This window comes from Micromonospora sp. WMMD975 (assembly GCF_029581215.1).
Classification (GTDB): Bacteria; Actinomycetota; Actinomycetes; order Mycobacteriales; family Micromonosporaceae; genus Micromonospora.
The window spans coordinates 1,617,844-1,675,514 of record NZ_CP120739.1; the positions used below are offsets into that span (position 1 = coordinate 1,617,844).

General features: G+C 73.8%; 48 protein-coding genes (2 of these 48 only partly in view). 41 read left to right on the forward strand and 7 right to left on the reverse strand.

Features of this window, described 5'->3' with window-relative positions; all coding sequences use genetic code 11:
- The 4 genes from O7613_RS07110 to O7613_RS07125 form a co-directional block, all read left to right on the forward strand.
- Positions 1 to 612 carry the 3' portion of a carbohydrate ABC transporter permease gene (locus tag O7613_RS07110; protein WP_281583568.1) on the forward strand. 258 nt of this gene lie to the left of the window's left edge, so the window shows 612 of its 870 coding nt (coding positions 259–870); its start codon lies beyond the left edge, outside the window; the stop codon is at positions 610 to 612.
- The gene (locus tag O7613_RS07115) at positions 609 to 2,189 is read left to right on the forward strand and encodes a CocE/NonD family hydrolase (protein ID WP_282292857.1); all 1,581 of its coding nucleotides are present in this window, start codon (positions 609 to 611) and stop codon (positions 2,187 to 2,189) included. Before O7613_RS07110 ends, O7613_RS07115 begins: the two co-directional genes overlap by 4 nt.
- A gap of 46 nt (positions 2,190 to 2,235) precedes the next feature.
- Entirely contained in the window at positions 2,236 to 4,200 is a 1,965-nt protein-coding gene (locus tag O7613_RS07120) for a right-handed parallel beta-helix repeat-containing protein (protein WP_282292859.1), read from the forward strand.
- A gap of 154 nt (positions 4,201 to 4,354) precedes the next feature.
- Positions 4,355 to 6,760 carry a helix-turn-helix domain-containing protein gene (locus O7613_RS07125; protein WP_282292861.1) on the forward strand — a complete coding sequence of 802 codons (2,406 nt, stop codon included), beginning with the start codon at positions 4,355 to 4,357 and terminating at the stop codon, positions 6,758 to 6,760.
- Positions 6,761 to 6,816: 56 nt separating this feature from the next.
- On the opposite strand, the gene O7613_RS07130 is transcribed toward O7613_RS07125, so the two are convergent.
- The 3 genes from O7613_RS07130 to O7613_RS07140 form a co-directional block, all read right to left on the reverse strand.
- The gene (locus O7613_RS07130; RefSeq protein ID WP_282292862.1) at positions 6,817 to 8,331 is read right to left on the reverse strand and encodes a cellulose binding domain-containing protein; all 1,515 of its coding nucleotides are present in this window, start codon (positions 8,329 to 8,331) and stop codon (positions 6,817 to 6,819) included.
- Positions 8,332 to 8,432: 101 nt separating this feature from the next.
- Positions 8,433 to 9,884: an AMP-binding protein gene (locus tag O7613_RS07135; protein WP_282292864.1), complete on the reverse strand. Its 1,452-nt coding sequence runs from the start codon at positions 9,882 to 9,884 to the stop codon at positions 8,433 to 8,435.
- Positions 9,874 to 11,418 (reverse strand): NAD(P)-binding domain-containing protein, encoded by a 1,545-nt coding sequence (locus O7613_RS07140; RefSeq protein WP_282292866.1) that lies wholly within the window; start codon positions 11,416 to 11,418, stop codon positions 9,874 to 9,876. The genes O7613_RS07135 and O7613_RS07140 overlap by 11 nt, the downstream gene beginning before the upstream one ends.
- 63 nt (positions 11,419 to 11,481) lie before the next feature.
- On the opposite strand from O7613_RS07140, the gene O7613_RS07145 reads away from it, so the two are divergent.
- The 8 genes from O7613_RS07145 to O7613_RS07180 all read left to right on the forward strand — a co-directional run bounded on the left by O7613_RS07145 (position 11,482) and on the right by O7613_RS07180 (position 20,756).
- Positions 11,482 to 12,969, forward strand: coding sequence for an aromatic amino acid ammonia-lyase (locus O7613_RS07145; protein WP_281583561.1), 1,488 nt, complete (start codon positions 11,482 to 11,484; stop codon positions 12,967 to 12,969).
- 12 nt (positions 12,970 to 12,981) lie between these two features.
- Positions 12,982 to 14,547, forward strand: coding sequence for an NAD(P)-binding domain-containing protein (locus O7613_RS07150; RefSeq protein ID WP_282292869.1), 1,566 nt, complete (start codon positions 12,982 to 12,984; stop codon positions 14,545 to 14,547).
- A gap of 1 nt (position 14,548) precedes the next feature.
- Entirely contained in the window at positions 14,549 to 15,640 is a 1,092-nt protein-coding gene (locus O7613_RS07155) for an alpha-hydroxy acid oxidase (protein ID WP_281583559.1), read from the forward strand.
- Complete coding sequence (locus O7613_RS07160; protein ID WP_282292871.1) at positions 15,637 to 16,968, forward strand: cytochrome P450; 1,332 nt, start codon at positions 15,637 to 15,639, stop codon at positions 16,966 to 16,968. Before O7613_RS07155 ends, O7613_RS07160 begins: the two co-directional genes overlap by 4 nt.
- Positions 16,965 to 18,233, forward strand: coding sequence for a cation:proton antiporter (locus O7613_RS07165; RefSeq protein ID WP_282292872.1), 1,269 nt, complete (start codon positions 16,965 to 16,967; stop codon positions 18,231 to 18,233). Before O7613_RS07160 ends, O7613_RS07165 begins: the two co-directional genes overlap by 4 nt.
- Positions 18,234 to 18,285: 52 nt before the next feature.
- Positions 18,286 to 18,957 (forward strand): response regulator transcription factor, encoded by a 672-nt coding sequence (locus tag O7613_RS07170; protein WP_282292873.1) that lies wholly within the window; start codon positions 18,286 to 18,288, stop codon positions 18,955 to 18,957.
- Positions 18,957 to 20,213: a HAMP domain-containing sensor histidine kinase gene (locus tag O7613_RS07175; protein ID WP_282292874.1), complete on the forward strand. Its 1,257-nt coding sequence runs from the start codon at positions 18,957 to 18,959 to the stop codon at positions 20,211 to 20,213. Before O7613_RS07170 ends, O7613_RS07175 begins: the two co-directional genes overlap by 1 nt.
- A gap of 111 nt (positions 20,214 to 20,324) precedes the next feature.
- Positions 20,325 to 20,756: a hypothetical protein gene (locus O7613_RS07180; RefSeq protein WP_282292876.1), complete on the forward strand. Its 432-nt coding sequence runs from the start codon at positions 20,325 to 20,327 to the stop codon at positions 20,754 to 20,756.
- 6 nt (positions 20,757 to 20,762) lie between these two features.
- On the opposite strand, the gene O7613_RS07185 is transcribed toward O7613_RS07180, so the two are convergent.
- Entirely contained in the window at positions 20,763 to 21,998 is a 1,236-nt protein-coding gene (locus O7613_RS07185) for a DUF2254 domain-containing protein (RefSeq protein ID WP_282292877.1), read from the reverse strand.
- A gap of 86 nt (positions 21,999 to 22,084) precedes the next feature.
- Between O7613_RS07185 and O7613_RS07190 the strand changes: the two genes are divergently transcribed.
- The 15 genes from O7613_RS07190 to O7613_RS07260 all read left to right on the forward strand — a co-directional run bounded on the left by O7613_RS07190 (position 22,085) and on the right by O7613_RS07260 (position 38,363).
- Positions 22,085 to 22,963 (forward strand): L,D-transpeptidase family protein, encoded by an 879-nt coding sequence (locus tag O7613_RS07190; protein ID WP_282292880.1) that lies wholly within the window; start codon positions 22,085 to 22,087, stop codon positions 22,961 to 22,963.
- 394 nt (positions 22,964 to 23,357) lie between these two features.
- Entirely contained in the window at positions 23,358 to 23,681 is a 324-nt protein-coding gene (locus tag O7613_RS07195) for an NADH-quinone oxidoreductase subunit A (RefSeq protein WP_282294502.1), read from the forward strand.
- The gene (locus O7613_RS07200) at positions 23,672 to 24,751 is read left to right on the forward strand and encodes a hypothetical protein (protein ID WP_282292882.1); all 1,080 of its coding nucleotides are present in this window, start codon (positions 23,672 to 23,674) and stop codon (positions 24,749 to 24,751) included. The genes O7613_RS07195 and O7613_RS07200 overlap by 10 nt, the downstream gene beginning before the upstream one ends.
- On the forward strand, positions 24,748 to 25,671 hold the full coding sequence (locus O7613_RS07205) for an NADH-quinone oxidoreductase subunit H (RefSeq protein WP_281583549.1): 924 nt from the start codon (positions 24,748 to 24,750) through the stop codon (positions 25,669 to 25,671). The genes O7613_RS07200 and O7613_RS07205 overlap by 4 nt, the downstream gene beginning before the upstream one ends.
- A 1-nt stretch (position 25,672) precedes the next feature.
- On the forward strand, positions 25,673 to 26,194 hold the full coding sequence (locus O7613_RS07210; RefSeq protein ID WP_281583548.1) for an NADH-quinone oxidoreductase subunit J: 522 nt from the start codon (positions 25,673 to 25,675) through the stop codon (positions 26,192 to 26,194).
- Positions 26,191 to 26,496, forward strand: a complete 306-nt coding sequence (gene nuoK, locus O7613_RS07215; protein ID WP_282281668.1) for an NADH-quinone oxidoreductase subunit NuoK — start codon at positions 26,191 to 26,193, stop codon at positions 26,494 to 26,496. The genes O7613_RS07210 and nuoK overlap by 4 nt, the downstream gene beginning before the upstream one ends.
- Positions 26,493 to 28,412, forward strand: a complete 1,920-nt coding sequence (locus tag O7613_RS07220) for a proton-conducting transporter membrane subunit (RefSeq protein WP_282292885.1) — start codon at positions 26,493 to 26,495, stop codon at positions 28,410 to 28,412. Before nuoK ends, O7613_RS07220 begins: the two co-directional genes overlap by 4 nt.
- Positions 28,413 to 28,415: 3 nt before the next feature.
- Positions 28,416 to 29,897 (forward strand): NADH-quinone oxidoreductase subunit M, encoded by a 1,482-nt coding sequence (locus O7613_RS07225; RefSeq protein ID WP_282292887.1) that lies wholly within the window; start codon positions 28,416 to 28,418, stop codon positions 29,895 to 29,897.
- A complete protein-coding gene (locus O7613_RS07230) occupies positions 29,894 to 31,303 on the forward strand; it encodes a proton-conducting transporter membrane subunit (RefSeq protein WP_282292888.1) in 1,410 nt (469 codons plus the stop codon). The genes O7613_RS07225 and O7613_RS07230 overlap by 4 nt, the downstream gene beginning before the upstream one ends.
- 54 nt (positions 31,304 to 31,357) lie before the next feature.
- Positions 31,358 to 31,540, forward strand: coding sequence for a hypothetical protein (locus tag O7613_RS07235; protein ID WP_282292889.1), 183 nt, complete (start codon positions 31,358 to 31,360; stop codon positions 31,538 to 31,540).
- Between the two features lie 93 nt (positions 31,541 to 31,633).
- Entirely contained in the window at positions 31,634 to 33,400 is a 1,767-nt protein-coding gene (locus O7613_RS07240) for a thiamine pyrophosphate-dependent enzyme (RefSeq protein WP_282292890.1), read from the forward strand.
- A complete protein-coding gene (locus tag O7613_RS07245) occupies positions 33,397 to 36,474 on the forward strand; it encodes an FAD-binding and (Fe-S)-binding domain-containing protein (RefSeq protein WP_282292891.1) in 3,078 nt (1,025 codons plus the stop codon). The genes O7613_RS07240 and O7613_RS07245 overlap by 4 nt, the downstream gene beginning before the upstream one ends.
- The gene (locus O7613_RS07250) at positions 36,471 to 37,559 is read left to right on the forward strand and encodes an enolase C-terminal domain-like protein (RefSeq protein WP_282292892.1); all 1,089 of its coding nucleotides are present in this window, start codon (positions 36,471 to 36,473) and stop codon (positions 37,557 to 37,559) included. The genes O7613_RS07245 and O7613_RS07250 overlap by 4 nt, the downstream gene beginning before the upstream one ends.
- Before the next feature lies 1 nt (position 37,560).
- Positions 37,561 to 37,926: a hypothetical protein gene (locus O7613_RS07255; protein WP_281583539.1), complete on the forward strand. Its 366-nt coding sequence runs from the start codon at positions 37,561 to 37,563 to the stop codon at positions 37,924 to 37,926.
- Complete coding sequence (locus O7613_RS07260) at positions 37,923 to 38,363, forward strand: PPC domain-containing DNA-binding protein (protein ID WP_282292895.1); 441 nt, start codon at positions 37,923 to 37,925, stop codon at positions 38,361 to 38,363. Before O7613_RS07255 ends, O7613_RS07260 begins: the two co-directional genes overlap by 4 nt.
- A 5-nt stretch (positions 38,364 to 38,368) precedes the next feature.
- Here O7613_RS07260 and O7613_RS07265 read toward each other — a convergent pair whose 3' ends face one another.
- Entirely contained in the window at positions 38,369 to 40,141 is a 1,773-nt protein-coding gene (locus O7613_RS07265) for a glycoside hydrolase family 15 protein (protein WP_282292897.1), read from the reverse strand.
- Positions 40,142 to 40,291: 150 nt separating this feature from the next.
- On the opposite strand from O7613_RS07265, the gene O7613_RS07270 reads away from it, so the two are divergent.
- Complete coding sequence (locus O7613_RS07270; RefSeq protein WP_282292898.1) at positions 40,292 to 41,305, forward strand: SDR family oxidoreductase; 1,014 nt, start codon at positions 40,292 to 40,294, stop codon at positions 41,303 to 41,305.
- A 5-nt stretch (positions 41,306 to 41,310) separates the two neighbouring features.
- Here O7613_RS07270 and O7613_RS07275 read toward each other — a convergent pair whose 3' ends face one another.
- Positions 41,311 to 42,183 carry a MaoC family dehydratase gene (locus O7613_RS07275; RefSeq protein ID WP_282292899.1) on the reverse strand — a complete coding sequence of 291 codons (873 nt, stop codon included), beginning with the start codon at positions 42,181 to 42,183 and terminating at the stop codon, positions 41,311 to 41,313.
- Between the two features lie 235 nt (positions 42,184 to 42,418).
- Here O7613_RS07275 and O7613_RS07280 point away from each other — a divergent pair, with 235 nt between their 5' ends.
- From O7613_RS07280 to O7613_RS07315, 8 genes are all read left to right on the forward strand, one after another.
- Positions 42,419 to 43,375 carry an ABC transporter substrate-binding protein gene (locus tag O7613_RS07280; protein WP_282292900.1) on the forward strand — a complete coding sequence of 319 codons (957 nt, stop codon included), beginning with the start codon at positions 42,419 to 42,421 and terminating at the stop codon, positions 43,373 to 43,375.
- Complete coding sequence (locus O7613_RS07285) at positions 43,372 to 44,199, forward strand: ABC transporter ATP-binding protein (RefSeq protein WP_281583533.1); 828 nt, start codon at positions 43,372 to 43,374, stop codon at positions 44,197 to 44,199. Before O7613_RS07280 ends, O7613_RS07285 begins: the two co-directional genes overlap by 4 nt.
- A 2-nt stretch (positions 44,200 to 44,201) precedes the next feature.
- Positions 44,202 to 45,032 carry an ABC transporter permease gene (locus O7613_RS07290; protein WP_281583532.1) on the forward strand — a complete coding sequence of 277 codons (831 nt, stop codon included), beginning with the start codon at positions 44,202 to 44,204 and terminating at the stop codon, positions 45,030 to 45,032.
- A gap of 73 nt (positions 45,033 to 45,105) precedes the next feature.
- A complete protein-coding gene (locus O7613_RS07295) occupies positions 45,106 to 47,115 on the forward strand; it encodes a hydantoinase/oxoprolinase family protein (RefSeq protein ID WP_282292901.1) in 2,010 nt (669 codons plus the stop codon).
- Between the two features lie 4 nt (positions 47,116 to 47,119).
- Positions 47,120 to 48,682: a class I adenylate-forming enzyme family protein gene (locus O7613_RS07300; protein WP_282292904.1), complete on the forward strand. Its 1,563-nt coding sequence runs from the start codon at positions 47,120 to 47,122 to the stop codon at positions 48,680 to 48,682.
- Positions 48,682 to 50,040 (forward strand): adenylosuccinate lyase, encoded by a 1,359-nt coding sequence (gene purB / locus O7613_RS07305; RefSeq protein ID WP_282292906.1) that lies wholly within the window; start codon positions 48,682 to 48,684, stop codon positions 50,038 to 50,040. Before O7613_RS07300 ends, purB begins: the two co-directional genes overlap by 1 nt.
- A complete protein-coding gene (locus O7613_RS07310) occupies positions 50,037 to 50,792 on the forward strand; it encodes an enoyl-CoA hydratase/isomerase family protein (RefSeq protein ID WP_282292908.1) in 756 nt (251 codons plus the stop codon). The genes purB and O7613_RS07310 overlap by 4 nt, the downstream gene beginning before the upstream one ends.
- Positions 50,789 to 52,408, forward strand: coding sequence for a thiamine pyrophosphate-binding protein (locus O7613_RS07315; RefSeq protein WP_282292910.1), 1,620 nt, complete (start codon positions 50,789 to 50,791; stop codon positions 52,406 to 52,408). Before O7613_RS07310 ends, O7613_RS07315 begins: the two co-directional genes overlap by 4 nt.
- Before the next feature lie 89 nt (positions 52,409 to 52,497).
- On the opposite strand, the gene O7613_RS07320 is transcribed toward O7613_RS07315, so the two are convergent.
- Positions 52,498 to 53,322: an IclR family transcriptional regulator gene (locus O7613_RS07320; protein ID WP_281583526.1), complete on the reverse strand. Its 825-nt coding sequence runs from the start codon at positions 53,320 to 53,322 to the stop codon at positions 52,498 to 52,500.
- A 113-nt stretch (positions 53,323 to 53,435) separates the two neighbouring features.
- Between O7613_RS07320 and O7613_RS07325 the strand changes: the two genes are divergently transcribed.
- The 5 genes in view from O7613_RS07325 to O7613_RS07345 are tightly spaced (at most 22 nt apart) and all read left to right on the forward strand, a layout consistent with a single transcriptional unit that may run on beyond the window.
- Entirely contained in the window at positions 53,436 to 55,454 is a 2,019-nt protein-coding gene (locus tag O7613_RS07325) for a hydantoinase B/oxoprolinase family protein (RefSeq protein WP_281583525.1), read from the forward strand.
- On the forward strand, positions 55,451 to 56,434 hold the full coding sequence (locus tag O7613_RS07330; protein WP_281583524.1) for a tRNA U-34 5-methylaminomethyl-2-thiouridine biosynthesis protein: 984 nt from the start codon (positions 55,451 to 55,453) through the stop codon (positions 56,432 to 56,434). Before O7613_RS07325 ends, O7613_RS07330 begins: the two co-directional genes overlap by 4 nt.
- On the forward strand, positions 56,427 to 57,263 hold the full coding sequence (locus O7613_RS07335) for a 2-amino-5-chlorophenol 1,6-dioxygenase subunit alpha (protein ID WP_281583523.1): 837 nt from the start codon (positions 56,427 to 56,429) through the stop codon (positions 57,261 to 57,263). Before O7613_RS07330 ends, O7613_RS07335 begins: the two co-directional genes overlap by 8 nt.
- A gap of 10 nt (positions 57,264 to 57,273) precedes the next feature.
- Positions 57,274 to 57,564, forward strand: coding sequence for a BMC domain-containing protein (locus O7613_RS07340; protein WP_018783793.1), 291 nt, complete (start codon positions 57,274 to 57,276; stop codon positions 57,562 to 57,564).
- Between the two features lie 22 nt (positions 57,565 to 57,586).
- Positions 57,587 to 57,671, forward strand: the 5' portion of a protein-coding gene (locus O7613_RS07345; protein WP_281583522.1) for a BMC domain-containing protein. The gene runs 242 nt beyond the window's last position; only the first 85 of its 327 coding nucleotides appear in the window; its start codon is at positions 57,587 to 57,589; the stop codon falls past the right edge of the window.

Genomic DNA, 57,671 nt, shown 5'->3' on the forward strand with positions numbered 1-57,671 from the left:
AGCCTCATCGTCGCCACCACGATCGCCGTGGGCCAGGCGGTGCTCTGCGCGTTGGCCGGGTTCGCCTTCGCCAAGCTGTCCTTCCCCGGCCGCAACACGCTGTTCCTCATCGTCGTGCTGACCATGACGGTGCCGGCGCAGTTGGCCGTGGTACCGCAGTACCTGATCATCTCCCAGCTGAACTGGGTGGACAGCCTTCAGGCGGTGATCGTGCCGGGGCTGGTCAGCGCGTTCGGCATCTTCTGGATGCGCCAGCACATCGGCGCCACCATCAACGACGAGCTGATGCAGGCGGCGCGGGTGGACGGCGCGACCACCGGGCAGATCTTCTGGCGGATCGCGTTCCCGATCGTCCGCCCGGCGGCGTACGTGCTGGGCCTGTTCACGTTCGTCTACGCGTGGAACGACTTCCTGTGGCCGTTCATCGTCCTGAAGTCGCCGGAGAACTACACCGTCCAGATCGCCATCAAGGCCCTGCAACAGAACCGGGACATCGATCTGGGCCTGGCGATGTCCGGCTCCTTCCTGGCCACCATCCCGCTGCTGGTGTTGTTCGTCTTCGTCGGGCGCCGGCTGGTGCAGGGCATCATGGAAGGCGCATTCAAGGGGTGAGGCACGTGCGGCGCGGGCTGCGCGTGCCGATGGACGACGGCGTGGAGCTGCTCGCCGACCTCCACCTGCCGGTCGGCGCGGCGGAACCGCGCCTGCCCACGGTCGTCGTCCGCTCGCCGTACGGCCGGCACGGCTCCCTCACCCACGCGCCGGCGCTCGCGGGCGCGGGGTTCACGGTCCTGGTGCAGAGCTGTCGCGGCACGGGCGGCTCCGGTGGCCGCTTCCGGCCGCAGCTCGACGAGCAGCGGGACGGTATGGCCACCCACAGGTGGGTACGCCGCCAGCCCTGGTTCACCGGCACGGTCGCGACGTACGGGGAGAGCTACCTCGGCTACACCCAGTGGGCGGTGGCGGGACGGATGTGCCGCGACGATCCGGAGAATGCCCCGGACGCCCTGTGCCTGAACGTCACGATGGCCGACTTCGGCGCGGTCACCTGGCACCGGGGCGCCTTCTCGCTTGCCGGCTCGCTCGGCTGGTCGCGCCGGATGGCGCTGCGCGGCCTGCGCGGCGCCCTGGTCCGGGCGTGGCTCGCGTGGCGGCCGGACCGGAAGCTCGCCGAAGCGTTCGACGTGCTGCCCCTGTCCCGCGGCGACACCGCCGTCGCCGGCCACCCGATCGGCTGGTACCAGGACTGGCTGGCCCACGAGCGGCTCACCGACGACTACTGGACCCGGCAGTCGCACACCGCGTCGGTGCCCGACGTCACCGCACCCGTGTACATGGCCACCGGCTGGTACGACATCTTCCTGCCCTGGCAGTTGCGCAACTATACGCAGCTCGTCGCGGCCGGTCGCCCGCCGCGGCTCACCATCGGCCCGTGGGGCCACGGCAGCGAGCAGAGCCCGTTTCTCGCCGAGTCGATCGCGTTCCTCAAGGAACACTTCGCCGGCGCGCCCGCGACCCGGCCGGCGCCCGTGCGCGCCTTCCTCACCGGCGCGGAACGGTGGCACGACCTACCGGCGTGGCCACCGCCGGGCACCGCCGCGCAGCGGTGGCACCTGCATCCGCACGGGCGGCTCGACCCGGCCGTCCCCGACGGCGGCAGCACCGGCTACACCTACGATCCGGACCGGCCCACACCGGCGCTCGGTGGTCCCGGCCCGGTCGACAACCGCGCCCACGAACGCCGGGCGGACGTGGCCGTCTTCCGCGGTCCACCGCTCGACCGCGCGCTCGTCCTCGCCGGGGAGCCGATCGCCCGGGTCCGGTTCCGCTCGACGGCGGCCAGCGCGGACGTGTTCGTCCGGATCTGCGACGTGCACCCCGACGGCCGTTCCATGAGCGTGTGCGACGGCATCCGCCGCGTCGGCGGCGTCGGCACCGCGGCCACCGACCCGCGGCCCGACGCGGACGGTTTCGTCGAGCTGGAGGTGCCGCTGTGGCCGGCGTTCCACCGCTTCGCCGCCGGACACCGCGTCGGCGTGCAGGTCAGCTCCGGCGCGCATCCGCGCTACGCCCGCAATCCCGGCAGCGGCGCGCCGGCCGCCACCGCGGCCACCACGGTACGGGCGCATCAGGAGATTTCCCACGGCGGCGCCCACCCGTCCCGGCTCGACCTGCCGGTGTGGACGTGAACGGGTCGGCGGCTACGTGCACCACTCGACCAGGAGGGCTCCCCGGATGACATCCGTGTTCCATGTGGCGACAAGCGGTTCGGACCGTGCCGACGGCTGCGCCGAGCGTCCGTTCCGGACGATCAACCGGGCGGCCGGCGTCGCGCAGCCCGGCGACACGGTGGTGGTGCACGCGGGGGAGTACCGCGAGTGGGTGAAGCCACGCCACGGCGGCCTCAGCGACCTCCGCCGCATCACCTACGAGGCGGCGCCCGGCGAGCACGTGGTGATCAAGGGATCGGAGCGCGTCACGGGCTGGGCGCCGTGCGGCGGGACGGTGTGGCGGGCGGTCGTCGACAACGCGCTGTTCGGCTCGTTCAACCCGTTCGCCGAGGAGGTGGCCGGCGACTGGCTCGTGTCCGGCGAGGGCGCGCCACGTCGGCACCTCGGCGACGTCTATCTCAACGGCCTGAGCTTCTTCGAGGTGGCGAGCCGGGCGGAGGTCGACGATCCGCCCCGGCGCACCGAGATCCTCGACGCCTGGACCCGGGTGACCCATCCGATCGGCGATCCCGACCAGACCCGACTCGTCTGGTATGCCGAGGTCGGCGAGCAGACGACGATCTGGGCCAACTTCCAGGGCGCCGACCCGAACACGGAGCTGGTGGAGATCAATGTACGGCGGAGCGTCTTCTACCCGGATCAGCCGCACCTGGACCACATCACGGTCCGTGGCTTCGAGTTGGCGCACGCGGCCAGCCCGTGGGCGCCGCCGACCGCCGACCAGCCGGGCCTGATCGGGCCCAACTGGGCGAAGGGGTGGATCATCGAGGACAACGTGATCCATGACGCCAAGTGCGCGGCGATCTCCATCGGGAAGGAGGGCTCGACCGGGCGGAACCACTCGTCCCTCCGCGGTGACAAGCCGGGCTACCAGTACCAGGTGGAGTCGGTCTTCGCGGCCCGCCGGATCGGGTGGGACCGGGAGCACATCGGCTCGCACGTGATCCGGCGCAACACGATCTACGACTGCGGCCAGAACGCGATCGTGGGTCACCTCGGATGCGCGTTCTCCACCATCGAGGACAACCACATCCACCGCATCGGGGTGAAGCGCGAGTTCTACGGGTACGAGATCGCCGGCATCAAGCTGCACGCCGCCATCGACGTGGTGATCCGGCGCAACCGGATCCACGGCTGCTCGCTCGGCACCTGGCTGGACTGGCAGGCGCAGGGCACCCGGCTCTCCCGCAACGTCTACCACGACAACTGCCGGGACCTCTTCGTCGAGGTCAGCCACGGCCCCTACCTGGTGGAACACAACATCTTCGGCTCGCCCGCCGCGCTGGAGCTGTTCAGCCAGGGCGGCGCCTTCGTGCACAACCTGATCTGTGGCACGGTGCGGCTGGAGCCGGTGCTGGACCGCGCCACGCCGTACCACCTGCCGCACAGCACGCAGGTCGCCGGGTACGCGGTGATCTACGGCGGCGACGACAGGTACGTGGGGAACCTCTTCCTGGGTGGTGACCCGGGCGCGGCCTACGGGGCGGGCGCGGAGAGCGAGGGGCCGGTGCGGGCCGGCACCGCCGGATACGACGGCCATCCCGCGTCGTTCGCGGAGTACCTGGTCCGCCTCGCCGACCAGCCCCCCAGCGACCAGCAGAAATACGTCGACGTGAAACAACCGGTGTACGCCCGGGCGAACGCCTACGCCGCTGGCGCACGGCCGTTCGCGGGGGAGCGCGAGCCGTGGGTGCTGGGCGCCGCGACCGCCACAGTCGTCGCCGAGGACGACGCGGTCTGGCTCGTCACCGATCTCCCCGAGGCGTTCGACGAGGCCCGGGTCGGCGTGGTCACCGGCCGGGATCTGGACCGGGTCCGGTGCGCCGACGCGGAGTTCGAGGAGGCGGACGGCAGCCCCGCCGTCATGGACGTCGACCTGCCGGGCGCGACCCGGCAACCGGGACGGGACGGCGCCGTCGGCCCGATCGCGGGCCTTCGGTCCGGGGCGCGCCGAACGCGCGTCTTCTGACGACGGACGTCCGGGGCGACAAGCCGGGCGGCCGACCGGCGTCGATCCGGCATGGCAATGCTCACAGTCCGTCCACATAGCCTCGCTGTACGTCACGCGCATGCGATCATCGACCCGCGTCACGTCCCTGCGGACGTCGGGTGGTTGGGGGAGCATGCCCACGAGTCAGATGCAGCGCGACCGGTTCGGAGATGTGCTCAGGACCCTCCGCCTGGAGCGGGGACTGACCCAGGAGGAGCTGGCCGAGGCGGCCGGCTCCAGCGTCCGCGGGATCCGGGACATGGAACGCGGCCGGGTGCGCAGCCCGCAACGACGGACGGTCGCGTTGCTCGCGGACGCCCTGCGGCTGGCCGGGGCGGACCGCGACCGCTTCGTCGCCCTGGCCCGGGCCCAGCGCCGGCCGGCCGAGCGCCCGGCGGTGCCGCCCGACCGCCCGGTGGCGGTCGTACCCGGGGAACTGCCCGTCGCCGTGCCGGACCTGGCCGGCCGGGCGGAGATCCTGGAACGACTCTCGACGCTGGCCGCCGACGTCGTCGCCGGGCAGCCGGGCACCGCCTCGGTGGTGGTGCTGCACGGTCCGCCGGGCATCGGCAAGACCAGCCTCGCCGTCACGGCCGGCCATCGGCTGGGCCCGAGCTTCGCCGGTGGACAGCTCTTCGTCGACCTGCATGGTGTCTCGCCGGACGGATCCGTCGACCCGGGTGAGGCACTGGCCGGGTTGCTGCGGTCGCTCGGCGTGCCGGACAGTCGGGTGCCGGTGTCACCGGCCGAACGGGGTGGCCTGTTCCGCACCCTCACCCGGGACCGGTCGCTGCTTGTGGTTCTGGACGATGCCGCGGACGAGGCACAGGTGCGGCCGCTGCTGCCGGCCGGGCCGGGGTGCCTCGTGCTGGTCACCTGTCGGCGCCCGTTGGCCGGTCTCGCCGGTGCGGTCCGTCAGCCGCTCGACGTGCTCGCCCCGGCGGACGGGCGACTGCTGCTCGCGGCGATCGTCGGCGCCGACCGGATCGCCGCGGAGCCGGCCGCCGCCGACCAGCTGGTCACGCTCTGCGGCCGGCTGCCGTTGGCCCTCCGGATCGTCGGCAACCGCCTGGCCAGCCGACCGCAGTGGTCGGTCGGTCGGCTGGTGGACCTGCTCCACGACCAGCGTCGGCGGTTGACCCTGCTGACCGCCGGTGATCTGGGCGTCCGGTCCGCGTTCGAGGTCTCGCACCGGCAGTTGGACCCGACGGCCGCGCGAGTGTTCCGGCGGGCCTCGCTGATTCCCGGCGCCGACTTCGACCCCGCACTGGCCGCCGCCGTGGCCGGCACCGACGAGGACACCGCGGCGGCCGCCCTGGACGAGCTGGTCGAGGCCGGTGTCCTGCTGGACACGAGGAACCGGTACCGGTTCCACGACCTGGTCCGGCTCTACGCCGCCGAACGCCTCGACGTCGAGGAGTCCCAGTCCTGCCGCACGAGGGCGCACGATCAGATGGTCGACTGGCTGCTGCGGCGTACCCGACAGGCCGGTGCGATGTTCGAACCGGGCGCCTGTCGGGCCGACTCGGAGTTCGACGACGACCGGGCGGCGGCGCGCTGGCTCGACCAGGAGTCCGGAAGCTGGCTGGCGGCGCTGCGCGACGCGGCCCGGCGCGGCCGGCACGCCGACGTGGTCGCGGTCGCCAGGGCGCTGCACTGGTATTCCGACGCCAACAGTCACCGGCACGCCTGGGACGAGATCTTCTCGCTGGGAGTGGCCGCGGCCCGGGCCGCCGGCAGCCCGCACGACGAAGCCGTCCTGCTCAACTTCCTGGGCTGGGCCCGGTACTTCTGCCGGGACCGCAACACCGACGGGCTGGCGGCGCTGGCCCGGGCGCTGGAGCTGGCCCGGCGGATCGGTGACCGCCGGGAGGAGGCGTGGGCGCTGACCTACACCGCCGCGATCCAGGTCCGGACCGGCCGCGGTGGGTCCGCCGTCGACCACGGCCGGCGGGCCGTGGAGCTGTTCCGCGAGATCGGGTACGCCCTCGGCGAGCACAGCGCGGCAAGTGTGCAGGGCGCGGCGCTGGCCTCCCTCGGCCGGTTCACCGAGGCGGCCGGCCTGCACCGCGAGGTGCTGGCGTTCTACGGCCGGGACAACGGTCTCAGCCGTACCGGTGCGGCGGTGGCCCGTGCCGGCGCGATGATGAGCCTCGGTGCGGATCTGGCCGGGCTGGGCCGGTGGTGGGAGGCCGCCGCCGAGTACAACCGCGCCCGGTGGGTGTTCCACCGCAGCGGCGCGACGTTCAGCGAGGCCAACGCCGTCCACCGGTACGGGCTGGCGCTCCGCGCGTTGGGTGAGGCCGACGCGGCGGCCGAGGCGCTGGGGTCGGCGCTGGCGCTGTATGCCGCGCTGTCCTGCCCGTGGTGGGAGGCGCAGACCCTGCACGCGCTCGCCGCGTTGGCCGGCGCGACTCCGGACCGGTCCGCCGACGCCCGTCGGCTGCGTCGGCGGGCGCTTGAGCGGTGCGGCGAACTGGACGCGCCCGAGGTGCGGACGCTGCGCGCCACGCTGCGAGGCGAACTGGCCGAGTCCTGACCGGACGACGCCGGGCCCCGCCGGCGATGCGGCGGGGCCCGGTGCTGGTGGACAGGTCAGTTGCAGGTGGTGCCGTTGAGGGTGAACGGCGCCGGGTTGGCGGGGGTGCCGTCCGCGGTGAAGCCGACATTCACGGCGCCGCCGGTCGGGATGCTGACGTTGTGGCTCTCGTTGGTGACTGTCACCTGCGGGCCGGTCTGCTGGAAGACGCCGTTCCAGTGGCCCTGGACGACCTGCCCGCCGGGGAAGCTCCAGCCCAGCGACCAGCCGGTGACGGCCGGGCCGTCGTTGTAGACGGTGACGCTTGCGGCGTAGCCGGTGCTCCACGAGTTGGTGACGACGAAGGAGACCCGGCAGGTGCTGGCGACGTCCGTCGCCGGTACGAGGTCGCCGTAGTCGTCGCGGGCGGTGGCGAAGTCCTGGAATCCGAAGCCCGGGCCCGCCGACCGGGTGGTGGTGCCGGCGGCGAGTACGGTGCCGTCGGCGTTGACGGCGTAGACCGGGCCGCCGCTGTCGCCGCCCCGGGCGGCCTCGTCGCCGTCGAGCTGGGTGGCCTCGACGAGGTCCTCGATGTCGTCGTAGTGGTAGTCGACCCGCAGGTTGCAGACGGGACCGCCGAGCACGCCGGCGGAGGTGTAGCCGGACTGGCACAGCAGTTGGCCGGGGAAGACCTCGGTCCAGCCGGTCACCCGGGCGCGGACCTCGTCGTGTTGGCCGCCGACGTAGATGTGGCCACCGGGCGCCGACGTCGAAATGATCATCGTGTCGTGGTCGTCGTTGCTGTCGACCGCGTAGCCGACGAGCGTGCCGGTGCCGGTGGTGGTGTTCCAGCCGACGTGCCAGGGCGAGCCGATCGCTCCGCAGTGCTCGGCGGTGAGGATGTAGCCGGCGTCGGTGTCCGCGTCGCGTACGCCGAAGCCGGCGGTGCATCCGGGCGTGGTGAACCCGATGCCCGCCCCACCGTCGAACGGCGCGGCGTCGTCGGCCCGCGACCGTTCGACCATCCGGTCGCGTTCGACGACGCGGGTGCGGACGCCGGTGGCCGGCAGCTTCGGCAGGCCGGCGCCGGGGGTGCGGTCCACGGCGATCTCGATGCCGCCGCCGTCGGTGCGCAGCCGGACCGAACGGCGTGCGCCCGCCGGGCCGGCCTTCACCGCCGGGGTGAGTCTGGCGGCGGCCGTGCGTAGTTCGGCGCGGGAATAGGTGGCCGCGGCCACCTCGACGGGCGCGGTGCGGCGGGCGGCGGTGACGGCCGCGGCGACGTCGGTGGGCGGCGCGCCCTTCCACCACAGGGTGACATGGTCGTCGACCAGACCGATGCCGGCGTAGCCGCGCGCCGGGGCGCGGTCCACCGCGGTGCGGATGACGTTGGCCGCATCCACCAGCGGGGCCTGGGCGACCATCCGGTCCAGCGTCGGGGCCGGGATGAGGTCGAGGATGGACTCAGCGGATCCGGCCGCCTCCGGCTGGCCGGAGCCCGCGTGCACGGCCGAGGGACCGGTGAGCGCCGTGGCGCCGACCACCGTCCCGGCGATCACCACTCGGGCGATCACTTTCCGAATGTCTGTCATGACGTTGAGTCAAGCAACGGTCGATGTCGGGGGACAGGCAGGACGCCCGGCAGGTGTGGACCTGCCGGCGGATCGGCCGGTGCGGTCGCGGCCCGCAGACCCTAGGCCGCCGTGACGTCGTCGCCCGTCGTCACGCGCGTCAGGGCGCGCTTGTCCGGCTTGCCGGTCGGCCCCACCGGAACCCGGTCGATCGACCGGATGGTCTGCGGGGTCGACGGTTCCCCGAGCGCCTCCTCCACCAGGGCGCGCAGCCGTCCGGCATCCGGTGCGCGACCGGCAGCCGGCACCACGTACGCGTGCACCGCCTCCCCGGTGACGTCGTCGGGACGGCCGACGACGTACGCCTCGGCGACGGTGGGGTCCGTGGCGAGGACCCGCTCGATCGGGCCGGCGTACACCAGGTTGGCCTGCACGATGATGACGTCCCGGGTCCGGCCGAGCAGGTGCAGGTAGCCGTCGCTGTCGAGCCGGGCCAGGTCCCGGGTGCGGACCCAGCCGTCGACGAAGACGGCGGCGCTCTCGGCCGGATCGGCCCAGTACGCGGCGGCCTGCGCCGGTGTCCGGACGAAGAGTTCCCCCTCGGTGGCGGGACGGCCGTCGGCGTCCCGGATGGACAGCTCGGTGACCGCTGGTGGTCGGCCGACCGAGGCGAGCGTCGCCGGGGATGCCAGCATCTCGGCCGGCGTCACCATCGTGATCATGCCGGTTTCGGTCTGTCCGTAGCCGTGGAAGATCACCGGGCCGAGCACGTCGAGCGCCTCGGCGAGCCGGCCCGGCGCGAGCGGCGAGCCGGAGACCAGCAGGGCCCGCAGACTGCTCAGGTCGACCGGATCGGCGCGTTGGTCGTGCACGAGTTGGTGCAGCTTGCCCACGGTGATCACGCTCGCGGTCGCCCGGTGGCGGGCGATCATGCCGGGGAAACCCGGAGGCCGGGCCGCGACCAGGGTGCCGCCGGCGGCCAGGGTGAGGATGCCGTACTCCAGCATGACCTGGCTGCTCAGCGAACCGAAGACGAGATAACGCTGGAGTCGGGTGGCGAGGTCGGCGATCGCCGGCGGCCAGCGATCCGGGTACGGCGCCCAGGCCGCGCTCATCGCCGCGTACGTCTGGGCGCAGCCCTTCGGACGGCCGGTGCTGCCGCTGGTCCAGGTGATCCGGGCGACGTCGTCCGGGCGTCCGGCGGCGATGAGCGTCCGTCCGTCGTCGGGGGTGCCCGCGAGTTCGGCGGCCCGGGCGTCGTCGACGAGCAGCGTGTGCTCGTCGGGTTGCCCGGTGCGGTGGGCCGGTGTCAGGTCGGGGCGGATGCCGGAGACCCGCGCGCCGACCGCGAACGCCGCGATGACCGTCGCGAACGCCTCCGCGGTGACGCCCAGCCGCAGGGCCACCCCGACGCCGGGGCCGGCCCCGGCGTCGCGGAGCCCGGCGGCGACGCGACGGATCAGCCGGGACATCTGGGCGGTGGTGACGGTCCGGTCGCCCTCCTCGAAGACCGGCCGGTCGTCGCCGGCGGCGAGCAGGTCCAGCACGGGCTGCGGCCAGATCTCAGCCGGCATCGGAGAGCACGCCCTTGACGAAGAGCACGAGCGGCTGGTGGTGCACGTCCGGCAGGTTCCAGTCGTTCTCCAGGTTCTCCGCGAGGTGGTGCGCCGCGACGACCCGGCCGCCGCGGTGGACCCGGACGACCGGGTGCAGGTAGCTGGCGTCGTGTGCGTGCGCGGCGTCGTTCTCGGCGATCCTCGGCACCGTGATGTCGAAGGGGTCGACCTGGTCGTGGTCCGGCCCGTACTCCAGCGTCACCACGAACGCGAACGGCTCCGGACCCAGGCCGCCGTCGTGCAGGTACGCGACCGGCACCTCCTCGTGGTAGAGCGCGGTGGCGCCGGAGACGACGACGACATCGCCGAGGACGGCGAACTGCTGCCACAGGGCCGAGGTGCGGTTGATCCGGGCGATGATCGCCTCGGCGATCGCCTCCGGGGTGCTGTCCAGGGGCGTGGCCGGCCACGGCGTGTCGTGATGGCGGACGTTGAGGATCCGGTGCAGGGCCCGCACGCCGTACCGGAAACCGTGGATGAACCCACTCGTCGAGCGCTTGAAGTCGCGCTGCTGGGTGAGGGTCCCGACGAAGTGCAGGTCGGGCACGTTCACCGCCTCGTACGCCGAGGTCTGCTCGGGGAAGCGGTCGTTGATGACGAGCCGGGGCCGGGCGGACGGGTCGAAGATGCTCGCGTCGAACCGGAATCCGGTGCAGAGGATGACCCGGTCGTAGTCGATCCGCCGGATCGCCTCGACGCTGCGGGCGTACCGGAAGTCGATCCGGTAGCCGCCGCCGTCCCGCCGGACGATCCGTTCCACGGTGCCGTCGAGGACCGCGTTCTGCGACTTGAGCTGATAGGTGTCGAGGAAGTTGTTGTTCACCGCGCGCAGGTGCCCGACGTAGTGCGTCTGCCACGCCAGCTTGACCGAGTGCGGGCCGGCGACGTGGATGACCGCCGCCGTCCCGACGAGCGCGTCCGCGGTCTCGAACGCCGAGTTGCCCTTGCCGATGATGAGGACGCGCTGGTTGGTGAAGTCGTCCGGGTCCACGCTGACGGTGTCGTAGCGTTCGGCGAGTTCGGCGCCCTCGATCGGCGGGACGTACAACTGGGACAGGCCGGTGGCGACGACCACCCGGCGGGCGGTGACGGTGTCGTCGCCGGTGCGGACGGCGAACAGTTCGCCGTCGCGCGCGATCCGGGTGACCCGGGTGTCGTACCTGATCCGCAGGCCGCGGGCGACGTCGGCGAGGTAGCGCACCAGGTCCGCGGCGTCCGGGAAGTAGCGCTTGCTGTAGTTTTTGAACAGCAGGGCGGGATCGTCGGTGAGCAGCGAGTTCCAGTCCGCGCGCAGGTTGAACTCCGGGTCGTCGGAGCCGGTCCAGACCTTGTTGATCGAGATGAGTTGCCGGTGCCGGGGATAGGTGGCGAAGAACGTGCCCGGCGCTGAGCCGGCCTCCAGGACCAGATAGTCGCGGCCGTCGCGCTCGAGCAGGTGAGCGAGCTGCAGCCCGGCCGGTCCGGCTCCGATGATCAGATAGTCGAGCGTCATGCGGCGCAATCTAGCGACCCGATCTCAGAGCGTTCTGAGATTTCGTCTCTAGGGTGCGATCGCATGACGACAGAGGTGGACCTCGATGTCCCACTGCGGATCGCCGATCTCCGCGCCGCCCGTGATCCGATCAAGGTCGTGGTCGGACCTCAGGTCCGGGACCGGGTCACGGCCGCCCGTGCCTTCCTGTCCGAGGTGCTCGGCGACAACCGCGCGGTGTACGGCGCCACCACCGGCTTCGGCGCCCTGGTGGGGTACGCGGGCCGCGCCGACCTGCGGGACCAGGCCGACAACACGCTCGCCCACCTCGGCGCGGGTCAGGGCCCGGATCTCGCGCCGGAGGTGGTCCGCGCGACGCTGTTGCTGCGGGCCGCGTCGCTGGCCCGGGGCGCGTCGGGGGTCTCCCCGCATGTCATCGACGCGCTCGTGGCGATGCTCGCGACCACGTTCGTCCCCGCGGTGCCCCGGCTGGGTTCGGTGGGCGCCAGTGGCGATCTGATCCCGCTGGGCGCGGCCGCCCAGGCGTTGCGGGGCCGGGGCCACGCCTATCTGGGCGGGGCTCGGCTGCCCGCGGCGGAGGCGCTGGAGCGGGCCGGCCTCGAACCGCTGCCACTCGACGGTCGGGACGCCCTCGCCCTGGTCAACGGCACGTCGCTGACCACCGCGGCGACGGCGCTGGCACTGGCCGAGGTCCGCGCCGCGCACCTGGCGGTCCAGGTGCTCACCTGCCTGCTCGCCGATCTGTTCGGCAGCGACCCGCAGTTCCTCGACGCCCGGCTGCTGGCCGCGTACGGCCATCCGGGCGCGATCGACGTGGGCGCGCGGATGCGCCGGGTCAGCGACGGACTCGTCGCGTCCGGCAGACGTCCGTTGCAGGAGCCGTACAGCCTGCGGTGCGCGCCGCAACTGCTCGGCGCGGCCGAGGACGCCCTGCGGCACGTCGACGCCGTCGTCGCGGCCGACCTGGCGAGCGTCACCGACAACCCGCTGTTCTTTCCCGACGACGACCTCGTCGTGCACGGCGGCAACTTCTTCGGGCAGCCGGCCGCGTTCGCCGCCGATCTGCTGTCGATGGTGGTGGCGCAGGTCGGCAACCTCGCCGAACGGCAACTGGACCTGCTCGTCGACCCGAACCGCAACGGTGGCCTGCCGCCGATGCTCGCCGCCGGCCCGGGACAGCAGCACGGGTTGCAGGGCGTGCAACTGGCGGCGACCGCCCTGATCACCGAGATCCGCCGGGACACCATGCCCGCGAGCATGCAGAGCGTGCCGACGAACCTGCACAACCAGGACGTCATCCCGCTCGGCACCCAGGCCGCCCTGCGGGCGCTGGACCAGGCCCGGCTGTTGTGCCTCATCGTCGGGTCGCTCGCGGTGGGGCTGCGCCAGGCGGCCCACGTCGGCGCGCGTACGCCGACCGCGTCCGGTTGCGCCGAGGCGCTCGCCGCGGTGGCCGCGGTCGTACCGCCGGTGGACCCGGACCGGCCGCTCGACGGTGACGTGCGGCGCGCGGCCGAGGCGATCGCGAATTTCTCCGTTTCTCTTTCGTGAGGGGTGACCGCAATGACGCTTGACTATCTGATCGTCGGGGCCGGACCGGCCGGCCTGCAACTCGCCGCTCTGCTGGAGGCCGACGGCAAGCGCGACTATCTGGTCCTGGAACAGGCGGACATACCCGGGGCGTTCTTCGCCACCTTTCCCCGCCACCGGCAACTGATCTCCATCAACAAGCCGCACACCGGCACGGACGATCCGGAGCTGAACCTGCGGCTGGACTGGAACTCACTGCTCAACGACGATCCGGCGCTGCGGTTCACCGGCTACACGGAACGGTACTTCCCCGACGCCGACGTGATGGTCCGCTATCTGGCGGACTTCGCCGCGAAGACGGGGGCGCGGGTCCGGTACAACTCCCGGGTGACGTCGGTCCGCAAGGTGGACGAGATGTTCGAGGTCCGGGCCGGGGAGGAGGTCTTCCGGGCCCGGCGGGTGATCGTCGCCACCGGCGTCTCCCGGCCGTACCGGCCGGAGATCCCGGGGCTGGAGCTTGCCGAACAGTACGCGGAGATGTCCGTCGACCCGCGCGACTACCTCGACCAGAAGGTGCTGATCATCGGCAAGGGGAACTCCGCGTTCGAGACCGCGGACAGCCTGATGGAGACCACCACGCTGATCCACGTCGCCGGGCCGAGTTCGGTCCGGCTGGCCTGGCGTACGCACTACGTGGGGCACCTGCGCGCGGTGAACAACAACTTCCTGGACACCTATCAACTGAAGTCGGCGAACGCGATCCTGGACGGCACCGTCAAGCGCATCGAGCGCGACGACACCGGTTTCACCGTCACGTTCTCGTTCTCCCGGGCGGACGAGGTGGTCAAGGAACTGCGCTACGACCGGGTGCTCGCCTGCACCGGGTTCGCCTTCGACGCGTCGATCTTCGATGAGACCTGTCGTCCGGCGCTCGCGATCCGGGACCGCTTTCCGGCGCAGACCCCGGAGTGGGAGTCGGTGAACGTACCCGACCTCTTCTTCGCCGGCACGATCTCCCAGGAGCGGGACTTCCGGCGTTCGACGAGCGGGTTCATCCACGGGTTCCGCTACTGCGTCAAGGCGCTGCACCGGATCCTGGAGCGACGGTACGGGGACGCGCCCTGGCCGGCGGAGAAGGTGGACGCCACCCCGGAGCTGATCGCGGACGCCGTCGTCGCGCGGATCAACCGCACCTCCGCCCTGTGGCAGCAGTTCGGCTTCCTCGGTGACGTGGTCACGGTGGCCGGATCGGAGGCGCGCTACCACGACGAGGTGCCGGTCGAGTACTTCGCCCGCACCGGCCTGCGCACCGCGGACCACGACTACGCGGACGCCTTCGTCGTCACCCTTGAATACGGCCCCGAGCACGACCAGGTGGATCCGTTCGACGTCACGGTCAGCCGGGTGGCCCAGGACGCGGTCGGCCAGGCCCACGACGCCGCCTATCTGCATCCGGTCGTCCGCCACCACCGGGCGGGCCGGGTCCTCGCCACCCACCACCTGGCGGAGAACCTGGAGAACCGGTGGGACCGGCCGGACGTCCACGTCGCGCCGCTGGCCGCGTTCCTCGACCGCTGCCTGAGCCGTGTCGAGGGTTGAGATGCGCCAGGTGGACGGCGCGGCGTCGGACGGCCCGGCGTGGGACGGCGCGGCGCTGAGCCTGGCCGAGCTGGCCGCTGACGCGCGGCGTCGGCTGGACCCGGTGCACTGGGACTTCTTCGCCGGTGGGGCCGGCGCGGAACGGACGGTCCGCGCCAACGAGGCGGCCTTCGGCCGGCGCTACCTGGTGCCCCGTGTGCTGCGCGGGGTGCGCCGGCGGGACCTGCGGATCTCGTTGTTCGGCAGCCGGCTCTCGATGCCGGTGCTGATCGCGCCGACCGCGTTCCACCGGCTGGCCCACCCGGCGGGGGAGGTGGCCACCGCGCGCGCCGCCGCCGAGGCGGGCACGATCATGGTGGTCAGCATGGCGGCCACCCGGCCGGTCGAGGAGATCGCCGCCGCCGGCGGACCGCTGTGGTTCCAGCTCTACCCGCAGCCGGACCTCGACTTCACCGCGTCCGTGGTCCGGCGGGCGGAGGCCGCCGGCTGCACCGCCCTGGTGGTCACGGTCGACTCGCCCGTGTTCGGTCGGCGGGAACGCGACCTGCGGCACGGCTTCGTCGACCTGCCGCCCGGGATGGTCTGCGAGAACATGCGCGACGCCGACGGTCGGGTGCGCGCCATCGGGATGGACGCCGGGCTGGACTGGGCCCGGATCGCCTGGCTGCGCGAGGTCACCACGCTGCCGATCCTGCTGAAGGGGGTGCTGCATCCGGCGGACGCGGCGCTCGCCGTCTCGTACGGTGTCGACGGTGTGCTGGTCTCCAACCACGGGGGCCGGCAGCTCGACGGCGCGCTCGCCACCCTGGACGCGTTGCCCGCGGTGGTCGAGGCCGTCGGTGGGCGGCTGCCGGTGCTGCTCGACGGCGGCGTCCGCCGGGGGACCGACGTCCTGGTGGCGCTGGCGCTCGGCGCGAGCGCGGTGCTGGTCGGCCGCCCGGTGCTGTGGGGGCTCGCGGTGGGCGGCGCCGCCGGGGTACGCCACGTGCTCGACCTGCTCCACGCCGACCTGGACCGGGCGCTGGCGCTGGCCGGCGCCGCCGGGCCGGCGGACCTGCGCGGTGACCTGGTCGCCACGGTGGCATGCGGATGAACGTCCTGATCGTCCTGGCGGGGTTCGGAGCGCTGTGGTCCGTCCCGTATTGGCTGCCCCGGACGGTGGTCCGGCTGCGGGAGCGGGTGTTCGTCACGGTCAACGGCGCCGAGGGCGTGCCGGTGCCGGGTCCCACGGTCGGCATGGAACATTTCGAGCGGGTGTACGCGGATCCGGCGGCGGACGGACGAAGCCGGGGGGCCGGGCTGTCGGACCTGTTCTGGTACTGGCTGGCGCCCGGACCGCACATGCACCAGGAACACCTGGAGCCGGGCGAGCGCTACCGGACCGTGGCCGCCACGACCCGGCGGGTGCTCGCGGTACGCGGCCGGCGCTGCGACGACCTCGCGACCGCCGCCACCCGGCGGGTGCTCGACCGGTTGCCGACCGACCGGATCAGCCACGTCCGGCTGCGCGATCTGATGATGCCGGTCTGGGCCGAGGTCTACTACGAACTCGTCTTCGGCGAGGCGTGTCCCCCGGACGCGCGGGCGTTGATCGTCGCCAACGCCGACGACGTGGTCAGCGGGCTGAAGTGCACCGGGCTGCGGCACATGCGCCGGCGGAACCGGTTGACCGGATATCTGTCCGACCGGATCCGGGCGGGCACCTGCCCGGTGACGCTGCCGCCGCCGTTCACCGCCCAGGAGACGGCCTGGTACCTCCAGGGCGCGTTCTTCAACACCGCAGTCGTGCAGATGTCCGAGGCGATGGCGCATGTGCTGCTCGCCCTCGCCACGCATCCCGACGTCCAGGCGGGACTCGACGACGACGACGCGCTGGACCGGGTGATCGACGAGACGCTGCGGGTGCACCCGCTCTTCGGCGTCGCGCACCGGATCACGTCGGCGCCGATCACCCTGCCCACCGGGGTGTCGCTGCCGGCCGGGACGGTACTGCTCTTCAACTACCTGGCGTTCCACCGCGGCGGGGCGGCCGGCGACGACCGGTTCGCCCCGGACCGGTGGCTGACGCTCAAGCGCGGCGACGCGCACTTCATTCCCTACGGGGTCACCGCGAACCGGGCCTGTCCGGCCCGTGGGGTCGCGCCGGTGATGATGCGCGCCGCGACCCGCGAGGTGTTGCGCCGGTACGTCCTGGCCTCCTCGGCCTCCCACACCCGGTCGCTGCCCAGCCGGGGTCCGGCCTATCTGACACCGGTCGGGCGCACCGGCCCGGGGCGGCCACGGCTGGCCGCGATGCGGGTGCGGGACCGGTGGGCCGACGTGGGGCGCAGTGTCCGGCAACTGGTGTTCGGCACCTGGATGGTGATCGACGCCCGTCGCAAGCGTCTGTGCACCACCTACTTCGAGAGGGCGGTCCGATGACCCCAACGGAGCTGGCGCCACGGTTCTTCATCGCGGTGACGGTGATCCTGATCTTCTGCAAGGGCGTCGCCTGGCTGTTGGGCCGGGCGGGCCAGCCGGCCGTGGTCAGCGAGATGCTCGCCGGTGTCCTGCTCGGCCCGTCGCTGCTCGGGCTCCTCCTGCCGGACGTGCAGAACGCCCTGTTCCCGGCTCCCCTGCTTCCGATCCTCTACGTCGTGGGCCAGGTCGGCCTGGTGCTGTTCATGTTCCAGGCCGGGTACGCGTTCAGCGCCCACCGGGTCACCGGGCTCGCCGGCACCGCCGGAGTGGTCTCGCTGGCCGGGGTCACCGGGCCGCTCCTGCTGGGGGTGCTGCTGGTCCTGGTGACGGCCGACGCCGTGCCGATCCGGGCGGACGGGACGTCACTGGGCGTGTCGGCCGCGTTCGTCGGCGTCGCCCTGGCGATCACCGCGTTCCCGATGCTGGCCCGGATCATCACCGAACACGGGCACGCCGGCACCCGGCACGGCACCCTCTCCCTGGCCAGCGGCGCAATCGACGACGTGACCGCCTGGATCATGCTGGCCGCCGTCCTGGCGTTCGCCTCCGGCCGGGCCGGTCCCGCGATCGTCACCGCGGGCGGAGCGGTTCTCTTCGGCCTGCTGCTCTGGCTCGGCGGACGGGGGATCGCCGCCGCGTTGATGACCCGCCGTGGCCTCGACGACCGCGCCCGGCTGCTGGGCACGGTCGCCCTGCTCTTCCTGGTCGCCTGGTACACCGACGAGATCGGGCTGTACGCGGTCTTCGGCGCGTTCGCGGTCGGCGTGGTGATGCCCCGCACCGGGAACACCGACAAGGTGGTGGGCACCCTCACCCCGGTCGCCGCGACGCTCTTCCTGCCGTTGTTCTTCACCTACTCGGGCCTGCGCACGGAGTTCGGGCTGCTCGGTTCCGTGCCGGTGCTGCTCTTCGCGCTGGCCTGCGTGACGGTGGCGATCGTCGGCAAGTTCGGCGCCTGCTGGGCGGCGGCCCGGCTCCGCGGCGAGCCGTCGGGGGTCGCGCTGCGGGTCGGCGCGCTGATGAACGCCCGCGGCCTGATGCAGCTCATCGCGCTGAACGTCGGGTTGGAGGCGGGCATCGTGAGCCCGTCCCTGTTCACCGTGCTGGTGCTTGTCGCGCTCGTCACCACGCTGATGACGACGCCGACGCTGAGCTGGATCGAGCGCCGGGAGGCCCGGCGACCGGAAGCCGTACGCACGCCCGCGCTGGCGGTTTCAGATTATTGAAGAGACAACCACCGGTGCTTTCATCGTCAACTATCTATGAGATTGTGGACCGATGCGGGGTGGAGGATCGAACCGGCTGCTGCTGGTCGAGGACGACGCGGACCTGACGGAGCTACTCACCGAGGCGCTCGGTCACGAGGGCTATCTCGTCGACCGGGCCTCCGACGGTCAGCGCGGGCTGCATCTCGGACTGACCCGATCCTACGACGTGATGGTCATCGACCGGATGCTGCCGGCACTCGACGGGCTCGACCTGGTCACCCGGCTACGCGCCCGGGCCGTCCCGGCCCGGACCCTGATGCTCACCGCGCTCGGCACGGTCGACGACCGGATCGCCGGGCTGGACGCCGGCGCCGACGACTATCTAGTCAAACCCTTCGACCTCGACGAGCTGAGCGCCCGGGTTCGGGCGCTGTGCCGGCGTACGTCCGAGTCGACTCGCGTGCTCCGCATCGGGGCCGGGCTGCTCGACCTGGCGCCACGCGACGCGGTGCTTGCCGACGGCACCCGGGTGGCGCTGTCCACCCGCGAGTTCGAGCTGTTGCGGGTGCTGGCGGCCCGGCCGAACGCCGTACATCCACGGGCCGTGCTGCGCCGTAAGGTCTTCGCGGAGGCCGCCGCCGCGTCCATCGTGGACACCTACGTCTACTACCTCCGACGCAAACTCGGCCGTGCGGTGGTACGCACCGTGCACGGGCTCGGCTACCGTCTCGGCACGCTCTGATGGAGACCGCCGAGCGCGCGATCGTCCGACGGACCCGACTACGGATCGGCCTGCTCGTCGGCCTGACCATCGGTGCCCTGCTGCTGCTGGCCGGCGGCATCTCCTACGCGGTCCTGGTCCACGGCCAGCAGGCGCAGATCCAGCGTGAGCTGGCGTGGGGCACGGCGCACGGCACGATCGCCGGCCCCCCCGCCTGCAGTTGGATCTTCCAGTACGACGGCACCACCGTGCACACCGGCACGAACCCGCCGCCACCGGGCTTCCCGCTGCGGGATGCGCTGGACACCGTGGCGCGCACCCGGACCACCGAGATCACCACGGTCGCGGGTGACGGCACGACCTACCATGTGCGCACCGAGGCCCGCGGCGACACCGTGGTCCAGGCGGTGTTCGACGCCCGTTTCCAGCTGTCCGACCGCCGGCACCTCCTGCTCGCGTTCAGCCTCGCGGCGGCGGTCGGGCTGCTCGCCGCCATGCTGACCGGCGTGCTCGTCGGCCGTCGGGCCGTCGCACCACTCGCGGAGGCGCTGACCCGGCAGCGCCGCTTCGTCGCCGACGCCAGCCACGAACTGCGCACCCCGATCGCCCAGGTGCACACCCGGGCCCAGTTGATCGCCCGGCGGGCGCGCGACGACGGCGCCGCCGCGAACCTGGACGACCTGGAGCGACTGATCGGCACCACCCGCCGACTCGGCGAGATCGTCGACGACCTGCTGCTCTCGGCCCGGCTCGCCGCCGCTCCCGCCGACCGGACACCGGACCCGCCCGTCGACCTCACCTCGCTGATCGGTACGACTGTCGCCGCGGAGACCGAACGTGCCGCCGAACGGCAGGTCACCCTCACCCTGGACACGCCGGGCGACGCACTGCGGGTGCGGGGTGTCGAGTCGGCCCTGCGGCGGGTCGTCGGCGAACTGCTCGCGAACGCGCTCGCCCACACCCCGGCGGGCGGTCGGATCACCGTGACGCTCCGGGCCGTCGACAGCCGCGCCGAGTTCGTGATCGCCGACACCGGGGAAGGGTTCGACCAGGCGGACGCCCGGCGGATCTTCGACCGGTTCCACCGCGGCGCGGGCGCCGGAGACCGCCGCTTCGGCCTGGGACTGGCCCTGCTCCAGGAGGTCGTCACGAGCCACCACGGCACGATCGAGGCCGAGGGTCATCCGGGCCGGGGAGCCCGCTTCACGGTGCGCCTGCCCACGACGCGGTCGCCGGTCACCGCGGGCCGGGCCGCGCGGGTCAGGAACCCGTCGTGACGGGTCGGCGCCGCACCCCGATCGTCACGTGATCGTGACGATTTCGCGCTGGTGCCGTCACCTGCCGGGGAAACGTACCTACCGGCGCGACGAGGCGGAGGAGGGACACGGATGGACAGGCGACGGCACCGTACGCGGTGGGCGCTGGCGGCGGTGCCGGTGGGCATCCTGCTCCTGGCCGGTTGCACGAGCCGGCCGGCGGCGCCGCAGCCCAGCCCGGAGCCGACGTCCACCGTCCGGCTGGGCACGGTCGCCCGGGCCGACGTGGGCGAGCGGCTCACCGTGACCGCCACCGTCGAGCGGGTCATCAGCGACACCGCCTTCGTGGTGCACGACGTGGACCTGACCGAGGGCACGTTGCTCGTGCTGTCGACGGCCGCGCCGGCCCCGGAGCCACCGCAGTTGGTGACCGTGCGCGGCACCGTGGTCGACTTCTCCCATCGCGAACTCGACGGGCGGTACCGGCTCGGTGACTCCGGGCCGTACCGTGCCTTCGAGGGTGGGCGGGCGCTCGCCGCGGACGAGGTCACGGCCTGGGACTGACGCGGGCTACGTCGCCCGGATCCGTCGGACGATGTCGGGCAGGTGTTCCGGCCGCGCCACGGTGCGCAGGTCGGCGAGCACGGCGTCCAGGAGCCGGGTGATCCGCGGCTGATCCTGCCCGGCCCGCCGGATGTCGTCGATCGCGACGGCGAGGAAGCCGTCGAAGACCTGTGTCCGGGCCCGGACGCGTGGGGTGCCGTCGGGGTCGTCGACGAGCATGCGCTGACCGGGTCGGCCGGCGAGGCGGCGCAGTAGGTCGTGCATCTCCTGCACGCTGCGGACAGCGGTGGTGGTGTCGTTGATCCCGGGGGAGAGGGCGCGCTCGGCGATGTCGGTCAGCTGCCGGAACCCGAACCCGACGTCCTGTCCGAGGGTCCGTTCGACGCCCAGGCTCACCGCGACGCACGCCCGTGCGTCCGGCACCGGCGTGGGGGAGGATCTGCCCGGCAGCGGGTGAACCGCGATCAGCGGTTGCCCGGCCACGACGAAGTCGCCCGGCGCGGGCAGGACCGACAGGGCGCAGTCGTGCCCCCGGGCCAGAGCGGCGAGCCGGTCGAGGTCGACGTGGTCGACCATCCCGGGCGCGGTGGCGGTGATCACCTGCACCGGTGGGGCCAGCGGCGCGACGGGTCCGGGCGGCGGGCCGACCGGATACTGGTCCTCGATGACCCGGCGGGTCTGCGCGCCGACCGCCACGATGATGTGCGAGACCCGCATGACCGTCGTGACGTGGTGCAGGTAGTAGACGAACAGCCCGCTGCTGGCGAGCACGAGGACCATCGTCACCGCGAGCGACAGCTCCGGCAGCCGGGCGTCGGAGCCGGCCGGCAGCGCGGCCAGCACCACCATGGCGAACAGCGCGGTCGCCAGGAAGGTGCCCAACGCCGCCTGCGTGATCCGGTCCTGCAGGAAGGTCCGGAGCACCCGGGGCGAGTACTGGCTGCTGGCCAGTTGCACGGCCACCACCGTGATGGAGAAGACCAGCGCGGTGAACGAGATCATCGCGGTGATGATCGACGACAGCAGCGATCGGGCGCCGGCCACGCTGCTGGGCAGGAAACCGCCGGTCGGCAGGCCCAGCCGCAACTCGGCCACCGACAGCCCGAGCGCCAGCAGCACCGCACCCGCGGCGAACGCCGCCGGCACCAACCAGAATCCGGACCAGGCCGCGGTCAGCCGGGCACGAAGGGTACGCGGGGCGGGGTTCATCCCGCCGTAGTCCCCACTGGTGGCCCTTTGCATACCTGCCGAAGGGTCTGTTTACCTGGTGGGGGGAGACTCCGACCGGATTCGCGAAGGGGGTGGGCCGGGACCCCGGCACGCTGATCATGAAGAGTCGACACATCACGGCAACCGTCACCTCGGCCGCCCTGCTGGTGCTGGCCGCCGGCTGCGGCGAGGGCCCGGACCAGCCCGGCGCGAGCCGGGCGACACCGCCGTCGGCGACCTCGACGGCCCCGTCGACAGGTGCGGCGCCCGCGCCGACCATGGCCTCGCCCTCGGCGGCGTCGCCCACGTCGGCGTCACCCCCGTCGGCGTCGAGCCCGTCGGCGTCGCCCTCGGCGTCGTCGAGCCCGTCGCCGTCGAGCCCGCCCGACGCCGGGGCGCGGGACGCCCTGCGTCGTGGCGACACCGGCGACGCGGTCCGGGCGCTGCAGGAGCGGCTGGACCGACTCGGATACTGGGTGGGCGAGTCGGACGGCACCTTCGGCCTGCTCACCGAGCAGGCCGTCTACGCGGTACAGAAGGCCGCCGGTCTCCGGCCCGACGGGATCGTCGGCGCGAAGACCCGGGCCGCGCTCGACGACGGGAAACGCCCGGACGCCCGCAGCACCGACGGTCACCTCGCCGAGGTGGACCTGGACCGGCAACTGCTCATGATCGTCGACGACGGCGAGGTGAGCCGGATCTTCAACACCTCGACCGGCACGTTCGAGAACTACACCTACCAGGGTGAGACCTACCTGGCGGACACCCCGCGCGGCAAATGGACGATCGACTGGCAGGTCGACGGTTGGCGCGACGGCCCGCTCGGTCGGTTGTACCGGCCGAAGTACTTCCAGGAGCAGGGGATCGCGATCCACGGCTACACAAGCGTCCCGCCGTACCCGGCGTCGCACGGATGCGTCCGGGTGACACTGCCGGCGATGGACTGGCTGTGGGCCCAGGACGAACTGCCGAAGAAGACCCGCGTCTGGGTGTACTGAGCGCTCACCGAGCCGGACGCCGCGAAGCGGGTGTGGCAGGGGGCACGGCGGGCAGCGGGCGGGTATGAGCCCGCTGCTGCTCGCGTACGTCCTGGTCGGGTGCCTCGGGGTCCGGTCGGCGTTCTGGTCGGCCGTCCGCCGGACCGTGCTGTCCGAGCCGCTGCTGGCGCTCCGGAAGCCGCTCGGGACGAACTGGGCCACGGCGATGCCGGGCCGCCGCGGTACGCCGCCGGGCACCACGAGATCTCGAAGCGGTAGCTGGACCGCATGGTCGAGGTACACCGTCCGCGTCGCCCGGCGGGAAGGCCGGCGGTCGGCGCGGTGGGCTGGCAGGGTGGAGGCACCGATTCGGGAAGGAACAGGACGGATGGAACGGTACGCGCCGGTGCTGGCCATGCTCGGGCTGGCCGTCGCCGGAGTGGGCACGCTGTACCTGGCGCACCTGCGCACGGCGGTGGCCGTCGCGCCGTCGACCGTCGCCGCGTTCCGGTCCGGGTTGCCGCCCCGCGAGCACGCCGTCTCCCGCTTCCACGTCCGCTGGTATGCGGTCAGCCTGCTCTTCCTCGCCTTCGACGTGGAGATGCTGTTCATGTACCCGTGGGCGGTGGTGGTCGCTGACGTCGGCACGCCCGCCGTGGTGGAGATGTTCGTCTTCCTCGGCCTGCTGATGGCCGGCGTCGTCTACGGCTGGCGGGAGGGCGCGTTGCGGTGGGCCTGACCGGTGACGTCCTGGCCCGCTGGGCGGGCCGCCGGCCGCACCTGCTGGTCGCCGCCGTGCCCGGCGCCACCGTCGCCCGCCTGGCCGTGGAGGCGCACGCCGATCGGGCCGGGTGGCCGCTCGCGGCGTCCCCGGCGGACGCCGACCTGCTTGTGGTCGCCGGCGAACCGGGACCGGAGCTGGCGGCGGCGATCGAGCGGGTGTGGGTGCAGTTCCCGGGGCCCCGGGCGCGGGCGCGGATCACCGACCCGGCCGCCGTGGAGTCCGGGTTGCGCGCGGCCGTCGCCCGGTTGACCGGGGCGGGCGGCGAGCCGCACGGCGGCGGGCCGGGACCGTCCGGACACGGCGACCACGACGGGATGTCCATGCCGGGCGGCCTGACGATGGCCGAGCGGGCTGAGGACCGCGACGGGCTGAAACTGGACGTGCTGCACCTGGCGCTCGGTCCGGTGCTCGCGGACTGGCCCGCCGGCCTGGTCGTGGAGCTGGCCGTGCAGGGCGACGTGGTGCAGTCGGCGGACGCCCGGGTGCTGCCCCCGGCCGATCCGGCGGCGGTGCGGCCGTACCCGGACGTGGACCATCCTGAGCTGCGCCGACGCCGGCAGGCGGTGGCCCACCTCGACGCGCTCGGCCGGCTCTGGGCGGTGGCGGGCTGGCCGGCGGGCGCGGCCACCGCGCGGCGGCTGCGCGACGCGCTCGTCGACAACGTGTCATTCGCCACGGCGTACGCCGGTTTCCGGCCGCTGGACCGGCGGGCCCGGCGCTCGCGTGCGTTGCGCCGCGCCACCGACGGCCTGGGCGTGCTGCCCGAGGTGACGGCGGGGCGTGCGGGGCTGGCCGGTCCGGCGGCGGTGTGCGGCGACGCGACCGACCGGTGGCGGCGCCGGTTGGCCGAGACGGACCGGCTGCTGGCCGGCGGTGACCCGGCCGCGCCGGAGCCGGACGCGGCGGCGGTGCTGGCGGTGGCCGCCCGGCTGACGGTCGGGCTCGACCTGGCCGCGGCCCGGGTGGTGCTGGCCTCGTTCGACCCCGACCCGGACGCGGTGGTGGCCGCGGGGGTGCGGTCGTGACCGCCGGTCCGTGGTGGGGTGTGCTACCGGCCGCCGGGGTGCTGCTCGGTCTCGCGCTGGCCGCCGCGGTGCTGGCGGGGCTGCTGGACCCGGCCGGCGGCCCGACGGTCGCGTACCGGGCCGGACGGCCGCTGTGGGAGACGGCCCGGCTGCTGCGGCAGCGCCGTCGGCGTGTGGTGGCGGCGGACCTGCTGCTGTGGCGGCTCGGGCTGGCCGGGCCGCTGGTGGTGGCGCTGCTGATGGTCGTGGTGGTGCCGCTGGGCGACCGGGTGGTGGCCGACCTGCCGGTCGGGGTGGTCTGGTTCAACGCGATGGACGTGCTGCTCTGGGCGGCGGTGTGGCTCGCCGGGTGGGGCAGCAACAGCGGGTACGGCCTGGTCGGGGGCTACCGGTTCCTGGCCCAGGCGCTCGGCTACGAGTTGCCGCTGATGTTCGCGCTGACCGCCCCGGCGGTGGCGGCCGGCAGTCTGCGGATCGCCGACGTGGTGGCGGCCCAACGGGGACTGTGGTTCGTGGTGTGGATGCCGGTGGCGTTCCTGGTCATGCTCGGCGCGGTGCTCGCGTTCAGCATGTCCGGGCCGTTCGCCTACCCGGACGGGCGGGACGTGGCCGGCGGCGTGCTGGCCGAACCGTCCGGCGTGGACCGGCTGGTCCTGCTCGCCGGCCGGTACGCGCTGCTGGCGGCGGGCGCGGCGACGGCGGTGGCGCTGTTCCTCGGCGGCGGGTCGGGGCCGCTGCTGCCGGCGTGGCTGTGGAGCGTGGTGAAGACGGGCGCCGTGCTGGCCGCGCTGGTGGCGCTGCGCGGCCGGGTGCCGGTGCTGCGGGCGGACCGGCTGATGCGGGTGGCCTGGCTGGTGGTGCTGCCCGCCACGCTGGCGCAGGTGCTCGTGGTGGCCGTGCTCGTGGTGGGGAGGGGTTGAGGTGGCGGTCGTCGCCTTCGTCGTGCTGGCGCTTGTCGCCGTGGCGTCCGGTGTCGCGGTGTTCACCGTGGACTCGATGGCCCGGGCGACGTTCGCGCTGGCGCTGTCGTTCGTCGCGGTCGGTGGCGAGCTGCTCCTGCTCGACCTGGGTTATCTGGGCGTGGTGACCGTCCTGATGATGGTCATGGAGATGGCCATCATGGCGGTCTTCATGGTGATGTTCATGATGAACCCGGCCGGTCTGATGCCGATGTCGATGCTGCACAACCGGCGCGGCGCGCTGGCGGTCTCGGTGGGCGTCTTCGTCGTGCTGGCGGCCGGCTCGGTGCTCGTGCCGTGGCCCACCCGCCGGGGCGAGCCGCCCGCCGATCCGACCCGGGCCCTGGGCGAGGCGATCATGGGTTCGAAGATGCTGGTCATGATGGCGGTCTCGGCGGTGCTGTTCGCCACCATGGTCGCCGCGTTGGTGCTCGCCACCGCCCGGGGCCGGTACGACCGCGCGGACTCCCCGGAGCGCCCGTGACGCTGCCGATGTTCCTGCTGCTCGCCTCCGCGCTGTTCAGCGTCGGCCTGTACGGCGCGTTGAGCCAGCAGGCGGTCGTGATGGTGATGATGGGCCTCGAACTCATGATCAACGGGGTGATAGTGGCCGCCGCGGCCCTCTGGTGGTTCCTGGCCCCGCAGCAGCCGGACGGGCAGGTGCTGGTGCTTGTGGTGATCGCCGCGATGACGGTGGAGATGGCGATGGGCTTCGCCGTGGTGACCCTGCTGTTCCGGTCGAGCGACGCGGACATGACCGACATGGCGGGGGAGCTGCGCGGATGAGCGCCGCGTTGTGGGCCCTGGTCGTCCTCCCGGCCGCCGCCGGAGGGACGCTGCTGCTCGGCGGGCGACGGGCCGACCGGGTCGCGCCGGCGCTGGCGCTTGCCGTGGCCGCGCTTGTCACCGCCCTGGCCGCGACGGTGGCGCTGACCCGGCCGTCCGCCGAAGCGCCGTTCCTGGCCGGCGCGCGGTGGGGGCTGTCCGTCGACGGGCTCGCCGCGCTCGTCGTACCGGCGGTGGCCGCGGTGGCGCTGCTGGTGCTCGCGTACGCCGCCACCGAGATCCACTCCGACCGGTCCCGGTTCCACGGGCTGATGCTCGTCTTCCTCGCCGCCGTGCTGCTCACCGCCACCGCGACGACGCTGCCCGTGCTGCTGCTGGGCTGGGAGATCATGGGCGCGATGTCGTACGCGCTGATCGCGTACCACTGGCGGCGCGACGACGCCGTCGCCGCGGGCGGCACCGCGTTCCTCACCACCCGCGTCGGCGACCTCGGGCTCTACCTGGCGGCCGGGGCCGGACTGGCCGGCGGCACGCTCGACCTGACCGGGCTCGCCGGCCTGCCGCCCGGCTGGCGGGACCTAGCCGCCGCCGGGGTGCTGGCCGCCGGCTTCGGCAAGGCGGCCCAACTGCCGTTCTCGTTCTGGCTGTCCCGGGCCATGCTCGGCCCGAGCCCGGTCAGCGCGCTGCTGCACTCCGCCGCGATGGTGGCGATGGGCGGCTACCTGCTCGTCCGCGCGCACCCGCTGCTCGTCGCGACCGGCTGGGCGGTGGACGTGGCCGCCTGGGTCGGCGCGCTGACCGCCCTGGCGCTCGGCGCGGTGGCGCTGGCCCAGACCGACCTGAAGCAACTGCTTGCCGCGTCCACAAGCGCCCAGCTCGGCTATGTGGTGCTGGGCGCGGCCGTCGCCCCGGCCGGCGCGGTCGCGCACCTGATCGGCCACGCGGCCACCAAGGCGCTGCTGTTCCTCGCCGCCGGGGCGTGGCTGACCGCGCTCGGCACCCGCCAGTTGTCCGCGCTGCGTGGCGCGGGCCGGCGTTACCCGCTGGTCGGCGCCGGGTCCACGGTAGGCGCCCTGGCGCTGGCCGGGGTGCCGCCACTGGCGTTGTGGGCCACCAAGGACGAGGTGCTCGCCGGGGCCCGCGAGCGGTCCCCGGCGCTGTACCTGGTCGGCCTGGCCGGCGCGTTGCTCGCCGCCCTCTACGCCGGTCGGGCGCTCGCGGTGGTCCTGCGCCCGGTGCCGCCCGGCGTCGAGTCCGGGTACGACACCGAGCGCGCCGGCACCCGCGAGGTGACCGCCGGGCAGCGGGGCCCGCTGGTGCCGCTGGCGGTCGGGGCGGCGGTGCTCGGCGTGCTGGCGCTGCCACCGCTGTCCGGGGCGGTGGCCGACGCGGTCGGGTCGGGCCCGGCCCCGCCGACCCGGGTCACCGAACTGGCCCTGTCCGGCCTGCTGGCGCTCGCCGGTGTGACGCTTGCGGTCGCCGCGCCGGGCCGGCTGCCGGCCCCGGGCTGGGCGCGGGCCTGGCTGGGGCTCGACCGGGCCGCCCGGCTGCTCGTGGTCCGGCCGACGCTGGCGCTGGCCCGGGGGCTGGCCCGGTTCGACGACCGCGTGCTCGACCGGGCCGTGCACGCCGCGCCGGGCGCGGTTCGCGGCGTCGCCCGAGGGCTCGCCCGGTTCGACGACGCGGGGCTCGACCGTGGGGTCGCCGCCGTGCCGGCGCTGACCCGGCGGGCCGCGGACGCCCTGGCCCGGGTGGACGACCACGGGGTGGACGCCCTGGTGCGCCGGCTCGCCCGGGCCGCCCGCCGGCTCGGCGTGCTGGCCCGCCGGCCGCAGACCGGCATGGTCCACGAGTACTACGTCCAGGTGGTGCTCGTGCTGGGCGCCGCCGTGCTGATCCTGCTGCTGGCGAGGTGACCCGTGCTGTCCCTGATCGTCTTCACGCCGCTGGCCGTGGCCGTGGTCCTGCTGTGCTGGCGCGGCCTGCCGGCGCGGGCGGTGTCGTGGCTCTGGATCGCGGTCACCGTCGTCGAGGTCGCGGCGGTGCTGGGCGTGTGGTGGGCGTACCCGGGGGAGGGCTTCGGGTACGAGGTGGACCGGCCGTGGATCCCGGGCGCCGGTGCCGGCTACCACGTCGGGGTGGACGGGCTGTCGCTGCCGCTGCTGGCGCTCACCACAGTCGTCTTCGCCGCCTGCGCGGTGTACTCGCTGCGTCGCCAACCCCGGCCGCGGCAGTTCGCCGCGCTCTTCCTCGCCCTCCAGACCACCTGCCTCGGGCTGTTCGTCTCGCTCGACCTGATCCTGTTCTTCGTCTTCTTCGAACTGTCCATCGTGGGCATGTACGCGGTGATCGCCGGCTGGGGGCACGGCCCGCAGGCCCGCCGCTCGGCGTTGACGTTCTTCCTCTACACGTTCCTCGGCTCGCTGGCGCTGCTGCTGGGCTTCATCGGTCTCTACGTCGCCGCCGCGCCGCACACCTTCGACATGGTGGCGTTGACCCGGGATCCGCCGACGCAGGGCGTGGCCGGCGCGCTGGTGTTGCTGGCGGTGGTGCTGGGGCTGGCGATCAAGACGCCGACGTTCCCGTTCCACACCTGGCTGCCGCCGGCGCACACCGACGCCCCGGCCGCCGGTTCGGCGGTGCTGGCCGGGATCCTGCTGAAGATGGGCACGTACGGGTTCGTCCGGATCGCCATGCCGATGCTGCCGGACGCCTGGCGGCGCTACGCCTGGGCGGTCGTCGTGGTCGGCGTGGTGAGCGTCCTCTACGGGGCGTTGGTGGCGCTCGCCCAGAGCAACTTCAAGCGGATGGTCGCGTACACGTCGGTCAACCACATGGGGTACGTGGTGCTGGCGGTCGGCGCGGCCGGGCTGGTCGCCGGCTCGGACGCGCAGGCCCGCGCGGTGGCGGTGACCGGCGCGGTCACCCAGATGGTCAGCCACGGGCTCATCACGTCTGCGCTGTTCCTGCTCGCCGGCGTCCTCTACGACCGCGGCGGCACCTACCGGATGGACGCCTACGGCGGGTTGGCCGGGGACACCCCCCGGTTCGCCGCGCTGACCGCGGTGGCGGCGTTCGCCAGCCTCGGCCTGCCCGGCTTCTCCGGGTTCGTCGCCGAGTTCCAGATCTTCGCCGGCAGTCTGGGCTCCGCGCCGGTGGCGGTGGCGTTCGCGCTGCCCGGCATCCTCGTCACCGCCGCCCTGTTCCTGTGGGCGTTGCACCGGGTCTTCCTCGGCCCGACCCGGCACCGCCTGTCCGCGACCGCCGACGTGACCGCCGCCGAGACCGCCGCGGTGCTGCCACTGCTCGCGCTCTCCCTGCTCCTCGGCGTGTTTCCCCGGCTGCTGTTGGACGTGGTGGAACCCGCCGCCCGGGCGGTCACCGACCTGGTGGCCCGGTGAACGAGCGTCCGCTCGCCCTGCTGCCGGAGCTGCTCCTGCTGGCCGGCGCGGTCACCACGCTGCTCACCGGCGCGTTCCTGCCCCGGGACCGGCAGTGGGTGGCCCGGCTGGTCGCCGCCGGGGCGTTGCTCGCGGCCGTGGTCGCCACCCTGCCCGCCGTGGGCGAGCGCGCCACCGTGTACGCGCACAGTTACGCCCTCGACGCGGGCACCACCGCCGCCCGGCTGCTGATCCCGCTGGCCGGGCTGCTGGTGGTCGGGATCGCCGCCAGCCGGGTCGCCGGCAACCGGCGGGAGACCGAGTTCTACGTGCTGACGCTGCTCGCCGTGCTCGGCGCGGTGCTGCTCGCCGGCGCGTCGGACCTGCTGCTGCTGGCCGTGGCGTACCTGCTGTCCTCGGTGCCGCTGGCCGGGCTGGCCGGCTGGGGGCGGGACCGGCGGGGCGCCGAGGCGGCGCTCAAGGTCTATCTGATCGGGGCGCTGGCCGGGGTCGGCCTGCTGGCCGGCGCGGCGCTGCTGACCGCGCTCGGCGGCGGGGCGAGCGACTACGACCGGCTGGCCGCCGGCCTGGCCGGGGCGCCGTCCGCCGCCGTCGCGGTCGGGGTGGTCGGGGTGCTGGCCGGCCTGCTGTTCAAGATCGGCGCGGTGCCGGGGCACTTCTGGGTGCCCGACGCCGTGCAGGGCGCCTCGGTCCCGGCCGGCGCGCTGCTGACCACCGTGCCGAAGCTCGGCGGCCTGCTCGCGGCGTACCGGCTGTTCGCGGTCGCGGTGCCCGCCGAGGTGGTCGACTGGCCGCTGCTGGTCGCGGTGCTCGCCGCGGTCACCATGACGCTCGGCAACTTCGCCGCGTTCGGCCAGGCCGACCCGCGCCGGCTGCTCGCGTACTCCACCGTGGCGCAGGTGGGCTACCTGCTGATGGCCGTCGCGGTCGCCGGCCGCGCGGAGCGCGCGCTGCCCGCCCTGCTGGTCTACCTCGCCGGGTACGCGGTGACGAACCTGGGCGCGTTCGCGGTGCTGGCCGCCGAGCCGCACGACACCCTCGACGGCTACCGCGGGCTGGCCCGCCGCCGGCCGTGGCTCGCCGGGGCGCTGGCGATCTGCCTGCTGGGGCTCGTCGGCACGCCACCGACGGCGGTCTTCGCCGGCAAGCTGACCGTGTTCACCGCCGCCTGGGACGGCGGGCTGGCCTGGCTGGTGGTGGTCGCCGCGGTCAACACCGTGGCCAGCCTCTTCTACTACCTGAGGTGGCTGGCGCCCGCGTACACCCGGGGTGGCCGCTGGCCGACCGGCGGCGACCGGAACGGGACGGTGGCGATTGCCGGTGCGGTGGCGGCCGGGGCGGCATTGTTCGGCGCGGCGGTGGCCGTGCCCTGGTATCCGCTGGTGACACAGGCGTTGGCGCGCTGAGGTTTGGTCGACGGTCGACCGGGTAGCCCCGCGGCCTGCGGAGAGGTGGTGGGTGTGGATCGCGGCAGGTTCGGTGACGTGGTGGTGGGAGCGGCCGGTGACGTGGCCGGCAGCGTGGTGGACCCGAAGGCGGGGCTGGGCAGGCTGCGCGCCGCGGTCTCCGCGCGCACGTTCGTGACGCTGGCCGCTGGTGTGGTCCTCGGCTACCTCGCCGCACGGTCGATGCGGCGGTCCTGAGCCACCACGGCCGGTAACGGCTGTCCGTGCTGCCCCGGCCCGGCGGGGCGAACGGTGCCGCCGGGCGGCGGGGAGCGGGACGAGGAGGACGACGTGCAGGAGATCGTGGGCGAGAGCCTGGCCCGACGCCTGGTGGAGTGGGGGGTCGACACCATGTTCGGCCTGCCCGGCGACGGCATCAACGGCCTGATGGAGGGCTTCCGCCGGCAGCGGGAGAAGCTGCGGTTCGTGCTGGTGCACCACGAGGAGGCGGCGGCGTTCATGGCCACCGGCTACGCCAAGGCCACCGGCCGGCTCGGCGTCTGCTGCGCCACCTCCGGCCCGGGGGCGATCCACCTGCTCAACGGGCTCTACGACGCCAAGCTCGACCACGTGCCGGTGCTGGCCATCACCGGCATGCAGGAGACCTCGGTGCTGGGCGCGCACTACCAGCAGGAGGTGCACACCACCCAGCTCTACCAGGATGTCGCCGCCTACAACCTGATGGTCACCAACCCGCAGCAGATGCCGGCGGTGGTCGACCTGGCGATCCGCGACGCGCTGAGCAAGCGGACCGTGGCGCACCTGACGTTCCCCAACGACGTGCAGGTGGCCCCGGCCTCCGACGACCCGTACCGGCACGTCAGCCCGGGCAAGCCGCCGATGAGCGCGGCGGTGATGTCGTACCCCCAACTGCCGCCGGACCCGCGGGAGCTGGCGAAGGCGGCCGAGGTGCTCCGGGCCGGGCGGAAGGTGGCCATGCTCGTCGGCGTGGGCGCGCGCGGCGCCCGCGACGAGGTGCTTGCGGTGGCCGAGGCCCTGGCCAGCCCGATCGTCAAGACGTTGCCCGGCAAGCTGGTGGTGCCGGACGACCACCCGCTGACCACCGGCGGGCTCGGCCTGCTCGGCACCGCGCCGAGCGAGGAGCTGATGGAGGAGTGCGACACCCTGCTGATGGTGGGCACGTCGTTCCCGTACGGGAAGTATCTGCCCGGTCCGGGGCAGGCGAAGGTGGTGCAGATCGACGCCGACCCGAGCCTGATCGGGATGCGGCTGCCGGTCGAGGCCCCGGTCTGCGCGGACGCCCGGCTGGCGCTGCGGGACCTGCTGCCGATGCTCGACCACGGCCCGGACCGGTCGTTCCTGGAGAAGTACCAGGGCAAGATGAACACCTGGCGGTCGGAGATGAGCAGCCTGGTGGACCCGGAGCGGTCGCCGATCGCGCCGCAGTACCTGATGGGCTGCGTCGACGCCGCCGCCGCCGACGACGCCATCCTGACCTGTGACTCCGGCACCATCGCCACGTGGTCGGCGCGGCACTGGACGATCCGCGGGGACCGGGAGTTCTACCTGTCGGGCAACCTGGCCACGATGGCGCCGGGCCTGCCGTACGCCATCGCCATGCAGCACGCGTACCCGGACCGGCAGGTGATCGCGTTCGTCGGCGACGGCGGCTTCGCCATGCTGATGGCGGAGTTCCTCACCGCGGTCCGGCACGACCTACCGGTCAAGGTGGTGATCAACAACAACAACTCGTACGGCCAGATCCTGTGGGAGCAGATCATCCTCGGTTACCCCGAGTACGCGGTGCGGCACCGCCAGCCGGAGGCCGACTTCTCCACCTGGGCGCGCGGCTGCGGCGCGTTCGGTGTCAAGGTGACCGACGCGAAGGCGCTGCCGGGCGCGATCCGGGAGGCGCTCGCCCACCCCGGCCCGGCGCTCGTCGACTGCGACGTCAACCCGAACGAGCCGCCGATGCCCGGCAAGATCAAATATGACCAGGCGAAACATTTCACCGAGGCGTTCCTGCGCGGGCAGCCGCACAAGGTCGCCACCGTCGCGTCCGTCGCCCGCGACAAGATCAACGAGCTGCGCTCATGACCGAGGTGCTGCCCGACCCGGTCCTGCGCCCACCCGAGCCGACCGACGACGTCGACCTGACCGCGCTCGCCGCCGACCTGCGCGCCGAGGTCGACGGCGAGGTCCGCTTCGACGCCGGCTCCCGCGCCGCGTACTCCACCGACGCGTCCAACTACCGGCAGGTGCCGCTCGGGGTAGTGGTGCCCCGCACGGTGGAGGCGGCGGTCGCCGCGGTGGCCGTCTGCCGCCGCCACGGCGCGCCGCTGACCTCGCGCGGCGGCGGCACCAGCCTGGCCGGCGAGTGCACCAACACCGCCGTGATCATCGACTGGTCCAAGTACTGCCACCGCCTGCTGGAGGTCGACGATCGGGCCGGCACCTGCCTGGTCGAACCCGGCATCGTGCTGGACGAGCTGAACGCCCAACTCGAACGGACCGGGCTGGAGTACGGCCCGAAGCCGGCCACCCACAACCACTGCACGCTCGGCGGCATGATCGGCAACAACTCCTGCGGCGCCACCGCCCAGCGGGCCGGCAAGGTGGTCGACAACATCGTCGAACTGGAGGTGCTGCTGTACGACGGCACCCGAATGTGGGTGGGGGAGACAAGCGACGACGAGTACGCCCGCATCCAGCGCGACGGCGGACGCCAGGCCGAGATCTACCGGCAGTTGCGGGCGCTGCGCGACGAGTACCTGGCCGACCTGCGCACCCGCTACCCGCACATCCCCCGCCGGGTGTCCGGCTACAACCTGGACAGTCTGCTGCCGGAGAAGAACTTCCACGTCGCCCAGGCCCTGGTCGGCTCCGAGGGCACGCTCGTCACCGTGCTGCGCGCCCGGCTGAAGCTGATCCCCCGGGTCAAGGCCGACGCGATGGTGTTCCTCAGCTACCCGGACGTCGCGTCGGCCGGCGACGACGTGCCGCGGGTGCTGGCACACCAGCCGATCGCGCTGGAGGGCATCGACGACAAGCTGGTCAGCTTCGAGCGGCGCAAGAGCCTGCACCCGCACGCGCTGCACGAGCTGCCCGAGGGCGGCGCCTGGCTGATGGTGCAGCTCGGCGGTGACACCCCCGAGCAGGCCCGGGCCGCCGCCGACCGGCTGATCGACGCGGTACGCCGCGACGGCGGGCCGCGCGTGCACGAGTTCGCCGACCCGGCCGACGAGAAACGCATGTGGGGAGTCCGGGAGTCCGCACTCGGCGCCACCGCCCACGTGCCCGACGCCGAGAACACCTGGCCCGGCTGGGAGGACTCGGCGGTCGCCCCGGACCGGCTCGGCGACTACCTGGGCGACCTCCAGGCGCTCTACCGCGAGTACGGCTACCAGCAGGCGTCGCTGTACGGGCACTTCGGGCAGGGCTGCGTGCACACCCGGATCCCGTTCCGGCTGCGCACCGCCGACGGGGTCCGCGACTTCCGCTCCTTCCTCGAACGCGCCGCCGACCTGGTGGTGTCCTACGGCGGGTCGTTCTCCGGCGAGCACGGCGACGGGCAGGCCCGCGGCGAGCTGCTGCCGAAGATGTACGGCGAGCGCCTGATCCGGGCGTTCGGCCAGGTCAAGGCGATCTTCGACCCGGACGACCGGATGAACCCGGGCAAGGTGATCCCGCCCTACCCGCTCGACAGCCACCTGCGCCTCGGCGTCGACTACGACCACGGCGGCGTGTCGACCACCTTCGCCTACCCGGACGACGGCGGCAGCTTCGGCGACGCGGTGCTGCGCTGCGTGGGCGTGGGCAAGTGCCGCCGCCACTCCGGCGGGGTGATGTGCCCCTCCTACATGGTCACCCGGGAGGAGGAGCACTCGACCCGGGGCCGGGCCCGGCTGCTGTTCGAGATGCTCGACGGCGCGGCCCGCGGCGGCGCCATCGGCGACGGCTGGCGCTCCGACGCGGTCCGCGACGCGCTCGACCTCTGCCTGGCGTGCAAGGGCTGCAAGGCCGACTGCCCGGTGAACGTGGACATGGCCACCTACAAGGCCGAGTTCCTGTCCCACCACTACGCCGGCCGGCTGCGACCCCGCGCGCACTACTCGATGGGCTGGCTGCCGCTGGTGGCCACCGTCGCCGCCCGGCTGCCCCGCACCGTCAACGCCCTCGCCCACGCCCCCGGGCTTGGCCACCTCGCCAAGATCGTCGGTGGGATCGACAGGCGCCGGGACATCCCGCTGTTCGCGGCGGAGTCGTTCCAACACTGGTTCGCCCGCCGCGCCCCGACCGGCGACGGCTCCCGGGGCGAGGTCGTGCTCTGGCCGGACACCTTCACCAACCACTTCCACCCGGGGGTGGCCCACGCGGCGGTCGAGGTGCTGGAGGCCGCCGGCTGGCGGGTACGCGTACCGGACGGCCCGGTGTGCTGCGGCCTGACCTGGATCTCCACCGGTCAACTCGACGTCGCCAAACGGGTGCTGCGCCGCAGCGTCGACGCGTTGCGTCCGCACCTGCGCGCCGGCACCCGGGTGGTGGGGCTGGAGCCGAGCTGCACGGCGGTGTTCCGCAGCGACGCGCACGAGCTGTTCCCGGCCGACGACGACGTCACCCGGCTGCGGGAGCAGACCGTCACGCTCGCCGAACTGCTGCACGACCACAGCCCCGGCTGGCAGCCGCCCCACCTGGACGCGCACGCGCTGATCCAGACCCACTGCCACCACCACGCCATCCTCGGCACCGCCGCCGACCAGGCGGTGCTCGCCGCGGCCGGCGTCGACGCCGAGTTCCTCGACTCCGGCTGCTGCGGCCTGGCCGGCAACTTCGGCTTCGAACAGGGCCACCACGAGGTGTCCGAGGCGTGCGCGGAACGGGTGCTGCTGCCCGCCGTGCGGGACGCCGCCGAGACCGACGTGATCCTCGCCGACGGGTTCAGTTGCCGCACCCAGGTCGAGCAGAGCGCCGCCGGCGGCCGTACCGCGCTCCACCTGGCCGAGCTGCTACGCGCCGCGCTGCACCACGACGCCGTCCCCCGGCGGCCGGAACAGGGCTGGGGTGACCGGCCCCGACCGCCCGGCTCGGTCACCCGCTGGGCGGCGGCCGGCCTGGTCGCGACCGCCGGGGTGGCCGCGGTGACCGCGCTGGCCCGCCGGTGGGCACGGTGAGCGGCGTCGGCCTCGCCGCCGAGGCGTACCGGATCCCCACCGACGCCCCCGAGGGCGACGGCACCCTCGCCTGGAGCGCCACCACCCTGGTCCTGGTGCGGGCGCGGGCCGACGGGCACACCGGCATTGGCTGGACCTACGGCCCGATCGCGGTGGCGGCCGTGGTGGCGGACCTGCTCGCGCCGGTGCTCGCCGACCTCGACCCGGACGACGTGCCGGCCGCCTGGGACCGGATGCGCCGCCGGCTGCGCAACGCCGGCCGCCCCGGCGTCGCCGGGCTCGCCCTGTCCGCCGCGGACTGCGCCCTGTGGGACCTGAAGGCACGCCGGCACGACCTGCCGCTGGCCCGGCTGCTCGGCGCCGCCCGCCGGGAGGTGCCGGTCTACGGCAGCGGCGGCTTCACCACCTACGACGCCCAGCGGCAGGACCGGCAGCTCGCCGGCTGGGCGCACGAGCAGGGCATCCCCCGGGTGAAGATCAAGATAGGCGAGTCGTGCGGCACCGAGGCGCGGCGCGACCTGGAGCGGATGGCCGCCGCCCGCCGCACCATCGGCGACGACGTCGAGTTGTTCGTCGACGCCAACGGCGCGTACCAGCGCAAGCAGGCGATCCGCGTCGCGCACGCCGCCGCGGACCTCGACGTGCGCTGGTACGAGGAGCCGGTCAGCTCCGACGACCTGCCCGGCCTCGGCCTGGTCCGGGACCGGGTCGCGCCCGACGTCACGGCCGGGGAGTACGGCTACGACCTGGTCTACTTCCACCGGATGGCCCCGTACGTCGACTGCCTCCAGATCGACGTCACCCGGTGCGGCGGGATCAGCGAGTTCCTCCGCGCGGCGGCGGTGGCCGACGCCGCCGGGCTCCAGGTGTCCGGGCACTGCGCGCCGCACCAGCACCTCGCGGTCGCCGCCGCCACGCCCAACCTGCGGCACCTGGAGTGGTTCCACGACCACGTCCGGATCGAGGCGATGCTCTTCGACGGCGCGCAGCCGGCCACCGGCGGCGCGGTGCCGGTGCGGACCGACCGGCCGGGCAACGGGCTGGAGTTCCGCGCCGAGCCGGCCCAGCCGTACCGGGTGGCCTGAGGTGGGACGTCGACGACCGGGACGGGCGCTGCGCGGCGCGGCGGTGACGGGCCGGTTCGCCTGGGGCGCCCTGCTGCTGCTCGCCCCCGGCACGCTGCTGCGGCCGGTCGGCCCGGCCACCACCGCCGCGACGACGACGCTGCGGGTGCTGGGCGCCCGGCACCTCGCCCAGACCGCGGTCGTCCTGCGCTGGCCGGCGCCGGGCGTGCTCGCCGCCGGCGCGGCGGTCGACGGCGTCCACGCGCTCACCGCCCTCGCCCTCGCCGCGGTCGACCGGCGGCAGCGACACGCCGCGCTCGCCGACGCGGCCGTCGCCGCCGCCTGGGCGGCGCTCGGCGCGACCGTAGTACGAGAGGAGAAGCCGTGAGGACCGAGGAACTGCACCAGCCGACCGGCCGGGTGCTGGTCGTCGTCTGTGACAAGGGCGACGAGCCGGTCACCGCCATCGGCGACGCGCTGCGCCGGCACGACCTGCGCGCCGGCCGGGTCACCGCCGTGGGCGGCTTCCAGGAGGCCGAGGTCGGCTGGTTCGACCGGGACCGGGGCGACTACCGGCCCATCCCGGTCCGCGAACAGGTGGAGGTGCTGTCGCTGGTCGGGGACGTCGCCGCCCGCGACGGCGCGCCGGCCCTGCACGTGCACGCGGTGCTCGGCCGCTCCGACGGCAGCACCGTCGGCGGTCACCTGCTCTCGGCCCGGGTGTGGCCGACGCTTGAGGTGATCGTCACCGAGGTCGCCCCCGAGCTGGCCAAGCGGGTCGACCCGGAGACCGGGCTGGCGCTCATCGCCGTACCCGGCCGGTAGGGCGGTCAGCGGCAGGGCTCCACCTGGCCGAGCGTCACCGCGGTCTCCAACATCAGCGCGTGCACGAACCCCTGGGGCAGGTTGCCGCGCAGTTGGCGCTGCCGCACGTCGTACTCCTCGGTGTAGAGGCCCGGCGGGCCGCAGGCGGCCCGGTTGCGTTCGAACCACCGGTTGGCGCCCACCGCGTCGCCGGCCTGCCAGGCGGACAGCGCGGCGGCGAACCCGCACAGCAGGAACGCGCCCTCGGCGTCGCCGAGCGGTCGCCGGTCCGGACGGAACCGGTAGAGGTAGCCGTCCTGGGCCAGGTCGGCGATGACCGCCCGGTGGGTCCGTTCGGTGCGCGGATCCTGCGGCGGGAGCGCCCCCCGGATGCCGGGCAGCAGCAACGCGGCGTCGACCCGGTCGTCGTCGTACGCGCGCCGCCAGCGCCCGTCCGCGGCCAGCCCGTGCGCGGCGGCGTCGGCGAGAATCCGGTCGGCAAGCGCCGACCAGCGCGCGTCCGGCCCCGCCGTCGCGGTACGCGCCGCCGCCCGCAGCCCCGCCACGCAGGTCAGCTTCGAGTGCGTCCACTGCCGCGGCGGCAGCTCCCAGATGCCGGCGTCCGGCTGCGCCCAGCGCCGCTCGATCGCCTCGGCGGCCACCCGCATCGCCCGCCGGCCGTCGCTGTCGAGCCGGTCGCGGCGCTGCGCGGCGGCCAGCACCATCAGCACCTCGCCGAACGCGTCGAGCTGGAACTGGCCGCGCACCCAGTTGCCGGTGCGGGCGCCCGCCCCCGGATAGCCGGGCAGGCCGTCCAGCTCCTCCTCCGGCGGCACCGGCCCACCCCCGACCGTGTACGCCGGCGCGAGGTGGTCGCCGTCGGCCAGCACCCGATCGGTGAGGAACGCGACCGCGTCGTCGAGCAGGTCGTAGCGCCCGACCAGCGCGGCGGCCTGGCCGGCGAAGGACTGGTCGCGGATCCAGGCGTACCGATAGTCGTAGTTGCGGCCCGCCATCGCCCGCTCCGGCAGGGCGGTGGTGGTGGCGGCGACCATGCCGCCGCCCGGGCGGGTCATGCCGCGCAGCACCGCGTAGGCGAGCGTGGCGTCCCGGGCCGCAGGCCCGTCCAGCGACGGGACCGCCGACGCCCAGTTCTGCTCGGTGGCGCGCCACAGCTCCCCGGGCGACTCGCACGGCCGGTCGAGCGGGTCGGCGGCCAGCTCCAGCACCAGGTCGTGCCGGCCGCCCGCCGGGACCGTCAGCTCACCGGCCAGGAAGCCGTGCCGGTCCGGGTGCAGCCGGCCACCGCCCTGCAACCGCAGGTGCAGCCCGCCGGTGCGGGCGAGCCACCGCTCGCCGTCGCGGGTCACGTCCCGCACCGGCTCCCGGCCGAAGCCGGCCCGCGGGTCCAGCACCACCCGCACCCGCGCCGGCCGGTCGAGCGCGTGGACCTGGCGCAGCAGCACCAGGCGACCCGCCTCCCCCGGGAAGACCAGCGCCTCCCGGGACTCGACGATCCCGTCCCCGGTGACCCACCGGCTGCGCCAGATCAGCGAGCCCGGCTCGTAGTGCCCGCCCCAGACGAACCGGTCCGTCGCCGGCGCGACCAGGTACCGGCCCGCCCCGCCGAGCAGCGCGCTGAACACCGCCGGATCGGACCAGCCGGGCGCGCACAGCCAGGCGACGTCGCCGCCGGGGCCGACGAGCGCGCCCCGGTGCCCGTCGCCGAGCAGCGCGTAGTCCCGCAGCACCGCCGGTGTGGTGCCGCCGGCCGGCTGGTCGGCGTCCGCTGCGGCCATGGTGTCGCCCCTCTCGTCGGTGTCCGTGGCGTGCGGTACCCGCCCGGCCCGCCCTGACACGCGCGGACAACCCGAATCGACGCCGCCGGGATGACTGGGCCGGGCGCCGACGGGTAGTGCGGGCAGCAGGACTCGACGACGGGAGACGAGATGGGCAGGCGGCGGCAGGACATCCAGGTGGCGGTGGTGACCGGAGCCAGCGCGGGCGTCGGCCGCGCCACGGTACGGCTGCTGGCCCGGCGCGGCATCGCCATCGCGCTGCTGGCCCGCGGGCGCGTGGGGCTCGACGCCGCCGCCGAGGAGGTACGCGCCGCGGGCAGTCGGGCCCTGCCGATCGAGGTCGACACGGCCGACTACGACCAGGTCGTCGACGCCGGGCGGCGGATCGAGGCGGAACTGGGTCCGATCGACCTGTGGATCAACGACGCCTTCAGCTCCGTCTTCGCGCCGTTCCAGCAGACCCGGCCGGAGGAGTTCCGCCGGGCCATGGAGGTCACCTACCTCGGCTACGTGCACGGCACCCGGGTCGCGCTGTCCCATATGATCCCGCGTGACCGGGGCACCATCGTGCAGGTCGGTTCCGCGCTTGCCTACCGGGGCATCCCCCTGCAGGCGGCCTACTGCGGGGCGAAACACGCCATCGTCGGGTTCACCGAGTCGCTGCGCTGCGAGCTGATGCACGAGCGCAGCAACGTCAAGGTGACCATGGTGCACCTGCCGGCGGTGAACACCCCGCAGTTCGACTGGCTGCTGTCCCGGCTGCCCCGGCACGCCGAGCCGGTGCCGCCGATCTACGAGCCGGAGGTGGCCGCCCGCGCGATCGTCGGCGCCGCCGACCGGCCCGGCCGGCGCGAGTACTGGGTCGGCGCCTCCACCGCGCTGACCATCCTCGGCAACCGGGTCGCCCCCGGGGTGCTGGACCGCTACCTGGCCCGCACCGGCTACAAGTCCCAGCAGACCGGCCGCCCGGCCGACCCCGACCGGCCGAACAACCTCTGGCACCCCCTCGACGGGCCCGGCGGGCACGACTACGGCGCGCGGGGCGACTTTTCCTCCCGGGCGTACGGCCACAGCCCGCAGGCGTGGCTCTCCCGGCACCGGGTGGGGGTGGCCGCCGGCGTGCTCGGCACGGCGGCCGGCGTCCTCGCCTGGCGCCGCGCCTGAAGCCCTCACCGCAGGTCGAGCACGCCCCGGTCGAGCACCTGCCGACCCCGGCCGTCGAGCGCCGCGAAGAGCGCGCCACCGGGCCGGAGCCACACCAGCACGGTGAGGGTGTCACCGGGGAACAGTGGTGCGCTGAACCGGGCGCTGATCCGGCGTACCCGGTCGGGCTCGCCGCCGGCCACCGCGTGGAGCAGCGTCCGGGCGGCGAAGCCGTACGTGCACAGGCCGTGGAGGATCGGGCCGGGGAGACCGGCGGCGGTGGCCACCGCCGGGTCGGAGTGCAGCGGGTTGCGGTCGCCGTTGAGCCGGTAGAGCAGGGCCTGGTCGGGGCGGATGCGGTGGCGGGCGGTGTGGTCGGGCGGCCCGGCCGGGCGCGGCCGGGCCGGGGCCGACGCGCGCCGGCCGTCGGCGGCGGCGCCGATGACGAACATGGTCCGCTCGACGGTGGCCAGGGGGGTGCCGTCGGGGTCGTGGATCTGCGACCGGTGGTGGACCAGGGTCCCGGAGCGGCGGTCGTGGACGCCGGTGACGACGGCGGTGACGTGGGCCCGGCCGGCGGGTGGGAGCGGCCGGTGCAGGGTCAGGGTCTCGCCGGCGTGCCGGACGGCGGCCGGTTCGCCGAGGTACGGCGGGTCGGCGGCGAGCAGGGTGGCGAAGGTCGGCAGGACGGCGTGCGGGTGGCCGGTGGAGTTCTCCGTGGTGAACCGCAGTTCGTCGGCGGGGTCGGTCTGTCCGGCGCCGACGCCGAGGGCGTAGCGGATGGTGTCGGAGGCCGTCCACGTCCGCTCGGTGGTCGTCGGCGCATAACAGCCGGGTGAAGAAAGTCGGGTAGCTGCGGACCCCTCGACACGTTCCGTTACCGGATTGTGCTGGCTCATCAACGGCCGAGATTTCGGATTCGCCCTACCAGGCGGGTTGTTCAGGTGCTCCATGGGTGTTCCCTCCCCGATGCACGGGCGGTGGGATGGGGGAATCGGGCCGGGCCTGCCTACTCTCTGTGGTGAAAGCCCGTCGGACGAAGACCTTGACGTTGTAAAGCGGCTCACAGTAGCGTCCCATATTAAGCAACCAAGACCACAATATGAGCCGCTGAAGTCTGGGGTAGCCATGAGAATGCGAATGCAAGCCGCGGCCGCAGCCCTGCTGATGACCGTCGCCGTGTCGGCGTGTTCCGAGAACCAGTCCGCCGGGGAGTCCGGCGGCGGCGACAGCGGCGCGCCCGCAGCCGCCGTGAACTTCGGGGTCGGAGTCGACCCGGCGTACTCGCCGATCTACCTGGCCGACCAGGAGAAGCTCTTCGAGGAGGCCGGCCTCGACGTGACCGTCACCCAGTACCAGGAGGGCACCGGCGGGCTCGACGCGATCCTGGCGAAGCAGGGCCAGGTCACCGCCAGCACCGAGTCGAGCCTGCTCAACCGGTCCGCCCGTGGTGACATCAAGGGACTCGCGGTGTTCTCGCAGTCCCCCGACTTCATCAAGCTCGTCGCCCGTTCCGGCATCACCGACGTCGCCGGCATCAAGAAGTACGGCGTCGTGCCGGGCACCGTGAACGAGTACGCCACCAACAAGGTCCTCGACAACAAGGGCATCAGCCGCGACGCGGTCGAGTTCGTCAAGGCCTCACCCGCCGAGATGCCGGCGCTGTTGCAGCGCGGCGACATCGACGGCTACATCATGTGGGAGCCGTGGCCCTCGCGGGGCGTCGCCAACGGTGGCAAGGTGCTGCTGACCAGCGGTGACATCGGATACGTCTACAACCTGGTGATCGGCGTCGACGGCGCCTGGTACGAGGCGAACAAGGAGACGGCCAAGAAGGTCGTCGACACCGTCGGCAAGGCGTGCGAGCAGCTCACCGCCGACCCGGCCAAGGCCGGCACGGTCACCGAGAAGGCGATCAAGGTGCCGGCGGCCGAGGCGCAGAACCTGCTCAAGGGCGTGCAGTGCCAGGTCCGGGACTTCACCGACGAGGACATCAAGCGCTACAACGAGATCGCCCAGTTCCAGCTGGACAACAAGATCGTGAACGAGAAGGTCGAGGCGGGGAACGTCATGGTCCGGGGGGTGGCGTGAACCGCTCCGGATCCCCGGTCTCGGTGCGCGACGTCGACATCCGGTTCGGCGACTTCGAGGCGGTCCGCGAGGCGAACCTCGACATCGCCGGTGGGGAGTTCGTCTGCCTGCTGGGTCCCAGCGGCTGCGGCAAGTCGACGCTGCTCAACGCGATCGCCGGCTTCGTCCGGCCGGCCGGCGGGGCGGTGACCTGCGCGGACGCGCAGGTCACCGGCCCCGACGTGTCGCGGGGCGTGGTGTTCCAGAGCGCCGAGGCCCTCTTCCCGTGGCTGACCGTGCGGCAGAACGTCGACTTCGGTCCCCGGATGCGGGGCGTGGGCAAGGCGCAGCGGGCCACCGCGGTCGACCGCTACCTGGCCATGGTCGGACTCAGCCACAGCGCCGACCGGTTCCCCGGCCAACTCTCCGGCGGCATGCGCCAGCGCGCGCAGTTGGCCCGGGTGCTCGCCAACGAGCCGTCGGTGGTGCTGATGGACGAGCCGTTCGGCGCGCTCGACGCGCAGACCCGGCTGGTGATGCAGGTCGAACTCGACCGGATCTGGCGGGAGACCGGCGCCACCATCGTGTTCGTCACCCACGACATCGGCGAGGCGATCCTGCTCGGCGACCGGATCGTCACGATGACCGCCGGCCCGTCCGCGGCGATCAAGAACGTCTACCCGTGCGACCTGCCCCGCCCGCGCGACCTGACCGACCCGGCGAGCGCCGCGCTCTTCCGCCTGCTGCGCGAGGACATCGGCGCCGAGGTGGCCCGGACGTTGCAGGCCCAGGGGCTGGACGACGGGCACGACGGCCGGCCCACCGGCGGCGACAGGGAGGCGTGACCATGAGCGTGGACGTACGTACGGTGGCGGAGCGGACCGGTCGGGACACTCCCGGTCCGGCCCGCCGGCGCCGGCCCGGGCCCCGGCTGACCCGGGTCGGGCTGTCGGTCCTGTCGGTGGTGCTCGGCGTCGTCGTCTGGGACCTGGTCAGCCGCAACTACACCGCCTTCTTCCTGCCGTCGCCGCTGCTCACCTGGCGGGGCGCGGTCGACCTGGTCCAGGACGGCACGCTGTGGAGCTCGGTGAGCGCCTCGTCCACCCGGATCCTGACCGGCTGGGCGCTCGGTGTGGTGATCGGCGTACCGGTCGGGCTGCTCATGGGCTGCGTGCCGTGGCTGCGGCTGATGGTGGACCCGTACATCCAGTTCTTCCGGTTCGTGCCGCCGATCGCCTTCGTCACGCTGGCGATCATCTGGCTCGGCCCGGGCGAGGCGTCGAAGATCGCGCTGATCTTCTACACCACCGTCTTCATCGTCGCGTTGAACACCCTCGCTGGGGTCCTGTCGGTCGACGAGCTGCGGCTGCGGGCCGCGCGGGCGCTCGGCGCCAACCCGGCCCGCACCCTGGTCTCGGTGGTGCTGCCGTCGACCGTGCCGCACGTCGTCACCGGCGCCCGGCTGGCCATGGGCAACTCGTTCCTGACGATCGTCTCCGCGGAGATCGTGGCGGCGCAGAGCGGCCTCGGCTCGCTCATCTGGACCGCCCGCAACTACGCCAAGACGGAGTGGGTCTTCGTCGGCATCATCGCCCTGGGCCTGCTCGGCTACCTCTTCGACTGGATCCTGCGGGCCGTCACCAGCAGGACCCTGCGCCGCTACGGCGTCACCTTCTGATCCGACCGACCGTGCCGGCGGCCCGACGGCGGCCGCCCGGGTCCGCGCGCCCACCACTAGCGAAAGGCTCGCCATGCTGTGCATCGGCGTCGACATCGGTGGCACCTTCACCGACGTCATCGTGTACGAGCCGGCCACCGCCCGGCTCGCCGAGGCCAAGACCCTGTCCACGCCGGACGACCCGGCCGCGGCCATCTTCGAGGGCCTGGCCAAGCTCGGCGTCCGCCTCGACGAGGTCGACCGCTTCGTCCACGGCACCACCCGGGTGACAAACGCGCTGCTGGAGGGCTCCGGCGAGCCGGTGAGCGTGGTGGCCACGGAGGGCTTCCGGGACGTCCTGGAGATGGGGCTGGGGCACCGGCCGCAGCTCTACAGCGTCAAGGAGGCGGCGCGCCCGCCGCTGGCCCCGCGCCGGCTGCGGCACGTGCTGCGGGAGCGGATCGGCGCCGACGGCAGCGTCGTCCGCCCGGTCGACCCCGCCGACCTCGACGCCGTGCTGGACCGGGTGGCCGCCGCCGGCCCGACGGCGGTCGCCGTCTGCCTGCTGCACTCCTACCGCAACCCGGCGCACGAACGGGCCGCCGCCGCCCGGCTCGCCGAGCGTCACCCCGGCCTGGTCTGCACGATCTCCTCGGACGTGGTGCCGGAGCAGGGCGAGTACGAGCGGTTCGCGACCACCGTGCTCAACGCGAGCGTCCGGTCGACGGTCGCCGACTACCTGCGCGGGCTCGGCACCGCGCTCGCGGACGGCGGCTACGCCCAGCCGCTGTCGATCATGACCAGCAGCGGCGGGGTCGTCTCCACCGACGAGGCCGGCCGGCTGCCGATCAACCTGGCGCTGTCCGGCCCGGCCGGCGGGGTCGCCGCCAGCGTCCACGTCGCCGGGCTGGCCGGCTACCCGAACGTGATCACCTGCGACATCGGCGGCACCAGCACCGACGTCTGCCTGATCAAGAACGGCGCCCCGTTGATGACCAACGACGGGAAGATCGCCGGCTACCCGAACCGCACCTTCCAGGTCGAGATCAACACGATCGGCGCCGGCGGCGGCTCGATCGCCTGGCGCGACCTCGGCGGGGAACTGCGGATCGGGCCGCGCAGCGCCGGCTCGACCCCCGGCCCGGCCGCGTACGGCCGGGGCGGCACCGAGCCGACGACCACCGACGCGCACCTGGTCGTCGGTCACCTCGACCCGCAGGAGAGCCTCGGCGGCGAGGTACGCCTCGACGTCGCCGCCGCCCGCGCGGCGATGAGCCGGCTGGCCGGCGAGTTCGGCCTCGACGACCTGGAGCTGGCGCACGGCATCCTCACCATCGCCACCGTCAAGATGACGAGCGCGATCAAGGAGATCTCCGTCGCCTGCGGCCACGACCCGCGCGACTTCGTGCTGATGCCGTTCGGCGGCGCGGGCCCGATGCACGCCACCGCGCTCGCCGACGAGCTGGGCATCCGCCGGGTGCTGGTGCCGCCGGTGCCGGGCAACTTCTCCGCGCTCGGCTTCGTCACCGCCCAGGCCCGCCACGACTACGTGCGGACGGTGCTGGTCCCGGCCGACGAGACCGGGCTGGCCGCCGTCCGCGACGCCGTGGCCGAGCTGCGCGACACGGCGCGGGCCCAGCTCAAGGCCGAGGACGGGGTCGAACCCGACGAGGTCACGTTCGGCCTGTCGGTCGGCATGCGGTTCCGGGGCCAGTCGTTCGACCTGGCCGTGCCCGTCCCCGACGTGCCGGCGACCGCCGAGGAGCTGGTGGAGGCGTTCCACGCCGCCTACGCCGAGCGGTACGCGTACGCCCGGTCCGGGCACCCCGCCGAGATCGTCAACTGCCGGCTGACCGCGTTCGGCCCGCGACCCGCCGTACGCTTCGCGCCCCCGGCGGGCGCGTCGTCGGAGGCGGGGCGCACCCGGATCTACGGCGCGGACGGCTGGGTCGACGCCACCGTCCGGCGGCGCGTCGAGCTGGCCCCCGGCTGCGCGGTGCCCGGCCCGGCGGTGGTCCGCGAGAACGGCAGCACGACCGTGGTCGGCGCCGGGTGGACCGCGACCGTCGACGACCACGGAAACCTGCTGCTCGTCAAGGAGTGATCCGGTGATCCCGCCCGCCTTCGACGCCACCGTCCTGGACCGCGCCGCCCAGGCACCGGACCGTCCGTTGTACGTCTTCGACGACTGGGACCGACCGGTGTCGGCCGGCGAGTTCGCCGACCTCGCCGGTCGGGGCGCGGGGGTGCTCGCCGCGCTCGGGGTCGGTCGCGGCGACCGGGTCGCGGTGTGGGCCGAGAACGGCCTCGGCTGGCTGGTCCTGCTGGCCGCCGCGGCCTGGCGGGGCGCCGCGCTGGTGACCCTGCATCCGGGCCTGACCGCGGCGGAACTCACCGCGGCGCTGGCCCGCAGCCGCCCCCGCCGGCTCTTCGTCGCCGACCGGGTGCGGGACCGCGACGGCGAGGCCACCGCCGCGCGGGCGGTCGCCGCCCTGCCGCCGGACGCCCGCCCGGACGGCTGGCACACGTTCGGCGACGACCTGTCCGGGTTGCCCGGCTGGGCCGGCCCGGCGCCGGCCCCGGCCGGACACCCCGACGCGACCCTGAACATCCAGTTCACCTCGGGCTCGACCGGCCCGGCCAAGATGGTGGCGCTCAGCGCCCGCAACTTGGTCGCCAACGCCCGCTGGACGGCCGACGCCGCCCGGCTCGGCGCTGACGACCGGATCGCCTCGCCGCTGCCCCTGGCGCACGCGGCCGGCCTCGGCAGCGGCGCCGTGCTGGCGCTTGTCACCGGGGCGCTGTGGGTGTCGGTCCGCCGGTTCCGCTCCGAGCCGGTGCTGGCCCAGATCGCCCGGCACCGGTGCACCGTGCTCCAGGCCGTGCCGACGATGGCGACGATGCTCGCCGACACCGTCGAGCCCGCGCCCGAGCGCTTCGACCTGTCCTCGCTGCGGGTCGGCTTCCTCGGCGGCGCCGCGTGCGCGCCGGCGCTGCTCGCCCGGACCCGGCGGGTGTTCGGGCTGGACCGGATCGCGGTGATCTACGGGCAGACCGAGGCCGGGCCGACGATAAGCGTCGACCCCGGGGACGGAAGCTGCGGCCCGCCCGGCGACACCGTCGGCCGGATCGTGCCGGACCTGTGCGCCGTCGTCGTCGCGCCGGGCACCCGGACCGAACTGCCCGCCGGCCAGCCCGGCGAGCTGCTGGTACGCGGCGAGTCGGTGACCGCCGGCTACCTCGACGACCCGGTCGCCACCCGGGCCGCGCTCACCGACGACGGGTGGCTGCGTACCGGTGACCTGGGCGCGCTCGACGGCGACCGGGTCCTCACCCTCACCGGCCGGGTCAAGGAACTGATCATCCGGGGTGGCGAGAACGTCAGCCCGGCCGAGGTGGAGGCGGCGCTGCTCGACGACCCGACGGTCGCCCAGGTGTGTGTGCTCGGGGTGCCGTCGCCGCGGTGGGGCGAGGAGGTCGGCGTGCTCGTCGTCGCCGCCGCGGGCGCCGAGGCCGACCCCGACCGGCTCGCCGCGACCGCCGCCGCCCGACTGGCCCGGCACAAGGTGCCGACGCTGATCCGCACGGTGCCGGGCCTGCCGTTGCTGCCGTCCGGCAAGGTCGACAGGCGCGCCGCGCTCGGCCTGCTCACCGGTGAGGAGGAGCGCTGATGCAACTCGGCTCGTGTTTCCTGGACTCGTTGACCGTCACCAGCTTCTTCGGCAACGCCGAGATGCGGGGGGTCTTCAACGACCGTCAGCTCATGCAGTCCTGGCTCGACGTCGAGGCGGCCCTGGCCCGCGCCCAGGCCGGCCTCGGCGTCATCCCGTCGACCGCGGCCCGGGCCATCACCGACGCGGCCCGGCTCGACCGGCTCGACACGGCGGTGCTCGCCGCCGACGCCGCGGACACCGTGCACCCGCTGGTGCCGCTGGTCCGGGCGCTGACCGCCGCGTGCTCCGACGACGCCGGCCGTTACGTCCACCTCGGCGCGACCACCCAGGACGTGATGGACACCGGGTTCGTGCTGCGGGCCCGGGCCGGCCTGGACATCGTCGCGCGCCAGGTCGACGAGCTGGTGCGCATCCTGCGCCGGTTGGCGCTGCGGCACCGGGCCACCCCGATGCCGGCCCGCACCCACGGCCAGCAGGCGCTGCCGACCACGTTCGGGCTGCGCTGCGCGGTGTGGCAGAGCGAGCTGCAACGGCACCGGGCGCGGCTGGCCCAGATGCGGGCCCGGCTGCTCGTGACGAGCATGGGCGGAGCCGCCGGCACGATGGCCGGCTACGGCCCGCAGGCGTTCGCCCTGGAACGCGCGGTGGCCGACGAACTCGGCCTCGGCGTCGCGGACACCCCGTGGCACGCCACGTCGGACCGGTTCGCCGAGTGCCTGATGGTCCTCGGGCTTGTCGCCGCCAGCGCCGAGAAGCTGGCCCGGGAGGTCTACTTCCTCGGGCGCACCGAGGTCGGTGAGGCGTACGAGCCGCAGCGCGCCACCCAGGTCGGCAGCAGCACGATGCCGCACAAGCGCAACCCGATCCGGTGCGAGGCGGTGATCGCCGCCGCCGGCACGCTGCGCGCGCAGGTGCCGCTGGCGTTGCAGACCATGGTCGCCCAGGACGACCGCGACATGGGCGTCGGCATGACGCTGTGGAAGCTGCTGCCGGAGTGCTTCATCCTCATCGGCGGCGCGCTGGAACGGCTGGTCGAGGTCTTCGGCGACCTCGGCGTCAACCCGGACCGGATGCGGTCCAACCTGGACCTCACCGGCGGGCTGGTGCTCTCCGAGGCGGTCATGCTCCGCCTCGCCGAGCCACTCGGCCGGGAACAGGCCCACCACCTGGTGATGCGGATCGTCCGCGACAGCCTGGAACAGAACCGGCCGTTCGCCGACGTGCTGCGCGCCGACCCGCAGGTGGCCGCCGCCCTGCCCGGCACCGACCTGGCCGGGCTGCTCGACCCGCTGTCGTACGTCGGGCACGCCGCCGCGCTCGTCGACCGGGCCCTTCTGACCTCGGAGTCACCATGACCATGACCACTGACCAGTCCGTGCTGGTGGACCGCTCCGGGCGACTGGCCCGGGTGACGTTGAACCGGCCGTCCCGCCGCAACAGCTTCGATCTCGCCATGCTCGCCCGTTTCGAGGACGTGCTGCACGACCTCGGCCGGGACCGCACCGTCGAGGTGGTGGTGCTGACCGGCGCGGGGACGGCGTTCTGCGCCGGCACCGACCTGCGGGAGTTGGCCGGGCTCGACGCCGGGACCACCATGCACGTGCAGCGCCGCACCGCCGAACTCGTCGAACGCTGGTATCGGTTGGAGCAGACCACGGTCGCCGCCTTCAACGGGCCGGCGATCGGCTCGGGCGCCGTGCTCGGGCTCGCCTCCGACCTGCGGGTGGCCGCCGACAGCACGTTCTTCACCTTCCCCGAGGTGACCTTCGGCATCCCGTTGACCTGGAGCGGCATGGCGATCCTCGCCGACCTGGTCGGCGCGGACCTGGCCAAGCGCTGGCTGCTGCTCGGCGAGCGGGTCGAACCCGCCGAACTGCTTGACCTGCGCCTGGTCAGCGGCGTGGTCGACGCCGGCGGGCTGCCGGACGCCGTCGACCGCATCACGGACCGGCTGCTCGCCACCTCGCCGGTCGGCCGGTCGATGACCAAACGCGCCGCCCGGCTGGCCGGCCCGCGGTTCGACGCGGTGGCGAACGACTCCTACCTCGGCGCGTTGAGCGTGGCGCTGCGCCCGCCGGGCGACTACCTCGACGGGGGTGCGCGGTGAAGGTCTTCGAGGCGATCGCCGACGCCGTCGTCGCGCACGGCGTCGACACCGTGTTCGGCCTGCTCGGCGACGCCAACATGTTCCTCGTCGCCGACCTGGTGCAGCGGCACGGCGTGCGCTTCGTCGCGGCCCGCAACGAGAACGCCGCGGTGATGATGGCCGACGGGTACGCCCGCAGCACCGGCCGGTGCGCGGTCGCCACGGTCACCCAGGGGCCGGGGCTGGCGGTGGCCGGCGCGGCGTTGACCATCGCCCGGCAGGCCCGCACCCCGCTGGTCCTGATCGCCGGCGACACCCCGCCCGGCGACCCGCTGCACGTGCAGCACTTCGACCAGCAGCCGTACGCGCTGGCGACCGCGGGCGCGTTCGTGCCGGTGGCCGCCGCCTCGACCGCCGTACGCGACGTCGGGTTGGCCTTCCGGGCGGCCCGCGAGCGGCCCGGCCCGGTCGTGCTGAACGTGCCGATCGACCTGGCCGACGCGCCGGCGCCACCCGGCCCGGTGCTCGCGCCGCCGGTGGCGCCCCGCGCGCCGCGCCCGCTCGTGCCGGATCCGACCGACGTCGAGGCGCTGGCGCGACGGCTGCGGTCGGCGCACCGCCCGGTGCTGCTCGCCGGCCGGGGCGCCGAACCGTCCGCCGCCGCGATCCGGGAACTCGCCGACCGCAGTGGGGCCCTGCTCGCCACCACGCTGATGGCCGCCGGCCTGTTCACCGGGCACCCGTACGACCTCGGGGTGGCCGGGGGGCTGTCCCGGCCGCTGTCCCGGCGGACCCTGGCCGGGGCGGACCTGGTGGTGACGTTCGGCGCCGGGCTCAACCGGTGGACCGCCGACCACGGCGCGCTCTTCCCGGACGCGGTGGTGGTCGGCGTGGACGTCGATCCGGCGGCGATCGGGGCCCGCTGGCCGGTGGCCGCCGGGGTGGTCGGCGACGCGGGGGAGACGGCCCGGGCGGTGTCGGCGGCGCTGACGCCGGTGGCCCGGCCGGAGTGGCGCAGCCCAGACCTGGCCGCCGAACTGGCGGTCGCCGACCCGTTCGCGGGCCTGGACATCGAGTCCCGGCCGGGCCGGATCGATCCCCGGGAATTCATCCGGATCTGCGCCGAGCGCCTGCCGCGCGAGCGGACCACAGTGGTCGGCGTCGGTCACTTCGGCGGCTGGCCCAACCTGCTGCTCGACTCGGCCGCGACCGACAGGTCGTTCCTCGCGCCGTGGGAGTTCGGCAGCATCGGCGTGGGGCTGCCGTTCGCGGTGGGCGCCGCCGTGGGCCGGCCCGACCGGCCGGTGGTCGCCTTCGAGGGCGACGGCAGCCTGCTCACCGGGCTCGGCGAGCTGGACACCCTGGCCCGGGTCGGCGCGCCGGTGCTGCTGGTGCTGCTCGACGACGCCGCGTACGGCGCGGAGGTGCGCAAGCTGGCCCCGCGCGGGGTGGACCCGGCGCTGGCCCGTTTCCCCGCGCGGGACCTCGCGGCGGTGGCCCGCGCGCTCGGGCTGCCGGCGTGGACGGTCACCGACCCGGCGGGCGCGCGGGCGGCCTTCGACGAGGTGCTGCCGCTGGCCGGGCCGGCGGTGCTGCACGTGCGGATCCGCCCCGACGTAGTGCAGGAGAAGTTTTGACCGCCCCAGCCGCCCCGGCGACCGTCTCAGTCGCCCCGGCGACCGTCTCAGTCGCCCCGGCGACCGTCTCAGTCGCCCCGGCGACCGTCTCAGTCGCCCCAGACGTCGCCGAAGCCGTGGCCGAGCTGGTGGGACAGCTCGTCGGCAGTCCGGCGGGCCGCCGCGGCCAGTTCCGCCACCCGGGTCTCGTCGAGCCGGAAGATCGGGCCGGAGATGCTTATCGCGCCGGTGACCCGGCCGTGGCGGTCGCGGACCGGGGCGGCCACGACCCGCAGCCCCTCCTCGCTCTCCTGGTCGTTGAGCGCCCAGCCCTGCTGCCGGACGGTCGCCATCCGGGCCACGAACGTGTCCAGGTCGGTGATGGTGTTGCCGGTCAGGGCGGTGAACGGCGCGGTGGCGAGCATGGCCCGCAGCGCCGCCTCGTCGGAGTCGATCAGCAGGGCCTTGCCGGCGGCGCTGCACCACAGCGGGATGCGCCGGCCGAGCCGGGAGACGAGCTGGAGGTTGCGGGTGCCCTGCACGACGTGCAGCGAGATCGCGTCGAGGCCCTCCCGGACCGACAGGTTGACGCTCTCGCCCTCCTCCTCGGCCAGCCGGTGCACCAGCGGTCGGGCGACGGTGTGCAGGTCGAGGCCGGCGAGGTAGCGCGCGCCGAGCTCGAACACGGTGACGCCGAGCCGGTAGTTCCCGTTCTCCTCGTTGCGGTGCAGGAAACCGGCGTCGGCGAGCGCGCGGAACAGCCGGCTGGCGGTCGACTTGTGCAGGCCGAGCTCCCGGCTGACGTCGCTGACCTTGCGTTCGGCCTCGGTGCCGCGGAAGGCGAGCAGCACGCTGAGCGCGCGGTCCAGCGCCTGCGTGCCGGACTCGCGGGGGAGCGGCCCGGCGTCCGGGCCGGCGTCAGTGGCGTACGACATCTTGCTTCCCACCTTCTCGGTTGCTAGGTTTCATAATATAACTCTAGGACCACATTATGGTCCAGCCCGATGGTCCCAGCCCGGCAGCGAACCGGAACCAGTGAGGCATTCGCATGACTGTGAACCCGATCGACCTGGAAGTCGTCACCGAAGGTCTCATCTCGATCGTCCGGGAGATGCGACAGACGATCTTCCGCACGGCGCACTCGCCGGTGATCGCCGACGCGCAGGACTTCTCGTGCGCGCTGTTCGACCCGCAGGGGCAGATGGTCGCCCAGGGCCGGGACATGCCCGGTCACGTCATCGCCATGCCGGCCTCGGTCGCCGAGATCTTCGCCGACTTCGCCGACGAGATGCGCCCCGGCGACCTCTACATCGTCAACGACCCCTACCGCGGCGGCAGCCACCTCAACGACGTGACCCTGATCAGCCCGGTCTTCGTCGACGGGAAGCTCTTCCTCTTCCCCTGCGTGCGCATGCACTGGGCGGACATCGGCGGCATGACCCCGGGCAGCGTCTCCGGCCAGGCCACCGAAATCCTCCAGGAGGGGCTGCGGATCCCGCCGATCAGGCTGATCGAACAGGGCCGGCCCAACCGGGCCGCGTTCGACATCGTCTTCGCCAACGTGCGGATGGCCGAGGAACGCCGCGGCGACCTCGAATCCAGCATCGCCGCCTGCCACACCGCCGAACGGCGGCTGCGCGAGCTCGTCGCCCGCCACGGCGCCGATTTGATCGGCGAATCCGTCGCCGCCAACATGGACCGCACCGAGCAGCGGCTGCGCGACATGATCCGGGCCCTGCCCGACGGCACCTACCACTACGAGGACTACCTCGACCTCTACACCGACGGGGACTACGACGCCGCCATCGTGCGGTGCCGGCTCACCGTCGACGGCGACGAGATCGAGGCCGACTTCCGCGGCTCGTCGAAACAGGTGGCGGCCGTGGTGAACTCCTCCCGCGCGATGACCGTCGCGGGCGTCTTCATCGCGGTCAAGTCGGCGCTGGACCCCGGCGGCCTGGTCAACCACGGCGCGTTCCGGCCGCTGCGGGTGCTCACCGAGCCGGGCACCGTCGCGCACGTCAGCTATCCGGCCCCGGCCAACGCGCACAGCGAGGTCCGCAAGCGGGTCATCTCGGCCGTCATGGCCGCCCTCAGCCAGGTCGCGCCCGACCTCATCGCCGCCGACCAGTTCGGCACCACCTTCCAGAACCTCATCGGCGGCGTCGACGAGCACACCGGACGGCCCTACCTTTACTACGACTACCCGGCGGGTGGCAACGGCGGGTTCCTCGAATCCGACGGACCGAGCGCGATGAACCCCGTCGACCTCGGCGACATCTCCACCATCCAGTCCGTCGAACGGCTGGAGACCGAGATCCCGATCCTCGTCGAGGCGTGCGAGCTGCGCGTCGGTTCCTGCGGCGACGGGGTACGCCGCGGCGGGCTCGGCAGCCGCCGGGAGACCCGCCTGCTCGCAAGCGGCGGCGCGTACTCGGTGCAGACCGACCGGACCACGGTCCCGCCGTACGGGCTGCGGCACGGCGGGCCCGGCGCGCCCACCGTGACCCACATCCGGCGGCCCGACGGCGAGCGCGTCGACTTCGCCACCCCCGGCAAGGTCGCCGGTTTCCCGATGCGCGCCGGTGACGTGCTGGTGATGGAGTCGGCCGGCGGCGGGGGCTGGGGCGACCCGCTGGAGCGGCTGCCCGAGGACGTGGCCGAGGACGTCGCCCAGGAATACCTGACCGCCGCCGAGGCCGAGCGGCGCTACGGCGTCGTGCTCGACCCGGCCGGCCACGTCGACGCGACCGCGACCACCGCCCGCCGGGCGCGGCTGCGCGAGGAACGGCGCTGGCTGCGCACCACGGTCACCGCCCACCCGGCCTACACCGGTCGGCGCGGGCAGCGGCGGCTGGCGTACGTGGCCCCCGGCAGCGGCCTCGCCGAGGACACCCTCGTCGAGGTCCACGGTGGACATCCGGCCCCGCTGCGGGCCTGGATCCGGCACGACGCGGCCCTGGCCGCGGATGAACTCGCCCTCGACGACGACGGGCTCCAGATTCTCGGCACCGCCCCGCACGACCGTTCCTACGTGCGGGTGCTCGCCGGGGGAGGACGGTCATGAGCAAGGTATTCCGGGTGCCGCTGGCACCGGCCCGCGGCGGCGCCACCACCGCCCCCCGGGCCCCGCAGCCGACCACCACCGCGCCGCCACGGTGCGGCATCGTCGCCGGCTGCCTCAGCCCGCACCCCCCACACCTGATCTACGGCGAGAACCCGCCGCAGAACGAGCCCCGGTCCACCGGCGGGTGGGAGACGCTGCGCTGGGCGTACGAGCGACTGCGGGCCCGCATCCGCGAGGTGCACAAGCCCGACGTGCTCATCGTCCACGCCCCGCACTGGATCACCATGGTCGGCCACCACGTCAACTGCGTGCCGAACCCGCGCGGCATCTCCGTCGAGCCGATCTTCCCGCACCTGTTCCGCTACCGCTACGACTTCCGCAGCGACGTCGAACTCGGCGAGGCGATCGCCGCGGAGGCCAGCGGGCTCGGGCTGGTCACCCGCACGATGCGGGACCCCCGGGTACGCGTCGACTACGCCACCATCGGCGCCCTGCACCTGGCGAACCCGGCCTGGGACATCCCGGTGGTGTCGCTGTCGGCGAACAACAACCCGTACTTCTACTCCGACGCGTCGCTGGAGGAGATGGAGGTGCTGGGCGAGGCCACCCGGCGGGCCGTCGAGGCCACCGGGCGGCGGGCCGTGCTGCTCGCCTCCAACTCGCTGTCGCACCTGCACTGGCACGAGGAACCCGAACTGCCCGAGGACATGGAACGGGAACACCCGTACAACAACCACCAGTACCGGTGGGACATGAAGCTGCTGGAGGCGATCCGGCGCGGGCCGACCGCGCCGCTGCGCGAACTCATCGTCGAACACATCGAGGCGACCGCCTCGGAGACCAAGGCCGGCAGCCTCACCTGGATGCTCGCCGCGATGGGCTGGCCGAAGGTCGCCGGCGACGTGCTCGGCTACGGCACGATCATCGGCACCGGCAACGCGGTGGTGGAGTGGCTGCCCGAGGGGAGCCACCATGGCTGACCGGACCGGGATCGTCGCCGGGGCGCTGCTGCCCGGCATGCCGCACCTGCTCGCCGACGACCCCGCGCCGAGCTGGTCGGCGCTCGCCGACGGGGCCCGCGACGTCGGCGCCCGGCTGCGCCGCCTCGACCCCGACGTGGTGCTGCTGCTGTCGACCCAGTGGTTCACCGTCCTCGGCCACCAGTTCCAGTGCGACCCCAACCCGCGCGGCCAGCACGTCGACGAGAACTGGTACGCCTACGACTACGGCGTGCTCGACTACGACCTGCGGTTCGACGTCGACTTCACCGAACGCTGGGCCGACCGGGTCCAGGCCGGCGGGTTGCAGGCCCGGCGGACCCGCTACGAGGGGTTCCCGATCGACGCCGGCACCATCGTCACCTCCGCGCTGCTCGACCCGGAGCGCAAGCTCCGCTGGGCGCAGGTCTCCTGCAACCTCTACGCCGACGCCGGGACGCTCGCCGAGGTGGGCCGGGCCGGCGCCGCCGCCGCGCGCGACGCCGGCCTGCGCGCCGCCGTCGTCGTGGTGACCGGGATGTCCTCCGGGCTCCTCCAACAGTGGATCGAGCCCGGCCAGGACCGCATCGGCGAACCCGGCCACGAGCAGTGGAACACCCGCATCATCGACCTGCTCACCAGCGGCAAGGTCGACGAGGCGCTCGCCGTGCGGGAGGACTTCGCCCGGCAGGCGCAGGCCGACAGCCAGTTCCGGGCCTTGGCCTTCGCCGCCGGCGCGAACGCGGCCACCGGCCCGGCTCACCTGCACGCCTACGGCCCGATCTGGGGCACCGGCGGCGCAGTCCTGTCCTGGAACCTGACCGATCACTAGAGGAGAGACCATGCGGAACATGGCCGTGGGCTTCGTCGAAGCCGAAGGCTTCACCCCCGTCTTCGACGCCGTCGACGCGATGGTGAAGGCCACCGAGGTCGAGGTGACCAAGGTCGTCCGGCTCGGCGGCGGCATCGTCGCCGTCGCCGTACGCGGTGACCTCGCGACCGTCGAGGAAGCCGTCGACATCGGTGAGGAGACCGCGCGGGCCAAGAGCCGCTCGGTGCGATCGATCGTCTTCGCGAGCCCCTGCGACGCCGTCAGCGCGCTGGCGGCCGACCCCCAACTCGTCGGCAACTGACGCCCGGACAGGAGAACCAGACATGTCGTCCGACATCGCTATCGGAATCATCGAGACCCGCGGCATCGTGGCCCTTTCGGCGGGCATCGAAGCCATGATCAAGACTG

Excerpts from the sequence above, each read along its gene's own strand:
- O7613_RS07120 (WP_282292859.1), top strand. The coding sequence starts at position 2,236 with ATGACATCCGTGTTCCATGTGGCGACAAGCGGTTCGGACCGTGCCGAC.
- O7613_RS07125 (WP_282292861.1), top strand. The coding sequence starts at position 4,355 with ATGCCCACGAGTCAGATGCAGCGCGACCGGTTCGGAGATGTGCTCAGG.
- O7613_RS07130 (WP_282292862.1), bottom strand. The coding sequence starts at position 8,331 with ATGACAGACATTCGGAAAGTGATCGCCCGAGTGGTGATCGCCGGGACG.
- O7613_RS07135 (WP_282292864.1), bottom strand. The coding sequence starts at position 9,884 with ATGCCGGCTGAGATCTGGCCGCAGCCCGTGCTGGACCTGCTCGCCGCC.
- O7613_RS07140 (WP_282292866.1), bottom strand. The coding sequence starts at position 11,418 with ATGACGCTCGACTATCTGATCATCGGAGCCGGACCGGCCGGGCTGCAG.
- O7613_RS07145 (WP_281583561.1), top strand. The coding sequence starts at position 11,482 with ATGACGACAGAGGTGGACCTCGATGTCCCACTGCGGATCGCCGATCTC.
- O7613_RS07150 (WP_282292869.1), top strand. The coding sequence starts at position 12,982 with ATGACGCTTGACTATCTGATCGTCGGGGCCGGACCGGCCGGCCTGCAA.
- O7613_RS07155 (WP_281583559.1), top strand. The coding sequence starts at position 14,549 with ATGCGCCAGGTGGACGGCGCGGCGTCGGACGGCCCGGCGTGGGACGGC.
- O7613_RS07160 (WP_282292871.1), top strand. The coding sequence starts at position 15,637 with ATGAACGTCCTGATCGTCCTGGCGGGGTTCGGAGCGCTGTGGTCCGTC.
- O7613_RS07165 (WP_282292872.1), top strand. The coding sequence starts at position 16,965 with ATGACCCCAACGGAGCTGGCGCCACGGTTCTTCATCGCGGTGACGGTG.
- O7613_RS07170 (WP_282292873.1), top strand. The coding sequence starts at position 18,286 with ATGCGGGGTGGAGGATCGAACCGGCTGCTGCTGGTCGAGGACGACGCG.
- O7613_RS07175 (WP_282292874.1), top strand. The coding sequence starts at position 18,957 with ATGGAGACCGCCGAGCGCGCGATCGTCCGACGGACCCGACTACGGATC.
- O7613_RS07180 (WP_282292876.1), top strand. The coding sequence starts at position 20,325 with ATGGACAGGCGACGGCACCGTACGCGGTGGGCGCTGGCGGCGGTGCCG.
- O7613_RS07185 (WP_282292877.1), bottom strand. The coding sequence starts at position 21,998 with ATGCAAAGGGCCACCAGTGGGGACTACGGCGGGATGAACCCCGCCCCG.
- O7613_RS07190 (WP_282292880.1), top strand. The coding sequence starts at position 22,085 with ATGAAGAGTCGACACATCACGGCAACCGTCACCTCGGCCGCCCTGCTG.
- O7613_RS07195 (WP_282294502.1), top strand. The coding sequence starts at position 23,358 with ATGCTCGGGCTGGCCGTCGCCGGAGTGGGCACGCTGTACCTGGCGCAC.
- O7613_RS07220 (WP_282292885.1), top strand. The coding sequence starts at position 26,493 with ATGAGCGCCGCGTTGTGGGCCCTGGTCGTCCTCCCGGCCGCCGCCGGA.
- O7613_RS07245 (WP_282292891.1), top strand. The coding sequence starts at position 33,397 with ATGACCGAGGTGCTGCCCGACCCGGTCCTGCGCCCACCCGAGCCGACC.
- O7613_RS07265 (WP_282292897.1), bottom strand. The coding sequence starts at position 40,141 with ATGGCCGCAGCGGACGCCGACCAGCCGGCCGGCGGCACCACACCGGCG.
- O7613_RS07270 (WP_282292898.1), top strand. The coding sequence starts at position 40,292 with ATGGGCAGGCGGCGGCAGGACATCCAGGTGGCGGTGGTGACCGGAGCC.
- O7613_RS07275 (WP_282292899.1), bottom strand. The coding sequence starts at position 42,183 with ATGAGCCAGCACAATCCGGTAACGGAACGTGTCGAGGGGTCCGCAGCT.
- O7613_RS07280 (WP_282292900.1), top strand. The coding sequence starts at position 42,419 with ATGCGAATGCAAGCCGCGGCCGCAGCCCTGCTGATGACCGTCGCCGTG.
- O7613_RS07290 (WP_281583532.1), top strand. The coding sequence starts at position 44,202 with ATGAGCGTGGACGTACGTACGGTGGCGGAGCGGACCGGTCGGGACACT.
- O7613_RS07295 (WP_282292901.1), top strand. The coding sequence starts at position 45,106 with ATGCTGTGCATCGGCGTCGACATCGGTGGCACCTTCACCGACGTCATC.
- purB (WP_282292906.1), top strand. The coding sequence starts at position 48,682 with ATGCAACTCGGCTCGTGTTTCCTGGACTCGTTGACCGTCACCAGCTTC.
- O7613_RS07310 (WP_282292908.1), top strand. The coding sequence starts at position 50,037 with ATGACCATGACCACTGACCAGTCCGTGCTGGTGGACCGCTCCGGGCGA.
- O7613_RS07320 (WP_281583526.1), bottom strand. The coding sequence starts at position 53,322 with ATGTCGTACGCCACTGACGCCGGCCCGGACGCCGGGCCGCTCCCCCGC.
- O7613_RS07325 (WP_281583525.1), top strand. The coding sequence starts at position 53,436 with ATGACTGTGAACCCGATCGACCTGGAAGTCGTCACCGAAGGTCTCATC.
- O7613_RS07330 (WP_281583524.1), top strand. The coding sequence starts at position 55,451 with ATGAGCAAGGTATTCCGGGTGCCGCTGGCACCGGCCCGCGGCGGCGCC.
- O7613_RS07335 (WP_281583523.1), top strand. The coding sequence starts at position 56,427 with ATGGCTGACCGGACCGGGATCGTCGCCGGGGCGCTGCTGCCCGGCATG.
- O7613_RS07340 (WP_018783793.1), top strand. The coding sequence starts at position 57,274 with ATGCGGAACATGGCCGTGGGCTTCGTCGAAGCCGAAGGCTTCACCCCC.